Source organism: Acinetobacter sp. YH12254, from assembly GCF_013417415.1.
Taxonomy (GTDB): Bacteria; Pseudomonadota; Gammaproteobacteria; order Pseudomonadales; family Moraxellaceae; genus Acinetobacter; species Acinetobacter pseudolwoffii.
On the sequence record NZ_VPEB01000017.1, the window covers coordinates 1 to 57,671 of the forward strand.

58 protein-coding genes and 1 rRNA gene (1 of these 59 running past the window's edge) are annotated in these 57,671 nt (G+C 43.1%); 28 read left to right on the forward strand and 31 right to left on the reverse strand.

Annotated elements, in window-relative coordinates:
- Positions 1–3 precede the first annotated feature (3 nt).
- Positions 4–118: ribosomal RNA gene (gene rrf, locus FTV29_RS12305) — 5S ribosomal RNA — on the forward strand.
- 293 nt (positions 119–411) lie between these two features.
- Here the strand turns inward: rrf and FTV29_RS12310 are convergent.
- The 5 genes from FTV29_RS12310 to rplM all read right to left on the reverse strand — a co-directional run bounded on the left by FTV29_RS12310 (position 412) and on the right by rplM (position 3,335).
- On the reverse strand, positions 412–1,059 hold the full coding sequence (locus tag FTV29_RS12310; RefSeq protein ID WP_180072703.1) for a hypothetical protein: 648 nt from the start codon (positions 1,057–1,059) through the stop codon (positions 412–414).
- Positions 1,060–1,078: 19 nt separating this feature from the next.
- Positions 1,079–1,507: a ClpXP protease specificity-enhancing factor gene (locus tag FTV29_RS12315; protein WP_005098047.1), complete on the reverse strand. Its 429-nt coding sequence runs from the start codon at positions 1,505–1,507 to the stop codon at positions 1,079–1,081.
- A 9-nt stretch (positions 1,508–1,516) separates the two neighbouring features.
- A complete protein-coding gene (locus FTV29_RS12320) occupies positions 1,517–2,170 on the reverse strand; it encodes a glutathione S-transferase N-terminal domain-containing protein (protein WP_005169445.1) in 654 nt (217 codons plus the stop codon).
- Positions 2,171–2,506: 336 nt separating this feature from the next.
- Positions 2,507–2,893, reverse strand: a complete 387-nt coding sequence (gene rpsI, locus FTV29_RS12325) for a 30S ribosomal protein S9 (RefSeq protein ID WP_005007735.1) — start codon at positions 2,891–2,893, stop codon at positions 2,507–2,509.
- Positions 2,894–2,906: 13 nt separating this feature from the next.
- On the reverse strand, positions 2,907–3,335 hold the full coding sequence (rplM, locus tag FTV29_RS12330) for a 50S ribosomal protein L13 (RefSeq protein ID WP_004281682.1): 429 nt from the start codon (positions 3,333–3,335) through the stop codon (positions 2,907–2,909).
- 305 nt (positions 3,336–3,640) lie between these two features.
- On the opposite strand from rplM, the gene pdxA reads away from it, so the two are divergent.
- The 3 genes from pdxA to FTV29_RS12345 are packed head-to-tail and all read left to right on the forward strand — an operon-like array spanning position 3,641 to position 6,307.
- On the forward strand, positions 3,641–4,609 hold the full coding sequence (gene pdxA / locus FTV29_RS12335) for a 4-hydroxythreonine-4-phosphate dehydrogenase PdxA (RefSeq protein WP_074383506.1): 969 nt from the start codon (positions 3,641–3,643) through the stop codon (positions 4,607–4,609).
- Between the two features lie 33 nt (positions 4,610–4,642).
- Positions 4,643–5,455, forward strand: a complete 813-nt coding sequence (gene rsmA, locus FTV29_RS12340; RefSeq protein WP_005169455.1) for a 16S rRNA (adenine(1518)-N(6)/adenine(1519)-N(6))-dimethyltransferase RsmA — start codon at positions 4,643–4,645, stop codon at positions 5,453–5,455.
- A 6-nt stretch (positions 5,456–5,461) separates the two neighbouring features.
- Positions 5,462–6,307 (forward strand): symmetrical bis(5'-nucleosyl)-tetraphosphatase, encoded by an 846-nt coding sequence (locus tag FTV29_RS12345; RefSeq protein ID WP_005169457.1) that lies wholly within the window; start codon positions 5,462–5,464, stop codon positions 6,305–6,307.
- A gap of 53 nt (positions 6,308–6,360) precedes the next feature.
- Here the strand turns inward: FTV29_RS12345 and FTV29_RS12350 are convergent, their stop codons facing one another.
- The 8 genes from FTV29_RS12350 to FTV29_RS15175 all read right to left on the reverse strand — a co-directional run bounded on the left by FTV29_RS12350 (position 6,361) and on the right by FTV29_RS15175 (position 11,273).
- Complete coding sequence (locus FTV29_RS12350; protein ID WP_005098035.1) at positions 6,361–6,807, reverse strand: DUF2147 domain-containing protein; 447 nt, start codon at positions 6,805–6,807, stop codon at positions 6,361–6,363.
- 148 nt (positions 6,808–6,955) lie between these two features.
- The gene (locus FTV29_RS12355) at positions 6,956–7,405 is read right to left on the reverse strand and encodes a DUF2147 domain-containing protein (protein ID WP_005098033.1); all 450 of its coding nucleotides are present in this window, start codon (positions 7,403–7,405) and stop codon (positions 6,956–6,958) included.
- Positions 7,406–7,466: 61 nt separating this feature from the next.
- Positions 7,467–7,916: a DUF2147 domain-containing protein gene (locus FTV29_RS12360; protein ID WP_005098031.1), complete on the reverse strand. Its 450-nt coding sequence runs from the start codon at positions 7,914–7,916 to the stop codon at positions 7,467–7,469.
- 183 nt (positions 7,917–8,099) lie between these two features.
- Positions 8,100–8,546, reverse strand: coding sequence for a DUF2147 domain-containing protein (locus FTV29_RS12365; RefSeq protein ID WP_005098029.1), 447 nt, complete (start codon positions 8,544–8,546; stop codon positions 8,100–8,102).
- A gap of 86 nt (positions 8,547–8,632) precedes the next feature.
- Positions 8,633–9,307: an LrgB family protein gene (locus tag FTV29_RS12370; protein ID WP_005098028.1), complete on the reverse strand. Its 675-nt coding sequence runs from the start codon at positions 9,305–9,307 to the stop codon at positions 8,633–8,635.
- A 9-nt stretch (positions 9,308–9,316) separates the two neighbouring features.
- Positions 9,317–9,688 carry a hypothetical protein gene (locus FTV29_RS12375; RefSeq protein ID WP_005098027.1) on the reverse strand — a complete coding sequence of 124 codons (372 nt, stop codon included), beginning with the start codon at positions 9,686–9,688 and terminating at the stop codon, positions 9,317–9,319.
- Positions 9,689–9,723: 35 nt separating this feature from the next.
- Positions 9,724–11,064, reverse strand: a complete 1,341-nt coding sequence (gene hflX, locus FTV29_RS12380; protein WP_005169463.1) for a ribosome rescue GTPase HflX — start codon at positions 11,062–11,064, stop codon at positions 9,724–9,726.
- Positions 11,065–11,141: 77 nt separating this feature from the next.
- Positions 11,142–11,273, reverse strand: a complete 132-nt coding sequence (locus FTV29_RS15175; RefSeq protein WP_005098021.1) for a hypothetical protein — start codon at positions 11,271–11,273, stop codon at positions 11,142–11,144.
- Positions 11,274–11,462: 189 nt separating this feature from the next.
- On the opposite strand from FTV29_RS15175, the gene FTV29_RS12385 reads away from it, so the two are divergent.
- Entirely contained in the window at positions 11,463–12,269 is an 807-nt protein-coding gene (locus FTV29_RS12385) for a 1-acyl-sn-glycerol-3-phosphate acyltransferase (RefSeq protein ID WP_005169470.1), read from the forward strand.
- A gap of 295 nt (positions 12,270–12,564) precedes the next feature.
- Here FTV29_RS12385 and FTV29_RS12390 read toward each other — a convergent pair whose 3' ends face one another.
- On the reverse strand, positions 12,565–14,199 hold the full coding sequence (locus FTV29_RS12390; RefSeq protein WP_180075563.1) for a phospholipase D family protein: 1,635 nt from the start codon (positions 14,197–14,199) through the stop codon (positions 12,565–12,567).
- A gap of 101 nt (positions 14,200–14,300) precedes the next feature.
- On the opposite strand from FTV29_RS12390, the gene FTV29_RS12395 reads away from it, so the two are divergent.
- Positions 14,301–15,311, forward strand: coding sequence for a metallophosphoesterase (locus FTV29_RS12395; RefSeq protein ID WP_074383501.1), 1,011 nt, complete (start codon positions 14,301–14,303; stop codon positions 15,309–15,311).
- A 24-nt stretch (positions 15,312–15,335) separates the two neighbouring features.
- Here the strand turns inward: FTV29_RS12395 and FTV29_RS12400 are convergent, their stop codons facing one another.
- The 3 genes from FTV29_RS12400 to FTV29_RS12410 all read right to left on the reverse strand — a co-directional run bounded on the left by FTV29_RS12400 (position 15,336) and on the right by FTV29_RS12410 (position 17,962).
- Positions 15,336–15,737, reverse strand: a complete 402-nt coding sequence (locus FTV29_RS12400; protein ID WP_180040192.1) for a hypothetical protein — start codon at positions 15,735–15,737, stop codon at positions 15,336–15,338.
- 130 nt (positions 15,738–15,867) lie between these two features.
- The gene (locus tag FTV29_RS12405) at positions 15,868–17,175 is read right to left on the reverse strand and encodes an MFS transporter (RefSeq protein WP_100329180.1); all 1,308 of its coding nucleotides are present in this window, start codon (positions 17,173–17,175) and stop codon (positions 15,868–15,870) included.
- A 142-nt stretch (positions 17,176–17,317) separates the two neighbouring features.
- Positions 17,318–17,962: a hemolysin III family protein gene (locus tag FTV29_RS12410; protein ID WP_074383498.1), complete on the reverse strand. Its 645-nt coding sequence runs from the start codon at positions 17,960–17,962 to the stop codon at positions 17,318–17,320.
- 103 nt (positions 17,963–18,065) lie between these two features.
- On the opposite strand from FTV29_RS12410, the gene FTV29_RS12415 reads away from it, so the two are divergent.
- Positions 18,066–19,289, forward strand: coding sequence for an SAM-dependent methyltransferase (locus FTV29_RS12415; protein ID WP_005169484.1), 1,224 nt, complete (start codon positions 18,066–18,068; stop codon positions 19,287–19,289).
- Positions 19,283–19,714: a GNAT family N-acetyltransferase gene (locus FTV29_RS12420; protein ID WP_005169487.1), complete on the forward strand. Its 432-nt coding sequence runs from the start codon at positions 19,283–19,285 to the stop codon at positions 19,712–19,714. Before FTV29_RS12415 ends, FTV29_RS12420 begins: the two co-directional genes overlap by 7 nt.
- A gap of 70 nt (positions 19,715–19,784) precedes the next feature.
- Here FTV29_RS12420 and FTV29_RS12425 read toward each other — a convergent pair whose 3' ends face one another.
- From FTV29_RS12425 to FTV29_RS12440, 4 genes are all read right to left on the reverse strand, one after another.
- On the reverse strand, positions 19,785–20,126 hold the full coding sequence (locus FTV29_RS12425) for a hypothetical protein (protein WP_034608399.1): 342 nt from the start codon (positions 20,124–20,126) through the stop codon (positions 19,785–19,787).
- 160 nt (positions 20,127–20,286) lie between these two features.
- Positions 20,287–22,422: a 3-hydroxyacyl-CoA dehydrogenase NAD-binding domain-containing protein gene (locus FTV29_RS12430; RefSeq protein WP_074383496.1), complete on the reverse strand. Its 2,136-nt coding sequence runs from the start codon at positions 22,420–22,422 to the stop codon at positions 20,287–20,289.
- 296 nt (positions 22,423–22,718) lie between these two features.
- Positions 22,719–23,924, reverse strand: a complete 1,206-nt coding sequence (locus FTV29_RS12435; RefSeq protein ID WP_159138647.1) for an acetyl-CoA C-acetyltransferase — start codon at positions 23,922–23,924, stop codon at positions 22,719–22,721.
- Between the two features lie 170 nt (positions 23,925–24,094).
- Positions 24,095–25,105, reverse strand: a complete 1,011-nt coding sequence (locus tag FTV29_RS12440; protein ID WP_005169495.1) for an AraC family transcriptional regulator — start codon at positions 25,103–25,105, stop codon at positions 24,095–24,097.
- A gap of 213 nt (positions 25,106–25,318) precedes the next feature.
- Between FTV29_RS12440 and FTV29_RS12445 the strand changes: the two genes are divergently transcribed.
- The 4 genes from FTV29_RS12445 (at position 25,319) to FTV29_RS12460 (ending at position 30,092) form a co-directional block, all read left to right on the forward strand.
- Positions 25,319–26,440 (forward strand): CaiB/BaiF CoA-transferase family protein, encoded by a 1,122-nt coding sequence (locus FTV29_RS12445; protein WP_159138648.1) that lies wholly within the window; start codon positions 25,319–25,321, stop codon positions 26,438–26,440.
- A gap of 256 nt (positions 26,441–26,696) precedes the next feature.
- Entirely contained in the window at positions 26,697–28,340 is a 1,644-nt protein-coding gene (locus tag FTV29_RS12450; RefSeq protein WP_005098006.1) for a nitrite/sulfite reductase, read from the forward strand.
- Positions 28,333–28,818 carry a DUF934 domain-containing protein gene (locus FTV29_RS12455; RefSeq protein WP_005098005.1) on the forward strand — a complete coding sequence of 162 codons (486 nt, stop codon included), beginning with the start codon at positions 28,333–28,335 and terminating at the stop codon, positions 28,816–28,818. The genes FTV29_RS12450 and FTV29_RS12455 overlap by 8 nt, the downstream gene beginning before the upstream one ends.
- A 287-nt stretch (positions 28,819–29,105) precedes the next feature.
- Positions 29,106–30,092, forward strand: a complete 987-nt coding sequence (locus FTV29_RS12460; protein WP_074383493.1) for a diaminopimelate dehydrogenase — start codon at positions 29,106–29,108, stop codon at positions 30,090–30,092.
- Positions 30,093–30,266: 174 nt separating this feature from the next.
- Here the strand turns inward: FTV29_RS12460 and FTV29_RS12465 are convergent, their stop codons facing one another.
- Positions 30,267–31,442: a thiolase family protein gene (locus tag FTV29_RS12465; protein WP_159516686.1), complete on the reverse strand. Its 1,176-nt coding sequence runs from the start codon at positions 31,440–31,442 to the stop codon at positions 30,267–30,269.
- A gap of 110 nt (positions 31,443–31,552) precedes the next feature.
- Positions 31,553–32,074, reverse strand: a complete 522-nt coding sequence (locus tag FTV29_RS12470) for a GspH/FimT family pseudopilin (RefSeq protein ID WP_159138650.1) — start codon at positions 32,072–32,074, stop codon at positions 31,553–31,555.
- Positions 32,075–32,449: 375 nt separating this feature from the next.
- On the opposite strand from FTV29_RS12470, the gene omp38 reads away from it, so the two are divergent.
- The gene (gene omp38 / locus FTV29_RS12475; protein ID WP_159138651.1) at positions 32,450–33,514 is read left to right on the forward strand and encodes an outer membrane protein Omp38; all 1,065 of its coding nucleotides are present in this window, start codon (positions 32,450–32,452) and stop codon (positions 33,512–33,514) included.
- A 103-nt stretch (positions 33,515–33,617) separates the two neighbouring features.
- Complete coding sequence (locus FTV29_RS12480; protein WP_159138652.1) at positions 33,618–34,151, forward strand: peptidase C39; 534 nt, start codon at positions 33,618–33,620, stop codon at positions 34,149–34,151.
- 51 nt (positions 34,152–34,202) lie between these two features.
- Here the strand turns inward: FTV29_RS12480 and FTV29_RS12485 are convergent, their stop codons facing one another.
- From FTV29_RS12485 to FTV29_RS12495, 3 genes are all read right to left on the reverse strand, one after another.
- Positions 34,203–35,666, reverse strand: a complete 1,464-nt coding sequence (locus FTV29_RS12485; RefSeq protein WP_005097999.1) for an amino acid permease — start codon at positions 35,664–35,666, stop codon at positions 34,203–34,205.
- Positions 35,666–36,700, reverse strand: a complete 1,035-nt coding sequence (locus tag FTV29_RS12490; RefSeq protein ID WP_074383488.1) for a methyltransferase — start codon at positions 36,698–36,700, stop codon at positions 35,666–35,668. Before FTV29_RS12490 ends, FTV29_RS12485 begins: the two co-directional genes overlap by 1 nt.
- 66 nt (positions 36,701–36,766) lie before the next feature.
- The gene (locus tag FTV29_RS12495) at positions 36,767–38,137 is read right to left on the reverse strand and encodes a uracil-xanthine permease family protein (protein WP_005097996.1); all 1,371 of its coding nucleotides are present in this window, start codon (positions 38,135–38,137) and stop codon (positions 36,767–36,769) included.
- 174 nt (positions 38,138–38,311) lie between these two features.
- Between FTV29_RS12495 and typA the strand changes: the two genes are divergently transcribed.
- The gene (gene typA / locus FTV29_RS12500) at positions 38,312–40,150 is read left to right on the forward strand and encodes a translational GTPase TypA (protein ID WP_005097994.1); all 1,839 of its coding nucleotides are present in this window, start codon (positions 38,312–38,314) and stop codon (positions 40,148–40,150) included.
- A gap of 182 nt (positions 40,151–40,332) precedes the next feature.
- Positions 40,333–40,773: a large conductance mechanosensitive channel protein MscL gene (mscL, locus tag FTV29_RS12505; RefSeq protein ID WP_005097993.1), complete on the forward strand. Its 441-nt coding sequence runs from the start codon at positions 40,333–40,335 to the stop codon at positions 40,771–40,773.
- 101 nt (positions 40,774–40,874) lie between these two features.
- Here mscL and FTV29_RS12510 read toward each other — a convergent pair whose 3' ends face one another.
- Positions 40,875–41,159, reverse strand: coding sequence for a peptidylprolyl isomerase (locus tag FTV29_RS12510; protein ID WP_005097992.1), 285 nt, complete (start codon positions 41,157–41,159; stop codon positions 40,875–40,877).
- Positions 41,156–42,016, reverse strand: a complete 861-nt coding sequence (mutM, locus tag FTV29_RS12515; RefSeq protein ID WP_159138654.1) for a bifunctional DNA-formamidopyrimidine glycosylase/DNA-(apurinic or apyrimidinic site) lyase — start codon at positions 42,014–42,016, stop codon at positions 41,156–41,158. The genes FTV29_RS12510 and mutM overlap by 4 nt, the downstream gene beginning before the upstream one ends.
- Positions 42,017–42,413: 397 nt before the next feature.
- Between mutM and FTV29_RS12520 the strand changes: the two genes are divergently transcribed.
- From FTV29_RS12520 to FTV29_RS12530, 3 genes are all read left to right on the forward strand, one after another.
- Positions 42,414–43,679, forward strand: a complete 1,266-nt coding sequence (locus tag FTV29_RS12520) for a carbohydrate porin (RefSeq protein ID WP_180075564.1) — start codon at positions 42,414–42,416, stop codon at positions 43,677–43,679.
- Between the two features lie 93 nt (positions 43,680–43,772).
- A complete protein-coding gene (locus FTV29_RS12525; RefSeq protein ID WP_180075565.1) occupies positions 43,773–44,882 on the forward strand; it encodes an NADH:flavin oxidoreductase/NADH oxidase in 1,110 nt (369 codons plus the stop codon).
- Between the two features lie 62 nt (positions 44,883–44,944).
- A complete protein-coding gene (locus FTV29_RS12530) occupies positions 44,945–45,871 on the forward strand; it encodes an AEC family transporter (protein WP_005097988.1) in 927 nt (308 codons plus the stop codon).
- 261 nt (positions 45,872–46,132) lie between these two features.
- Here the strand turns inward: FTV29_RS12530 and FTV29_RS12535 are convergent, their stop codons facing one another.
- On the reverse strand, positions 46,133–46,930 hold the full coding sequence (locus FTV29_RS12535; RefSeq protein WP_005097985.1) for a tetratricopeptide repeat protein: 798 nt from the start codon (positions 46,928–46,930) through the stop codon (positions 46,133–46,135).
- Positions 46,931–47,357: 427 nt separating this feature from the next.
- Between FTV29_RS12535 and FTV29_RS12540 the strand changes: the two genes are divergently transcribed.
- Positions 47,358–47,603, forward strand: a complete 246-nt coding sequence (locus FTV29_RS12540; RefSeq protein ID WP_074383483.1) for a hypothetical protein — start codon at positions 47,358–47,360, stop codon at positions 47,601–47,603.
- Between the two features lie 52 nt (positions 47,604–47,655).
- On the opposite strand, the gene FTV29_RS12545 is transcribed toward FTV29_RS12540, so the two are convergent.
- Both FTV29_RS12545 and FTV29_RS12550 read right to left on the reverse strand, forming a co-directional pair.
- A complete protein-coding gene (locus FTV29_RS12545) occupies positions 47,656–48,381 on the reverse strand; it encodes a folate-binding protein YgfZ (RefSeq protein ID WP_100329167.1) in 726 nt (241 codons plus the stop codon).
- 116 nt (positions 48,382–48,497) lie between these two features.
- Complete coding sequence (locus tag FTV29_RS12550; RefSeq protein WP_180075566.1) at positions 48,498–50,615, reverse strand: multicopper oxidase family protein; 2,118 nt, start codon at positions 50,613–50,615, stop codon at positions 48,498–48,500.
- A gap of 785 nt (positions 50,616–51,400) precedes the next feature.
- Between FTV29_RS12550 and acnD the strand changes: the two genes are divergently transcribed.
- From acnD to FTV29_RS12590, 8 genes are all read left to right on the forward strand, one after another.
- The gene (acnD, locus tag FTV29_RS12555; RefSeq protein WP_005097979.1) at positions 51,401–54,019 is read left to right on the forward strand and encodes a Fe/S-dependent 2-methylisocitrate dehydratase AcnD; all 2,619 of its coding nucleotides are present in this window, start codon (positions 51,401–51,403) and stop codon (positions 54,017–54,019) included.
- A gap of 76 nt (positions 54,020–54,095) precedes the next feature.
- Positions 54,096–54,752 carry a hypothetical protein gene (locus FTV29_RS12560; RefSeq protein ID WP_180075567.1) on the forward strand — a complete coding sequence of 219 codons (657 nt, stop codon included), beginning with the start codon at positions 54,096–54,098 and terminating at the stop codon, positions 54,750–54,752.
- Positions 54,727–55,224 carry a hypothetical protein gene (locus tag FTV29_RS12565; protein WP_180075568.1) on the forward strand — a complete coding sequence of 166 codons (498 nt, stop codon included), beginning with the start codon at positions 54,727–54,729 and terminating at the stop codon, positions 55,222–55,224. Before FTV29_RS12560 ends, FTV29_RS12565 begins: the two co-directional genes overlap by 26 nt.
- 135 nt (positions 55,225–55,359) lie before the next feature.
- Positions 55,360–55,503: a zinc ribbon-containing protein gene (locus FTV29_RS12570; RefSeq protein ID WP_004645925.1), complete on the forward strand. Its 144-nt coding sequence runs from the start codon at positions 55,360–55,362 to the stop codon at positions 55,501–55,503.
- A 163-nt stretch (positions 55,504–55,666) separates the two neighbouring features.
- Complete coding sequence (locus FTV29_RS12575) at positions 55,667–55,888, forward strand: hypothetical protein (protein WP_180075569.1); 222 nt, start codon at positions 55,667–55,669, stop codon at positions 55,886–55,888.
- Between the two features lie 113 nt (positions 55,889–56,001).
- Positions 56,002–56,265, forward strand: a complete 264-nt coding sequence (locus FTV29_RS12580; protein ID WP_180075570.1) for a hypothetical protein — start codon at positions 56,002–56,004, stop codon at positions 56,263–56,265.
- A 531-nt stretch (positions 56,266–56,796) separates the two neighbouring features.
- Positions 56,797–57,045 carry a DUF6868 family protein gene (locus tag FTV29_RS12585; protein WP_044111121.1) on the forward strand — a complete coding sequence of 83 codons (249 nt, stop codon included), beginning with the start codon at positions 56,797–56,799 and terminating at the stop codon, positions 57,043–57,045.
- A gap of 122 nt (positions 57,046–57,167) precedes the next feature.
- Positions 57,168–57,671: the 5' portion of an SIMPL domain-containing protein gene (locus FTV29_RS12590; protein ID WP_180075571.1), read on the forward strand. 210 nt of this gene lie beyond the right edge of the window; only the first 504 of its 714 coding nucleotides appear in the window; it begins with the start codon at positions 57,168–57,170; its stop codon lies beyond the right edge, outside the window.

A 57,671-nucleotide genomic window follows, 5' to 3' on the forward strand; every position in this document is an offset into this window, starting at 1 on the left:
TGTGCTGGCGACAATAGCAAGAGTGAACCACCTGATCCCTTCCCGAACTCAGAAGTGAAACCTCTTTGCGCTGATGGTAGTGTGGGGTTACCCATGTGAGAGTAAGTCATCGCCAGCTCATTATTCCTAAACCACCCCCTTCTAACGAAGGGGGTGGTTTTTTATGTGCGGGGTTTTTAAGAACTTTTAATAAGCAATATTGAAACTACTAGAGCTTCTCAAACTTATTGAAGTGCTTAAATATATTTATATTTCAAAGCTGATCAAAACTTTCTTAGGAGGGTTGTTCTTATAGCAGTGATAGGAGATCTTGAATCTTGGGCTTGCTTTAAAATAATTGATAGGCCGATCTTATAAATCTTGGCAAATAAAAAAACCAGCAAAATGCTGGTTTTTTTATTGCAGTTCATTTTAACCAAATACGCGCATTACGGCTGCGATTAATACCCAAAGAATTGCAATGGCGATGATGGGTTCAACAATCTTTGCCCATTTTGGGGTTTCTACAAGAACGACGTCTTCAACATCTTGATGCTGATGATTCTGGCTTACCATTTGATTAAACTCCTTCATTGATGCCTCCAATGATAGCTCTTCTTGTACAATTGGTTTAGAGCCTTTGAGTTCTGTTAGGTTGTTTGTTGTCCAAACCCAATCATCTGCTTGACCGGATAAATGTTCAATCTGGCCGGTGAGTAGTTCTTGAATGCTGTTGATATTGTGATTGCCGGTATCATGTAACTGTTTTAATTCGGTGAGCTGTAAATGGAAAATTTCCGAGGTGCTTTGTTCTAGTTGGTTTCGATCCAGAGTGGACTGGTTTTCCGAATGGGTGGCCAGGTGGCGCACGACTTCCAGTATATATAATTCATCAGGATGATTAATTTCGTTATAAATTTTTTGTGGATTGTTGCGCCACTCGGTAATCAGTTTGCCTAAAGTTAAGGCATTAATTTCAGTTATATATTTTCGTCTTTCTTCTTTCGTATGGTCTTTTAGAAGCTCAGGCTTTTGAGTTTCTATCTGTTCAACAAAATATTGTACTAAATCAAAAGCCATTCACTTGCTCCATTATTTTTTAATCTAATAACCTTAAAGTTGGTTTTTTCTTTGGCTGTTCAGGTTTTTCTTCAGTGCTTGATTTTAAAGCATCTTCATCGGTTTGTGTATGTTCATATTCACTTGGATCAAAGAATAAACCTTGGCCGTTTTCACGTGCGTAAATACCGAGTACGGCTGCCATAGGGACATAGATATCACGAGAGACACCACCAAAGCGAGCAGAGAAGCTAATTGCATCATTGCTCATATGTAGCGCATGTACCGCATGAGGCACAATATTCAGCACAATCTGCCCATCTTTAATAAACTGCTCAGGAACCATGGTATTTGGACGTGTCGCATCGACCAGCAAGTAGGGCGTCATATTGTTATCGCAAACCCACTCATAGATTGCGCGTGCCATATAGGGACGAGTAGGGCTAAGGTTGAATTCTTGTTCGGACATGATGTTTCTCTACAGGTTCTTGATTTGTGCTGAATAACGGTTTTTTTCCTGCAATGTCATAGATTTTGCAAAGGCAGGACGACTGAAAATTCGCTGGCAATATAAATAAAATGGACGGCATTGCTGCTGCGGTAATTCTATGCCCATCTGTTTCAGGCGGATAAAAATTGGCGCCAACATGCAATCCAGAATACTGAATTGTTCAGACATAAAATAGGGAAAATGCTGGAATAGTGGCATCAATGAGGTCAGGATATCTTGTAACTGCTTCTGTGCCTGGTTTTTGGCTTTTTTATCTAGGGTGTCTGGATGACGTAACATGATATCGGCCAGTTGTAGCCAGTCATTTTCAAAGCGCCAGATGTATTGACGTTGCTCCGCGCGCGGCATCGGCGCATCGGCATACAGTTTATTCTGACGATAGCGATCATCTACATATTCAGAAATAATTGAAGTATTGAATAATTTGAGTTCATTTTCGATCAGCATCGGCAACTGATTATAAGGATTGAGACTGGCCAGATCCTCGTCATCTGTATCTACCAGAATCAGGTTGTATTTAATTTGCTTCTCGGCAAGCACATAGCGAATCCAATGGGAACGGAAGTCATCGGCATGACTATATAAGGTAATTCCTTGAAGAGGCGCGCTTTCGACTGACATAAATCCTGATGAAGTTCTAATGAATAGACTAGGATACTAAAATTCAACCTAAAAAGCACCAAGCATCAAAGATCAATCGGCTTGAGCCAAGGTAGATTATAAGAAAAATATCTGGAGAAAAACAGCATGCTTATTAAACTGCTCATCATCCTGCTATTTATTGTTATTGGTGTGGCAAATTATTATCTGAGTAAATCATTCTGGTGTCATGACGGGGGCTGGGGAAAAGATATACATGAACAATAACCGCAAAAATATCCTTCAATATTGAAAATGAATACTTATAAAAAAAGCCTTGGAATAATCCAAGGCTTTTTGTCCGGTTCGGTAAACGAATTAACGTTTAGAGAACTGAGGACGTTTACGAGCTTTACGTAAACCAAGTTTCTTACGTTCAACTTCACGAGCATCACGAGTAACGAAACCAGCTTGACGAAGAGCAGGTTTTAAAGTCTCGTCAGAAGCGATCAATGCACGAGTAATACCGTGACGGATTGCGCCTGCTTGACCACCGATACCACCACCAGCAACAGTGATGTAAAGGTCATATTTCTCAGTTGCTTCAAGCAGCTCAAGAGGTTGGTTAACCACCATACGAGCAGTTTCACGACCGAAATACTGTTCAAGAGTACGGTTGTTAATTACGAGTTTACCAGTACCAGCTGATAGGAAAACACGTGCAGTTGCGGTCTTACGGCGACCTGTACCATAATTAGTAGCCATGTGCTGTTATCCCTTAGATGTCCAAAACTTGTGGCTGTTGAGCAGCGTGTGGATGCTCAGTACCTGCATACACTTTCATTTTCTTGATCATTGCATAACCAAGAGGACCTTTAGGTAACATACCTTTAACAGCTTTTTCTAGAACTGCTTCTGGTTTGTGAGCGATTAACTTTTCAAAGTTAGTCTCACGGATACCACCAGGGAAACCAGTGTGGCGATAGTATTTCTTATCTTGTGACTTTTTACCAGTCACAGTGATTTCTTCAGCATTGATTACAACGATATAATCGCCAGTGTCAACGTGAGGAGTATAAGAAGTCTTGTGCTTACCGCGTAAACGACGAGCGATTTCAGTCGCAAGGCGACCTAAAGTTTTGCCAGAAGCATCAACAACGTACCAGTCGTGTTGAACCTCAGCTGGCTTAGCGCTGAGAGTTTTCATTAAACCACTACCTATTATAGTTGGTTTGGACTATGGAATCTGTCCAAACTAAAGGAGACGCGATTCTAAACGAATACGTGAAGAATCACAAATGAAAATTGAAATTTCAAGCGCTGTATTTTATCTAATCTCCTGAAATAAGGAAAGGCATAAACCTGAATATCTCGCAAAAACGATGACTATATTTGTAACCATCCTTTCAATCGTATCAAAATATTGATTTATAAGGACGCTTTGCAATGATCGCTGCAGCCTGGATATGATCGGGTTATAATATTTCTCAGCTTTGCCAAATTGAGAAGATGATGCTGCCTTTATATGTCACCAGCGGAGAACCTGCCGGAATTGGTCCTGATATTTGCCTGAGTCTGGCAGAACGTGTGGATGAACGTCCGATTATAGTATTGGCCGATCTGAATATGCTGAAAGCCCGTGCAGATCAATTGAAATTGTCTGTGGCGTTGATTGAATATACCGGACAGGACGCATCTTCAAAAAAAGGTCAGCTGTATGTTGAACATGTGCCACTCAATCGGCCTGTGGTATTAGGTGAATTGAACCCGAACAATGCCGCTTATGTATTAGAACAACTGCGACGATCTGCGGACTATGCCATGTCAGCTAAAAGTGTCGGCGTGGCAACTGCACCGGTGCAAAAGTCTGTGATGAATGAAGCTGGCATCCATTTCAGCGGTCATACCGAATATTATCAAGAATTTGCAGGCGTTGAGCGGGTGGTGATGATGCTGGCGACCAAGACTTTACGTGTGGCTTTGGCAACGACGCATCTTCCTTTACGTGCCGTTGCCGATGCGATTAGCAAAGAGCGTTTGCATCAAGTCATCGATATTCTGATTCACGATCTGAAATCCAAATTTAAGATTGAACATCCACATATTTTGGTCTGCGGTCTCAATCCGCATGCAGGCGAGGGTGGCTATTTGGGTATGGAAGAAATTGAAGTGATTAATCCGGTACTTGAAAGCTACCGTGCTCAAGGCATCAATATGAGTTTAAGCTTGCCCGCAGATACTTTATTTACCCCGGAAAACTTAAAAGATGCCGATGCGGTTCTGGCGATGTATCACGATCAGGGCTTACCTGTGTTAAAATCACAGGGCTTTGGTGAAGCCATTAATATTACCCTCGGCTTACCCTTTATTCGTACATCTGTAGATCATGGCACAGCACTCTCCCTTGCGGGTACGGGACTTGCGAAAAGTTCCAGCCTGCACGTTGCTGTCGATTTAGCCCTCGATCTGGCGCGCCACTGATTATTGTTCATCACTCACGTTGGAAATGTTTTTATGTATCAAATTAATGCCTTAAACCCAAAAGAAGAAGGGCATCAGGCTCGAAAACGATTTGGTCAAAACTTCTTACATGACCAACGTGTCATTGCCAAAATTGTACGCTCAGTCAACCCACGTCCAGGTCAGAACATTCTGGAAATTGGGCCGGGTCTGGCCGCATTGACCTCACCTTTGATTGGTGAATGTGATGCATTGACTGTGGTCGAACTTGACCGTGATTTGGCTGCGGGCCTGCCGGGTCGTGTACCACATCCAGAACGTTTAACCATTATTGAAGCCGATGCACTGCGCTTTGATTATTCAACATTATTTGAAGAAGGCCGTCCGCTGCGCGTGGTTGGTAACTTGCCCTATAATATTTCTACTCCCCTGCTTTTTCATCTTTTGGAATTTGGTGGCAAAGTGCAGGACATGCACTTCATGCTGCAAAAAGAAGTGGTTGATCGGATTACCGCATTACCAAATACTAAGGAATATGGCCGTTTGTCAGTCATGATCCAGTATTTCTGCAAACCGACTTTCCTGTTTGAAGTACCACCGGGATCTTTCAATCCGCCACCAAAAGTAACCTCGGCGGTATTTCGTTTAGAGCCTTATGCAGACAAGCCGATTGTGGCCAAAAATGAAAAAGCGCTGGCACGTCTGGTATCTCATGTCTTTACCCAGCGTCGTAAAACCTTGCGCAATAGCTTAAAAGGCATGCTGGTTGAAGATGGTTTTGAAAAAGCGGGTGTTGACCCGATGGCACGTCCAGAAACTCTGACCCTTGAACAGTTTGTTGCACTTTCAGATCAAATGGTGGCTTAAATAACGATGAACCGCACTGTTCGATATAATTATGTAATTGGCGATGTGCAAGGCTGTTTTGAGGCCTTGAAAGCTCTGCTCAAAGAAATCCGCTTCGATGCAGATCAGGACTTTATCTGGTTTGCTGGAGACTTGGTGGCACGAGGTGAAAACTCAATTGCTGCACTGCGGTTTATCAAGAAGCTGGCCGAACAGGGATCGGCTGCAACAGTCTTGGGTAATCATGATTTGACTTTATTGGCCTATGCCCGCGGCATCAAGCCGATTAAAGAAAAAGACAATGTTCGTGATGTGATTGATGCCATCGACAGCGATGACCTGATTGACTGGCTGCGTAAACAGCCGCTGTGTCTATTTCCAAATGAGCAGACTATTCTGACCCATGCAGGGATTCCGAATATCTGGAATGCAGAAAAAACTGCTCAATTGGCACAAGAAGTTGAAGCCATCATTTCTAATGATGACTTCGATGTGCTGGATGATTTTTTGAAAGAGATGTTTGGGAAAGAACCCGCACTGTGGTCAGACCAGCTAAAGGGCCATGAGCGTATTCGCTGTATCGTGAATTATTTGACCCGGATGCGTCTCACTGATGCAGAGGGGCGTCTGGAATACAGCTTTAAAGATGCGCTAGATGATCCAATGCCGGAAGGCTTTAAACCCTGGTTTGAATTTGAGTCATTAGCAGCGCAAAGCCATCAGATTCTGTTTGGTCACTGGGCTGCCTTAAATGGTAAAACTATTTCGGACCGAATTCAAAATGTCGATGGTGGCTGTGTCTGGGGCAATCAACTCATGGCATTCCGTCTGGAAGATCAGCAGATGTTCGCGGTTGATAATCCGGTGATCTAAGTAAATCCAATAAAAAAAGCCACGTGATCACGTGGCTTTTTTTAAACTATCTATTAGTCTGCACGTATCCAGGTCTGGTTACGTCCAAGCACTGAAACACCTACACTGGCGCGCAGGGTTAAACGTTTGCCAGTGTTGTTTAAACGCATTTTTGCGTCATAAATTTTACCTGCCAAAGGATCAATCACTTTACCTTTTTCATAGTTATTGGTGCCTTTAACATGTTTTAAGCCCTTGATAATTGTCATACCTAAAATGGGCTGATTGGTATAGGGAGCAGGGCAGGCATTACATTTTTCACGTGGTGTATAGCCCGGACGCGGGGTAACTTTCACAATTTTAGCAGAGTAAGTGTCGTTAGGCTCTTGGCTAATTACGATAATCGCTTTGGCAGCTCCCGTTTTATCATCAATTTGTTGCCAAGTTCCAGTAATATCTTCCGCCCAAAGGGTCATGCTAAACCCTGTGGTCAATGCGGCAAGTAATATTTTTTTTAACATAGAGAGTCATTCCAGAGAGTTTTTTGTCATCGCGCCCTCATGTTAGGAATTATGATTAAATAGTCAATAATTATCTGAATACTATAGAGTTAATGTACTAAAAAAAGCTGACAAGTTGGCAGCTTTTATTAATATTGAGAATTGGATACTAATCCTGACGAATCCAGGTCTGGCTGCGGCCTAAAGCAGAAACGCCGACATAACCACGCAAGGTTAAACGTTTACCATTGGCATTCAGACGTACTCTGGCATCGTAAATTTTACCCGCCAACGGGTCGATCACACGGCCTTTTTCATAGTTATTGGTGCCTTCCACATGTTTTAAGCCAGTCAGTACATCCATGCCCAGAATAGGTTGATTGGTATAGGGAGCAGGACATTTATTACAGGTTTTCTGTGGGGTATAGCCCGGACGTGGCGTAACTTTGATAATTTTTCCGGCAAACGTACCGTTATCATTTTGGCGAATTTCAATCACTGCTTTTGGTGAACCGGTTTTGTCATCAATTTGTTGCCAGGTGCCTGTTAAGTCCTGTGCATACGCAGTGCCAGTCATCATGGCAGCGATGAATATTAATCCTAATTTAGATTGTTTCATTATATTTATCCTTTTTTTTATAGATGAAATAAAATATCTCCAACACAAATGTGCTGCTTTATTAATCCTGGCGAATCCAGGTTTGTGTACGGCCGATGGCAGATATCCCAATGTATCCACGTAGAGTCAGTCGTTTCCCATTGGCAGAAATCCGCCCTTTTAAATCATAAATTTTGCCAGTTAAAGGGTCGAGTATTTGACCATGTCCATAGTTATTCTTGCTGGTTGGTTTCAGCCCTTTAATGATCTCTAGTCCTAAAATCGGTTTGTCTGTATATGGGGGTGGGCACTTTATACATTTTTCCCGTGGCGTATAGCCTGGTCGCGGTGTAACTTTGTGAATGTTCCCAGTATAAGAACCATCTGCCTGAGTTTTCATTTCAATCAGTGCTTTAGGTGAGCCGGTTTTATCGTCAATCTGTTGCCAGAAACCCGATAACTCCTGCGCAAATGCCATGGAGCAGGTGACTATAGAGGCTGTAAATACACCTAAAATTGCAATTTTCTGCATACGATATCCTTATGACAACGCATCAAATTCCATTTGATACATATTATGTAAATTCTACTTATTATACTTTCATAATCCATGAGAAAAGCATATGTTCAATATTCATACAACTTAATGTATGAAAATGCAAGCTTCTCTCTGCTAAATTTTAAACTCATCACATTTTATTCAATAGAGTATGAATTAATCCTGTTTAATCCAGGTCTGGCTGCGACCCAGGGCCGAAACGCCTACATAGCCGCGTAAAGTCAGACGTTTACCATTACTGCTTAATTTTGCCTTGGTGCTATACACATTCCCGGATAATGGATCGAGTAGTTTGCCTTGAGCAAAGTTATTATTGCCGGTGTGCTTCAGGCCTGTCAGTACATCCAGTCCAAGAATCGGTTTATTGGTATAAGGTGCAGGACAAGAGACACAATTTTCTTTTGGGGTATAGCCCGGGCGCGGCGTGATTTTGGTAATTTTGGCCGTATAAGTGCCTGTAGCTGTTTCGCGAATTTCCAGGAATGCTTTAGGTGAACCGGTTTTATCATCGATATTGCGCCATGTCCCTGACAGATCCGAAGCTAAGGCCAGATGGCTGAAAGAGGTTAAAAGTAAAGCCGAGAATAATTGAACCTTTTTCATATTTCTGTTCCTTGAATAAAATTGTTTTATGTTTGTATATTAGGAACGATTAAAGCACAAAACAAACAATTAAAATGATTCACTAGTCACATTTTTTGCAAATAAAGTATAAAAGTAGGCAGCCAGATGGCAGTAAACACCGCATTGACTGCCATACCGAAAGCGGCATAACGTCCTGCAACACTGCCACGCTGCCAGGCCTGAGCTGTACCAATCGCATGTGCTGCCAATCCTAAGGCCAGTCCGGAAGCACGTTCATCATTGATATGCCGCAGGATAAACGGTGAAAATGCTGCGCCAATCACTCCGGAAAGAATCACAATCAGAATCACCATACTGATTGGAGCATCCAGCAAGGTGGCGATATTAATCGCAATGGGTGTCGTCACCGCCCGAGTCGCGAAAGCCATAATATCTGCGGAAGACATATGCAGCAGATATGCAAGTCCCATTGGTAGGGCGACAGCACTGATACTGGCAAAAACCAAGATACCGATAATCGCTTTTAGTGGTAAGTCATCATAGCGCATTGCAGCCAGTGGAATGGCCAGGGCGACGGTCACATAGCCAAGTAAATGATTGAAGAGCGGATTCACTTGATCCATGTAATTTTGATAAGGAATCCCGAGCACAAATAAAATTGCAAGCACAAAGAACATGCTAAATACGATGACAGGAATTTGCGGGATGATCCGGTTACAGGGTTTGGCAATCAGATAGGCCATCAGCGTGACCGCAAAGCCATATAAAATAGATAACATGCGGTACTCCTATAACCAGCGCTTGGCCATTTTGGCGTAAATCCATAAAGGAATCAGGGTGCTGAAAAACATGATGAACAAAAATGCCGGAATTTTCTGGCCCATATGGACCAGCATCATCAGTGCACCTGCACTGACAGGCAGGAAAGCAAAGGCGCTTTCCTTCATCAGCTTGTTATTGGTGTCTACGAGACGAGCGGGAAGTTTACCGAAATAGCGCCAGGTAAAAAGGGCAATCAATAAGCTGAGTAACCCTACCAGATTGCCCAATTCAGGATGATCCAGCTGGGTCATGAGCCAGACGGATGCTTCCCGAAAGACAATAATAAGTAACAGGGTGCCGATCCATGCTGGCCAGTCTATTCGTTTTATCCAGTTCATTCGTATGATCAATTATTAAGTTTACTTATCAAGTTTTACTCGATCTTTGACCGGATTTCAAACGCTTCCAGTGGACGTTGAAACTGCTGTGCCTGTTTTCCCAAAATTTCATCTAAAGGTAAATGCGCCTGTTTAATCAGCTGCTCCAGTTTTTGTGCTGCAATCCGAATATGTAAATGCAGCTGACCTTCATCATCATAATGTTCTGACTGGATTACATTTAAACCATAAAGCTGGTTGCGCAGCTTGCCGTAGGCGGGTTTCAGAATCAGGTCAAAGGATTGCAATTGTCCCATCAGGGCTTCATGTACCGCTTTACGCAGCAGGTCGATCCCTTCGCCACTATGTGCTGAAACATAGACACGTTCTGGCTCACCCGGGCGTCGATAAATAATTTTGGCCTCATCGCCGCTACAGTCAATTTTATTGTAAACCTGCAGGATCGGAACATCGGCACCAATTTCTTTCAAGACTTTTTCAACCGCTTCAATCTGCTCCAGCATTTCTGGACTACTTGAATCGATGACATGCAGCAACAGGGTAGCTTCTACGGTTTCTTCCAGGGTCGCCTTAAAGGATTCAACCAGCGAGTGGGAAAGATTGCGAACAAAACCCACCGTATCTGCCAGTACCAGATTACCGATGCCATCCCATTCCAGACGTCTTAAAGTCGGGTCCAAGGTGGCAAAAAGCTGATCGGCTGCATAGACATCACTCTTGGCCAGCAGGTTAAACAGGGTCGATTTGCCGGCATTGGTATAACCGACCAAAGACACAGTTGGGACAGCTGCTTTTTGACGGGCAATACGACCTTGCATTCGGGTCTGGCGGACTTTATCAATTTTGGCTTTCAGTTGTCCCATGCGAATACGCAGTAAACGACGGTCAGTTTCAAGCAGGGTTTCACCCGGGCCACGCAAGCCAATGCCGCCTTTTTGGCTGTCGAGATTGCCACGGCTGCGAATTAAGCGGGATGATAAATGTTGCAGTTGTGCCAGTTCGACTTGCAGCTTGCCTTCATAGGTACGGGCACGCTGGGCGAAAATATCTAAAATCAGTTCGGTACGATCGACCACACGGCACTTGATGACCTGTTCCAGATTGCGGGCCTGGGCCGGTGTCAGGGCATGATCAACAATGACCAGATTGGCGTCCAGTTCTTCTACGCATTCGGCGATTTCTTCTGCTTTGCCTGACCCGATAAAAAATTTGGCATCCGGTTTGACGCGTTGAGCATGAATATGTTCCAGAATTTCGGCATCTGCAGATTGCGCCAGCAGATTAAACTCTTCAGCATCAAGGTCATCCAGCATTTGTACGCTGACACTCACCAGAATGACGCGTTCTTTCCCCCGATGTTGTTCTAAATATTCCACTCAGGCCAATCTCCACTTGAAAGCTTTAGTGTAGTTGAAAAAGAGCGAGGCAGATACTGAATTAGCGCGGCTTTGGTTTAAAGTGCGGTGACAAACAGTTGTGCAAGTGTTACCAGTACAGCGGCATAGATACAGGTACCACCCAAAATATATTTGAGCACTTGTAAAGGCTGAAGCTTTTCATTCGCAGGCTGGGTTTGATCTGGCATGGCAGCGATCCTTTTTAATCTAATATTCCGATGTTTTTATTTTAAATGATTTATTAATCCAATTAAAATTGAAGATATAGATCTTATTGGTCGGTTTTTATTATCAATGCATGTTGCGAATGAACAGTATAGAATGAGTTTAATTCGTGGATATTCCCTGTATCTAGCTTAGGATTTAGTGACGTTTTTATGAACCCAACTGTACAAGATCAAACATCTCACCGACATGGCTTGGCAAAATTCTGGCTTTATATGCGAAAAGTAACAGCTTCACTGGCTGTTATCAGTGAAGGGTTCTATTTGGTTTTCCGTCACGGTTTATACAAAAATCCGAACAATCCAACCAATACCCGTTATGTGCAACATTTTTGTCGACAGTTGTGCAAAGTATTCAACATAGAAGTCCAGGTGCACGGTGAAATTCCGCGCGAACCCGCTTTATGGGTGAGTAACCATGTGTCCTGGCTCGATATTGCAGTTTTAGGTTCAGGGGCACGCGTATTTTTTCTGGCCAAAGCAGAAATTGAAAACTGGCCAATTCTGGGTAAATTGGCCAAAGGTGGCGGCACTTTATTTATCAAACGTGGTTCTGGTGATTCGGTGCGTATCCGCGAACAGATTACCGGATTTTTAAAACAGAATATTCCCGTATTATTTTTTCCTGAAGCCACCACTTCAGATGGGCGAGCCATTAAAAAAGTACACGGCCGGATTTTGGGTGCTGCGATTGAGGCACAGCGTCCTGTGCAAATTTGCCTGATTTGTTATGTGAATCAGCAGGGCGACCTCGATGTGGTTGCGCCGTTTATCAATGACATCAGTTTTGCAGCCCATGTCAAAAAAGTACTGGAAATGCCACAAGTGATTGCACATTTAGTGGCTTTACCTGCAATCGCGACTGAGGGGCACACTGTTGAAAGCCTGACCCGTGTGGTACAGCAAACCATGCAGGCTGGCTTGGTGGAGTTGCAATCGCGTGTACTAGAAAAGACTTAATAAAAAACAACTGGATGAGAAATTTAGGCATTTGATATCTATTCTTGGGAATAGACGTGTATAGCCTCATCTTTGCTTTAAACATTTAAATGGCTTTGTGTTGGCAAAACTCTACTTTTGACAGACCCAAAGTAGGCAAAAGTCTTTATTAGCCATACACGACGTCCTGTCGTAATGGATAATGTGTGGCATCCTTGCCACACTCATATCTCTGAAACTTGGGGCAAATCCATGAGAAGCAGGCAGTGTTAAATAAGAGGCTATTTTAAATAGTTCAACTCAAGCTGTTTGTCACTTACATAAACCCTTCGATCGGCAACCAGGACACCAGTTTGAGCCCAGCTTTTTGGTACCATCTTATTCCGGGTTCTTTGGTGAAGGTTTTAACCTCTCCATTGGCTTTCTTGATTTTCCAGTTAATATTCTGGTTGGCATCCAGCACCAGTTTATAGGCATATTTACTTAAGTTCTGATCCATGGTTTGGTGCACTGCCTGTGCTAAAGAGGGACTATTCAGTAAGACACCAATTTCAGTGTTGAGATAGGCAGAACGTGGATCAAAGTTAAAAGAACCAATAAACACCTGTTTTTGATCGATTGCCATCAGCTTGGCATGCAGGCTGGAGCGGCTCAGACCTTTCAGGCTGACTTTGGCTTTTTTGGAAATTTCCGCTGTATTGGCATTGAGATGATCGGCATCTGGCGCTGCAAGGAACTCATATAGCTGCACATCATTTTCCAATAAATCCTGACGATATTTGGCATAAAAGGCATGTACAACGGCAACATCATTGGCTTTAAACGAATTGGTCAAGACACGGACCTCGATATTTTCATCCGCCAGTTTCTTTAAACGATCTGCGCCAATTTTTTCCGGAACAAAATAGGCAGAGACAATATCAACACTTTGTTCAGGTTTTTCCAGATGTTGTAATAACTGGAAGTTGAGATGTTCTTCGGCTTTGGCCTTGGCCTTGATTTTGCTTGGAGGATCTTTGACCACTTCGGCTTCGACCCAATCCAGTTGAATGTTTTGTTCCAGCCATTGGTCAAATGCTCTGGAACGATTGGCCAGATCCAGATAATTCTGTGTGGCCTGATCCTGACTGTGCTTTTCCAGTTGTTGTTTCAGGCTTGGAAAGCGTAAGCCATGATGGCGCGGATTGACAATCTGTTGCACCGGATAGGCATAATCATCATTCCAGTATTCATCGAAGGAATGAATGATTTCATCCGATGCTGCACCGACCAGCATCACATCGACATCGGAAAACTGATAAATTTCACTGACATTATAATATTGGTTACTCATATTGCGTCCACCAATCAGGGCAATCTGGTTGTCGGCAATAAAGCTTTTATTATGCATGCGGCGATTAATACGTTTTAAATCCAGCACCATGTCCATGGCACGATATTTTCGAAAACGGTAGGGATTATACAGTTTGACATCGATATTCTGATGCTGGTTTAAGGCCAGATAAATGCCTTCCATTTTCTTGGCATTATTGTCATCCATTAACAGACGCACTTTTACGCCACGATCTGCCGCCTGAATAATCGCATGCAGGGCAAGGGTGCCAATCCGGTCGTTGTCCCAAATATAATACTGTAGATCCAGACTACGCTCGGCCTTGTTAATCAGCTGGATACGCGCACCCAGTGCTTCGAGTGGGTCATAGAGCACACGATAACCGGTCAGGCCGATGTTCTGTTCACGTAAAGGTTCAACAATTTGCGCCAAACTGGTTTGTGAGGTATCTGTTTCAAATGCCATCTGGCTAGGCTGCTCAGTTTGCTTGGGCAAAGTACTGCATGCAGGAAGACCCAAGATCATGCTACAGCTCAGTAAAATTCCAGCTTTATAGCGGTAAATTGATGAAAAGCAGAAAAATTTTGAATGAGCTTGAACGTGGGGAGCAGTGGCCATATAAGTCGAAGAATGAAAAATTAGAATTGAGTATAATTGCCAGCTATGAAAAGATAAATATAAAGCCAGTAATCAGCTTCTCGACTCGACAAGGCAAATCTATGTGGGATACCAGTTCCGTACTTTTTTATTTTTATTTAGGCATGGCCATTCTGGCCATCTGGGCTGTGTACCAGGCATGGTCGAGTCAATCTCGTACCGAGACCATTCATCCATTTAAAGCATTTTGTCATTTGTTGGCTTTTTACCTGTCCTATTTACTGGTTCCACTGGTGTTCTTCAGTATTTATGCCGGATGGAGCGGTTATTATTCCTTGCATGAAGCTGTTTTTGTATTTTTGATCAGCGCCGTCTTGAGTTATGCACGCTTTATCGAGCCGCATTTAATTCAAGTGAAAACGACACAATATCAGATCAATGCGGATAAACGCTTAAAGCAACCCGTCCGGATTGCCCTGATTGCAGATTTACATATCGGTCTGTTTTCTGGTCATGAACGGCAGTTGCGACAAATTGTGCATAAGTTAAATCATGTTCAACCCGATTTGGTGGTGGTGGCCGGGGACTGGACTTATGAGCCGGAAAATAAACTGGCACAAGAACTGGCAGTTTTAAAAGAAATTCATGCCCCAGTCTATTCCGTCAATGGCAATCATGACGAGCAATATCCGGGACCACCGATTCAGGAACTGTTGCGTTATGCACTGCAAGTCAATCAGGTCATGGATATTGAAGGGCAAATTGTCGAATTTGATGAATTTCGGCTCTTGGGTGTGGGCGATCTCTGGGCGGGTAAAGCCGATATGCGCAGTCTGCCAGATTTACCTCAGGACAAGCCTTGGGTCATTTTGTCGCATAATCCCGATACGGTGGATATGATTCCCAAATTGCCGACACGTCCTCTCATGCTGGCTGGACATACCCACGGCGGACAGGTGGAATTGCCTTGGCTGACCGATTATGTCATGAAAAAAGTGTCAATTTTGGGGCATAAGAAGGGCATGTACCGTCATGAACATGCAGATGTGTTTGTCACGGTCGGCACCGGTTTGGTCGGCGTACCTTTTCGTTTTCGAGTGCCGCCCACTATCGATATTATTGAACTGATCTAAATGGAGATATTGTCCTGTTCAGCTTTAACTAATGATCCAGATCAGGATCAATAACAGCACTGCAATGGCTGCCAGAATCCAGATTTTATTTTCAATTTTTCGGGTTGGGACTTCTTCGCGTAATTGTCGTGCGGTAATTTCAGCTTCTGTGGGGGTATTCAGGCTCGGATGGGTCGGAATTTCAAGGGGAGGCGTTACCAGGTCAATCTCACCCGCATCATCACTAAAGCGCGGTCCTGTGCTTTCAGTTTTCATGACCACATCGTGCTCACGGACAATCTCTTCAATCACTTGCAGCGCCTGGATTTCATTCAAAGTCGTATGCTCGGTGATATAGCGAACGGCCTCTATTTTTTTATCATCTTCCAGCAAAATGATAATATTGACCAACTGTTTCTGGGTTAGGGATTCAATAAGCTCCTGCATTGCCTTGTCTCATTGTCTGGTTGAGTCCATTTGATTGTTGAGCAAATTTAACGAGATAAGTAGCAGAGTTTTGTTGTGAAATCATAAAAAAGCCAGCATCGAATGCTGGCTTTTAAATCAAACTAAGACTTTAAATTTGATTATTTACATCATCATTCTTGGTTTCACGAATCAACAGAAATGCAATCAGTGACAGGATTGATGCTGCGGTCAGGTAATAACCGACTGCAGACAGACCATAAGTCGTTGCCAGTTTGGTGGCAATCAGCGGAGCAAAGGATGCACCAAAGATGCCTGCCAGGTTAAAGGTCAATGCAGAACCGGTATAACGTACTGAAGTCGGGAAGATTTCAGACAATACAGTGCCGATTGGCCCATAGGTTAAGCCCATGATCGCCAGACCAATACACAAGAACAGGAATACCACCAGCGTGCTGCCAGATTCCAGCATATCTGCAAAGAAAACCCCGAAGATGGCAGAGATAACACAGACTGCAATCGAGGTGGTTTTACGGCCAAACTTCTCGGCCAATACTGCGGAAAGTGGAATAAAGGCAGCAAAACATAGGGTTGCAACCAACTGCAATTGCAGGAATTCTTCACGAGAATAACCTAACTGTTTAGTACCCCATTGCAATGCAAATACTGTGGTGAGGTAGAACACCACGAAGGTACAAATTGCAGCGATGGTGCCGAGTACCAGCATGCGAGAATGTTTTTTGAAGACTTGAACAAATGGAATGTTCACTTCTTTTTGTTTATCTAGCACCTTTTGGAATGCCGGGGTTTCATGCAATTTTAAACGAATCCATAAACCGACAATCACTAGCAAGGCACTTGAGATAAATGGAATACGCCAGCCCCAAGCCATAAAGTCAGCCTCAGACATGAAAGCGCCCAACGTCAGGAAAGAACCTGTTGCCAGAATAAAGCCGATTGGAGCACCCAGTTGCGGGAACATGCCATACCAGGCACGTTTACCTTCAGGTGCATTCTCGGTGGCAAGAAGTACTGCACCTGACCATTCACCACCCAGCCCCAAGCCCTGACCTAAACGACAGAGTGCAAGCAAGAGTGGTGCAGCAATCCCGATTTGCGCATAAGTGGGCAAAAGGCCAATCGCAACGGTGGAAATACCCATGGTCAGCAAGGCAGCGACCAATGTGGCTTTTCGCCCGATCCGGTCACCCAAATGACCAAAGAGTGCCGCACCAATCGGGCGGGCAATAAAGGCAATGGCGAAAGTGGCCAGCGACTGAATGGTGGCAGTCATCGGATCTGTACTTGCAGGGAAGAACAGATATGGAAAAATAATGACAGCAGCAGTGGCATAGATATAAAAATCGAAGAACTCGATTGTAGTACCGACCAAGCTCGCGGTTAAAACGCGAAATTTTGAATTTTGTGCTGACTGAGCAGCAGAATTAGACGACGCCATGAAGAACCTTACACTTACTAAAAATAAAAAAGCTTAGTTTTAAAAGCGTAATCTTTTTAAAAAAGGCGTAATTTTTTAAAAAAACAACTGCAATCTTCTCGCTTTAACTCGCTCAGGGTCACTGAAATGAAAAAGAAGATGATTAAATCACGTAAAGATAGATAGACAGAAAATGTGATCCTGCGCCTATCAATACAAATATGTGCCAGATAGCGTGGGTATATCTTACTCTTTTTAAAGCGTAAAACAATGCACCTACGGTATAAGCCAATCCGCCAATGATCAGAAAGGTCAAAGATTGAGCACTAAGATATTGTTGCATATCATCCATCACCAGCAGCGCCAGCCAGCCCATGACCAGATAAGCCGCCAAAGAAATTTTCTGGAAACGATGAATGAAAACGAACTTGAACAGTGTACCAATGAGGGCGATCACCCAGAGTGCAATCAATAAATACTGGGCTTTGGCTGTTGGAATGGCAATTGACAGGAAAGGCGTATAGGTTCCGGCGATTAAATAATAAATTGCAGTATGATCAACTTTTTTATAAAAATAACGACGGTCTGCTGCGGTGGCCATGTGATAGAGCATGGACGCAGAGAAGAGCAAGATCATGCTCAGCGCATAGACCCAAAGTCCAATCCATTGTCCAGTACTGAGATAAGACCCTTTAATAATCAAAAGAATACCAGCAATTACCGATAGTCCAGCACCCACAGCATGACTGATATAATTAATTCGTTCCTCAGTGTGATCATAATCTGGAACCAGCGGCGCATTCTGCATGATTGTCATTCTTCTTTAAAATATACATTTGTATAGTAATTCAATTTTGCTTTTAGGTTAAGAAGATTTAAACTTGAGGGGCAATTCATTTCAGGTTTTATCTATGTCAACGTTGGCAACTCTCTCAGACCAAGAACAGCAGTTTTTAGATGTATTTCAGCAAGCTGTTGAAAGTGATCAATTTGATCGTCTGATCTTAAGCCAGTATAAAGGTGAACTGCAGGATTTAGAGAAAATGACCTTGCGAGTCATTTCATTAAATGGGCAAAAAGTACTGAGCTGTTTGTATCGCCATAAAACTCAGGATGTCACCAAAAACTATCCTTTAGCGGATGCACTGGCACAGGTGACAGTATTATTAGCATGTTGCAAGCAAGCCAATTTAATGACGCTAGATGAAGAATTACAGCTGAAAAAAAACAAGAAAAAAGCCATGTTGACCCGTACTAAAAACAAAAACTCGACGCTTCAGGTCAAGTCCGCTGAACAGGGTCATGACCGGATTAAACAACGTTATGTTGATCAGGACAGCATCTTTTTACAGCATCTCGGCATTAGCGATCATAACGCGCAGATCATTCCGAGCATGGCGCGTAAATGGAAACAGATTAATAAATTTGTCGAGATTTTTTCGGGTGCATTGGCGCAACTCAAGCCACAAGTCGAAGGTCTGCGTGTGGTGGATTTTGGCTCCGGTAAAGGCTATCTGACCTGTGCTTTATATGACTATATGCAAAAACATGGTGAGACGCCGTGGGTTACAGGGGTGGAACTGAATCCGAAAATGGTCGAGTTCTGCCAAAAGGTCGCGCAACAATCTGGCTTTGATCAGCTCGACTTTTTTCAGGGCGATGTGCGTACTTATGCACCGAAACGCCTGGATGTAATGATCGCTTTGCATGCCTGTGATGTGGCAACGGATTTTGCGATTCACAGCGGTATTCGCCTGAATGCACAGATGATCATGTGTGCGCCATGTTGCCATAAGGAATTGCGCCCACAGTTACAGGCGCCAAAAGTGCTGAGTCCGATGCTGCAATTTGGTATTCATGCCGGTCAACAGGCAGAAATGCTGACCGATACCATTCGTGCGTTATTGCTGAAAGCCTATGGTTATGAAACCAAAGTTTTTGAGTTTGTGGCACTGGAACATACCAGTAAAAATAAAATGATTCTGGCGACGAAACGCAAAGATTACCAACAACCCGATCAGGAGGTCTTGAAACAGATTCAGGACTTGAAAGAAATGTACGCTATCCAAAAACATTCACTGGAATTGTTATTGAATAATCAGTGGGATCAGCAGGGGATTGGTTCTAAATGCTAAAGGATTCAGAGCTTAAAATTGTTTCGGGTGGTTGGGAGGATTTAGCGAAGCATGCCAAAACCATTCGCGAAGCCGTGTTTATTCAAGAACAGAATATCGCTGCTGAAGAAGAATGGGATGAGCAAGATGCCATTTCCATCCATTTTGTGGTCTATGAAAAGGGGCATGCGATAGCCACTGCAAGATTGCTGGCGAATAACAGTGTAGGTCGTGTTGCAGTGTTAAAGCCACATCGTGGCTTGAAGATCGGGCAGCAATTGATGCAGGCGATTATCGATTATGCCAAAGCAGATCATCGAAAAGATTTAAAACTGTCTTCGCAAGTACATGCCATCGGTTTTTATCAGGCATTGGGTTTTAAGGTTCAGGGCGAAGACTATCTGGATTGCGGCATCCCGCATATTAATATGTATTTAAACCTTTAATTTTTTAGTTATTGAGATACAAAAAAGCGAGGCATTGACCTCGCTTTTTTACGCCCTTACTGAATCAAGATCAGTGGCCATGCGCTGAGCTATGCTCGGCACTCTCCATATTGGCATGTTCTTCAGTTGACATATTATGTTCATTCGCTGTTGTATCGGAATGAGCCGTATTGGCAGTCGCACGTGCCTCACGATCTGCTTGAGCCTTCGCAATTGCTTCAGGAGACATGGTCGGTGCATTTTTAAAAGCATGCTGCTGGGTCGTCTGTTTATTTTGCTGGCTTGGCATGTAATCCGGTTCATTCGTCACCGCAAGCCAAAAAATAAACATGAATAATCCACCTAAAATACAGAAGATAATAAGTGCTTTCCAACCCCAAGGGGATTTTTCAGGTGAACTGTGATCAGTCATAGGTCTTACCCACGTGGATATCAAACTTATGTAACTTTATAACATAAATTGATCAAAAAGCAGATCGAAATCTGTCATTAGACGAGTGTATCCAGTGATTCAGCCAAATCCGGAAAATAAAAAGAGCAACTCAGTTCCTCTTTTTATTTAGAGCTCAAAATTATTGAATCGGCTGGCCTTCTGCTGCCCGGTCTTTCAGGAGTTGCGGTGCTTTGAAGCGTTCACCATACTTGTTTTCGAGTACCTTGGCACGGGTCAGCGCCTTGGCCAGACCATACTGATTTAAGAATTGCACCGCGCCACCCGTCCAGGCTGCAAAGCCAATGCCAAAAATGGAACCGACATTGGCATCGACCACAGACTCCAGCACGCCTTCTTCCAGACAGCGCACGGTATCCAGTGCCTGCACAAACAGGAAACGATCCATCATTTCCTGTTCAGAAAGATCAACCTCTTTTTTCCAGTGGTTGAGACCCGTCCAGAGCTGCTTTTTACCATTTTCTGGATAATCATAAAAACCTGCACCGGCAGCCTTACCTTTACGGTTAAACTCATGAATCATACTGTGAATGACTTCATCTGCGGGTGATTTGGTGATGGTCTGACCTTGTGCTTCTAAGACTTTGTATCTTTCATTGGCCACATGTTCGGAGAGGGTCAAGGACACTTCATCCTGAATGGCCAATGGCCCGACTGGCATACCGGCTTTGAGTGCAGCCATTTCAATCCGCGCCGGATGCACGCCTTCTGCCAGCAGGCGCAAACCTTCTTGAACGAACGTACCAAAGACACGACTGGTAAAGAAGCCACGGCTGTCATTTACCACAATCGGTAATTTGCCAATCTGCTGGACAAAGTCAAAGGCTTTGGCCAGTGTTTCTGCTGAAGTATTTTGCCCCTTGATGATTTCGACCAGCTGCATTTTATCGACCGGACTAAAGAAATGCAGACCGATAAAGTTTTGATCATTTTTTGAAGCCTGGGCTAACTCTATAATAGGCAGGGTCGAAGTATTCGATGCCATCACGCCATGACTGGCAAGATACTGTTCTGCTTCTTGTGTGACTTGAGCTTTCAGTGCGGGATTTTCAAACACCGCTTCAATGATCAGGTCACAACCGGCCAGATCTTGATTGGATGCAGTCGCTTGAATCAGGCTTAAAACCTGATCTCGTTGATCAGCAGATAAACGTCCTTGAGCTACTTTTTTATCCAGCAGTTTCTGGCTATAAGCTTTACCTTTTTCAGCCGCTTCAATCGAAATGTCTTTTAAAATAACCTGAATGCCTTTGCTGGCAGTCACATAAGCAATGCCTGCACCCATCATGCCTGCGCCCAGAATGCCAACTTTAGTGGCTTTCCATTTCGCAACCTTCTGGGGACGGCTGGCACCGGATTTGATCGCATTCAATCCATGCCAAAAAGTAGCGATCATATTTTTAGAAATCTGACCGGTGGCCAGATAAGTAAAGTAACGCGATTCAATGGTCAGCGCCGTATCGACATCGACCTGAGCACCTTCTACCGCTGCCGACATGATTGCTTCAGGTGCAGGATAGCAACCTTTGGTTTTATCACGCAGCATCGCTGGGGCAATCGCCAGCATCTGTGCAACTGCTGGCGTTGAAGGGCTACCACCCGGAATTTTGTAGCCTTTTACATCAAAAGGCTGTTGTGACTTCGGATTGGCTTTGATCCAGACAATGGCTTTGTCTAAGAGTTCATCGGTATTGTCTGCCACATCGTGAATCAGCCCTAAAGATCGGGCTTTCTCTACACCCAACTGTTTGCCTTCCATCAACAAGGGAAAGGCATTTTGCAGGCCGAGCAGGCGCACGCTACGGACAATACCACCGCCACCGGGTAGTAAACCCAGTGTGACTTCAGGCAGGCCAAACTTGCTTTTAGGGTCATTCAAGGCAATACGATGATGGGCACACAGAGCAATCTCCCAGCCACCGCCCAGTGCTGTGCCATTTAGTGCAGCCACAACCGGAATGCCGCGGGTTTCGATATAACGCATCTGCGCTTTCATCTCTTCAATCATGTTGAAGAATTCAGTCGCATGTTCAGGTGTAGCTTGAATCAGTTCATCCAGATCGCCACCGGCAAAGAAGGTTTTTTTCGCAGACCGGAAAATGATGCCAGTAATATTTTCATCAGCTTTGAGTTTTTCTACGGTTTCAGCCAAAGCGCTACGAAAATCTGCATTCATGGTATTGGCAGACTGGTTTGGAGAATCAAAGGTCAGAATGACGATATTATCTTCAGTTTTTTGATATTGAATTGCGCTCATAAATTTTTATCCAGATCATAATGGGATGAATTTGGAATTAATATCCTGATTAGATTTTAGAAATTTTCCTTATTCCGGAGCCTTTCCAAATTCATCTAAATTCTTGGTTTAAGCTTCAGTTCGACCTGCCTTACGAAATGTATTTCTCATTTAGCAAAAGTAGGCAAAACCATTGTCATACGCAAAATCTATTAATTTTGTAAAACAATGATCTTGCGCTAAAACCAAAGCAGTGCTTTGGTTTTGCTCAGGTTGCATATGACTAAAACGTGAATCAAACACTTTAAATATTTGAGTTAAACCAATTCAATAATGGTGGCGATGCCCATACCGCCACCGACACACAGTGTGGCTAGTCCACGTTTTTTGCCTTGGCGTTCTAACTCATCCAGTAAAGTTCCCAGAATCATCGCGCCTGTTGCGCCCAATGGATGACCCATAGCGATTGCACCACCATTCACATTCACTTTCGCTGGATCAACATTGAGTTCGCTAATAAATCGCATCACCACCGCAGCAAAAGCTTCATTGACTTCAAACAGGTCAATATCATCAATCGTCAAGCCAGCTTTAGCCAAAGCTTTACGTGCTGCCGGGGCAGGGCCGGTCAGCATAATGGTAGGATCAGCCCCGACCAGCGCCGTGGCCAGTACTTTGGCACGCGGTTTTAAACCTTGTTCTTTGATCGCTTGTTCTGATGCGATGAGAACTACGGCTGCACCATCGACGATTCCGGAAGAATTCCCGGCATGATGCACATGATTCACCGTGCCAACTTCAGGATATTTTTGTAGGGCGATGGCATCAAAGCCCATCTGTCCCATGGTCGCGAAACTAGGATTGAGTTTGCCTAAGCCTTCAGCAGTTGTGGTCGGTTTGATAAATTCGTCTTTGTCCAGAATCACCACACCGGCCTTGTCTTTGACCGGGATAACAGAAGCGTTGAAATAACCATTGGCTTGTGCGGCAGCGGCTTTCTTCTGGGATTGCTCGGCAAACTGGTCTACGTCGGTGCGGCTATAACCGTCAATCGTGGCAATCAAGTCCGCGCCAATACCTTGCGGAATAAAATCACAGGCCATATTGGTTTCAGGATCCAGTGCCCAAGGGCCACCATCGGAACCCATCGGCACGCGGGACATGGATTCGACGCCGCCTGCAACGACCAGATCTTCCCAGCCAGAACGGACTTTTTGTGCAGCCAGATTGACAGCTTCCAGACCGGAAGCACAGAAACGGTTGATTTGTACACCGGCGACATCATTGTCCCAACCCGCTGCGATCGCCGCGGTTTTGGCAATATCGGCGCCTTGATCACCAATCGGAGTGACACAACCTAGCACAATATCATCGACTTTTGATGTATCAAATTGATGACGTGCCTGAAGTTCGTTAAGCAAGCCAGTCAGTAATGAAATGGGTTTGACTTGATGTAAAGATCCATCTTTTTTACCTTTTCCGCGTGGCGTGCGAATGGCGTCGATAATATATGCCTCGCTCATAGCATGTCCCTTTTATTAATTTGCTGAAAATTATTCTAATGACTCGAGTGTAATACTTAAATTTTGAAGTGCAATGACGAGAACGGACCAGATCATTTGATGATTTTTGCCAATAAAAAAAGCCCAGGTCTGGAAACCTGGGCTGGAGAAGAGGATATCGAGAATTTTAATTAATGATAACCATGCAACTGGCGATATAGACCTGGGGTTACACCGGTCCATTTCTTGAAGGCACGATGGAAGGTACTGGTTTCACTGAAACCGACCTGCTGCGCGACATCTTCGAGGGTTAGATCTGGATTCAATAACAGATGAATCGCAGCATCACGGCGCAGGGCATCTTTCACGCCTTGATAGCTTTTACCTTCGGCAGCCAGACGGCGGCGCAAGGTTTGAGGAGATAAATACAGCATTGACGCGACATCATTCAATGTCGGCATTTCTTCGCCAATCTGGCTCTTCAATACATCACGGATTCTTGAGGTCAGCGAGTTGGTATTTTTAAACTTCACCAAGAGCTGAGCAGGTGCAGCTTTCAAGAATTCCTCTAAGGTTTCTTCATTCTGACGGATTGGCAGGTCCAGATAGTCCGCAGCAAAAGTGATTTCGGTGCGTGGCATGTCGAACTGCATTACCGGCGCAAAGAACAGGGCATCATATTCGTCAGCATGGGCTGGACGTGGATAGCTAAAATGCACACGTTCCAGCGGTAAACGACGTTCAATCAGCCAAGATGCCAGACCATGCCAGATCATCAGCATACTTTCGGTAATAAAATGATCCGGATCCATCGCATTTGGAATGAGGGGCACCAGACGTGCTTCGTGTTTGTCACGTTCCAGGGTCACCGACCAGTCATCACCGAAGAGTTTATAGAACTGCGAAGAAAGTTCCAGTGCATCACCTAAGGTTTTGGCATGAATGATGAGCTGACACATGATGGCAAAAGTGCCCAATCGGCGTTGCTGTTTGTCAAAGCCAACATGCTCGTCCTGAGTCACCATCCATAACATTTTAATAAAGCGGGTATATTGTTCAGGTGAAATACGGGCTTTAGGTTGATGCAGCAGTTCTGCTTCAATTCCGACGTGAGACAATAAAGTATCGACATCCATGCCTAGACGCTTGACGCCAGATAAGGCTGCATTGACGAAATGGATACTGATCGTATCACGACTCATGTTTAATCCTTCAGTCTCTTTAATGTTCACTAATATTTGACCTAAATGACGAAAAATAATAAAGCAATGGCAATTTACAAGAACACCTTTGCCATTTTCTTACATATTAGATTGCCGAAACTATCAAGGTAAATGGCTGAACATGACATTGTTTTTATGCATTTATGTTTCTATGATGCTGAAAAAAGCAATATAAGTAGAGCAAATACTCCAATGTCATATACCTTAAAAGGATTGAAAATTCTAGACTTTTCTACATTATTGCCGGGCCCATTCGCGACATTATATCTGGCTGATCTCGGCGCCGAGGTTGTGCATATTGAATCACCGACCCGCCCGGACCTGTTGCGATTAATGCCCCCCTTTGCCAATGGACAGGCCACTTCACAGAGTTATCTGAACCGAAACAAGCAATCGGTAGCACTGGATTTGAAAGATCCGACCAATATCGAACTGGTCAAATCCAAGATTGCAGATTATGACATTGTGATTGAGCAATTCCGTCCCGGCGTGATGCAACGGCTTGGACTGGACTACTTAATCTTAAGCGAAATTAACCCCAAATTAATTTACTGTTCCATCACTGGCTATGGCCAAACCGGTACTTACAAAGCGAAAGCAGGACATGATATTAACTATCTGGCCTTGTCCGGTATTGCTGGACACAGTGGCCGGATTGAAAGTGGGCCACCTGCTTTAGGTATTCAGGTTGCCGATGTAGCCGGTGGTTCCATGCATGCCGTGATTGCGATTCTGGCTGCCGTAATTGAACGCCAGCAAAGTGGCAAAGGGCAATATATTGATATTTCCATGACCGATTGCGTGGTGACGATGAATAATCTGGCGGCTTCAGCCAGCCTGGCTGGCAATCAGCATCAACGGCCAGAATCAGGCTATCTGAATGGCGGGACTTTCTATGACTATTATGCAACACAGGATGGACGTTATCTGTCGATTGGCAGTCTGGAACCTCAATTTATGCAGGGATTGGCACAGGCTTTAGAGCTGCCGATTATTCTAGAAAAAGGCAATTCTTTTGCTCCAGAAGATCGTGCTGCGGTGAAACAGGCAATTCAAAATAGAATAAAGTCAAAATCATTAGCGGAATGGCAAACACTATTCGCAGCGCTGGATGTCTGTGTTGAGCCGGTGCTAAAACTTGAAGAAGCTTTGCATTCTGATTTAGCGCAACAGCGAGAATGGCTAGTTCAGGTTCCATTAAAACCCGATAGTCAGCAGACCGAAGCACAACTGGCCTGTCCGATTAAATTTTCACGTTCAAAGATACGTTATGATTTTGCCGGTCAGTTTTTGGGTGAGAGTGAAAAATGGTAATATTTTTAATTATTTAAAAGACAAAAAGGGTAAAAGATTGAAATATCACTATATGAAGATAACTGCTAACGATTGATGAATTAAAGCATTATTGCTTTAAAACTACACTAAATGCGCTAAACCGTGATATCAGTGAAACTTTGGCAGGCTTATCAATAAAACAGCTATGAAATATGTATAAAAAGCATTTTATTGATAGGTTTAATCTCGCTATCCTTGCGATCGATATAATAGAAACTACTAGCAGCTGTACGCCATGTATTTATATACTGATTTCGATCAGCAACTGATTAATGAACGTGTTGCACAGTTCCGTGACCAAACGGAACGTTATTTAGCCGGTAAACTCACCGAAGATGAGTATCGTCCGCTTCGTCTGCAAAATGGTCTGTATGTACAGCGTTATGCGCCGATGTTACGTATTGCAGTGCCTTATGGTTTGATGAACTCAAAGCAACTGCGTAAAGTGGCTGATTTGGCTAAAGAATATGACCGTGGTTACGCGCATATTTCGACCCGTCAAAACATCCAGTTTAACTGGCCGGCACTGGAAAACGTGCCAGATATGCTGGCTGAACTGGCGACCGTGCAAATGCATGCGATTCAGACTTCAGGCAACTGTATCCGTAATACCACGACGGATCAGTATGCCGGTGTAGTGGCTGGTGAAATTGCCGATCCACGTCCGACCTGTGAGTTGATCCGTCAATGGTCAACTTTCCATCCGGAATTTGCTTTCTTGCCACGTAAGTTCAAGATTGCAGTCTCTGCGCTTGAAGAAACCGACCGTGCAGCCACTGCATTTCACGATATCGGTGTATATATTGTGCGTAATGAAGCCGGCGAAATGGGCTATAAAATCAAAGTGGGTGGTGGTCTTGGCCGTACTCCAGTGATTGGCAGCTTTATCCGTGAGTTCCTGCCACGTGAAGACTTGATTGCTTATCTTGAAGCAGTGCTTCGTGTGTATAACTTGCATGGTCGTCGCGACAACAAATATAAAGCCCGTATCAAAATTTTGGTCAAAGCTTTAACGCCAGCGGTATTTGCTGAGAAAGTTGAAGCTGAATTTGCGCATACTGTTAAGACTTTGAAAATCGATGCAGACACCTTGGCAAAAATGGATGAAAACTTCACCCCATTTGATTATCAAGATTATGCAGATGAAGATTTTACTGAATTGTTTGCGCAATATCCAAAATTCAAACAGTGGTTCAATATCAATACCAATGCACATAAAGTGAAAGGTTATCGTATTGTGACGATTTCACTGAAACGTGCCGGCATTGCACCGGGTGATGTCAGCACCGAAGAAATGAACCTGATTGCAGACCTTGCCGATCAGTACACTTTCGGTGAATTACGTACCACGCATGAACAAAATATCTCGCTGGTCGATGTGCCGCAAAAAGATTTGTTCGCTGTATGGCAAACTCTTGAACAAAACAACCTGGCACGTGCCCATATCGGTTTCTTGACCGACATCATCTGCTGCCCGGGCGGTGATTTCTGTTCATTGGCCAATGCAAAATCGATTCCGATTTCTGAAGCGATTTCACGCCGTTTTGATGATCTGGATACCATTTACAACTTGGGTAAACTGGACTTGAACATCTCTGGTTGTATGAATGCCTGTGGTCATCACCATGTCGGTAATATCGGGATTTTGGGTGTTGATAAAAAAGGCGCTGAATTCTACCAGATCACGCTTGGCGGTAATGCAGACCATGATGCCTCAATTGGCGACATTCTTGGGCCGTCATTTGCAGCAGATGTAGTGCCGGATATTGTAGAAGAAATTCTTAATACCTATCTTGATCTACGTCAGGATGCTGAAGAGTTTATCGATACTTATCGCCGTGTTGGCATCCAACCATTCAAGGAGCGTGCATATGCTTAATACCGCACTCGCAGTGCTCTCTAAAGATGGCACAGTGACAGAAAATACTTATCAGCTCATCGGTGAAGAGGGTGTTTTACCACAAGGTGATGTGGTCCTGACGGTAGATCAGTTAGATCAACTTCGCCATGTTTCAGGTAAAAAAGCATTGTACTTAACCGTTGATGCTTCACCTGAAAGCAATGAATTTCCGCTAGCTCAATTAGATGCAATCTTTATTGAATTCGCCGGTTTTAATGATGGCCGTGGCTATTCATTTGCAGCACTTTTACGCCGTCAAGGTTTTCAAGGCGAACTTCGTGCCACTGGTGATGTATTCAAAGATGTGTTGAACTACATGAAGCGTTCTGGTTTCGATACTTTCGTGATTAAAGAAGGTAAAGACATTCAGGAGGCGGCTGCCGGTTTAAATGATTTTAAAAATCCGTACCAGGCATCGACCGCGGTGAATCAGGCAAATTATCAAACAGGTGCCTAACCTGAGGGTTAAAAAGCTTGTCTGTAAATAAGTCTGTTTTTCTTATAAACAAAAAGCCTGCAATGCAGGCTTTTTGTTTGCTTTGGACGATAGATATGATTGTTTCTATACTATCCTGAATGCTTTAAATTGCTGCGAATTGCTGTAGCATAAGTATCTTTATGCTGAGAGTAACGCGAGCAGAGCGCTAATTTTCGAGTATGCAAAATCAATCAAGAGGGCGATTTTAATGGGATCGTCATCTGATTTATTTTTTTAATTTTTTCATGATGAAGTGACTTGTCTTTATGCAAAATTCTATCCGTATTGGTATTGCTGGTTATGGCAACTTGGGTCGTGGCGTTGAAACCGCCATTCAAAAGAATCCAGATTTACAACTTGTGGGTATTTTTACCCGTCGTGCGCCTGAAACGGTATCTCCTTGCTTCGCAGCAACCCAAGTGTTCCATATGGACTCACTGACAGATTTCCAAGATAAAATTGATGTGCTGATTTTATGTGGCGGTTCAAAAGACGACTTACCGCAACAAGGTCCGATCTTGGCCAGCCAGTTTAATATTGTCGATAGTTTTGACACCCACGCACGTATTCCTGAATATTATGCAGCGGTCGATGCACCTGCAACAGCCAGCAAGAAAACTGCGATGATCTCTATTGGTTGGGATCCAGGCATGTTCTCGATCAATCGCTTATTTGGTGAAGCTTTACTGCCAGACGGTGAAACCTATACTTTCTGGGGCAAAGGCTTAAGCCAGGGTCATTCAGATGCCATTCGTCGTGTAGAAGGTGTGAAAGCAGGGGTGCAATATACCATTCCTTCAACAGAAGCAATTGAGAAAGTACGTAGTGGTATTCGTCCAGTATTAACGACCAAAGAAAAACATACCCGTGAGTGTTATGTGGTGCTTGCAGAGGGTGCAGATGCCGAAGCAGTGAAGCAAGCGATTGTGACCATGCCGGATTATTTTGCCGACTATGACACGACTGTGAATTTCATTGATGAAGCAACTTTAGCACAAGATCACCAGCGTATGCCGCATGGTGGTTTTGTGATTCGTAGTGGAAACACCAGTGATGCACATAAACAAGTGCTTGAGTTTTCATTAAAACTAGAAAGTAATCCAGAATTTACAGCCAGCGTTTTAGTTGCTTATGCACGTGCAACTTATCGTTTAAATCAAATGCAGCAGTATGGTGCAAAAACAGCATTTGATGTGGCACCGGGCTTGTTGTCAATGAAATCACCTGAGCAACTTCGTAAAGAAATTCTTTAAGTCTTATCATTTAAAGTACAGCTTTGAATATTTGACGATAAAAAGCCTCCAATTGGAGGCTTTTTGATTTCTAAAATTCCCCCTCCTTTATTAAAGGATGAGGAACGATGTTCCGCAAGAGGGGAGGATTTCTAAAATCCCTCTAAATCTCTCTTTTAAAAGGGAGACTTTTAATTAAAGCAACTCAATCGCCACAGCAGTCGCTTCACCGCCACCGATACAAAGTGCAGCAATACCACGTTTACCACCGGTACGTTTCAGCGCATGAATCAAAGTCAGGATAATACGTGAACCGGTTGAACCGACAGGATGACCGAGGGCACAGGCACCGCCGTTAATGTTGACTTTTTCAGGATCAAGCTTGAACTCATCCATTGGACACATGGTCACCATGGCAAAGGCTTCATTGATTTCCCAGAGGTCGACATCTTGAGCATTCCAACCTGCTTTATCGAGAACCTTTTGAATTGCACCCACTGGCGCTATGGTAAATTCAGAAGGATGCTGTGAATTTGAAGCATAGGCAACAATTTTGGCCAAAGGATTTAAACCTTTTGCTGCGGCATGATCCGCTGAGCTAATCACCAGAGCTGATGCACCATCAGAAATTGAGCTGGCATTGGCAGCGGTAATGGTGCCGTCTTTGGCAAAGGCTGGACGCAGGGTTGGAATTTTATCAATATTGGCATTGAAGGGTTGTTCATCTTTATCAACAACCACATCACCTTTACGTGTTTTTACCGTAACTGCTACGATTTCATCAGAAAAATAGCCTTCATTCACAGCAGTTTGTGCACGTTTCAATGAGCGAATGGCGAAATCATCCATCTGTTCGCGAGTATAGCCTTTGGTATTTGCCATATCTTGGGCAAATGAACCCATCAAACGACCAGTCTCGGCATCTTCAAGACCATCAAGGAACATATGGTCTTTGATTTCACCATGCCCCATACGGAACCCGCCACGTGCCTTAGGCAGCACATAAGGTGCATTGGTCATTGATTCCATACCCCCTGCCACAACAATATGTGCAGAGCCGGCTTTAATCATATCGGCTGCTTGCATCACTGCTTTCATGCCAGAACCACATAGCTTATTAATGGTTACTGCCCCAGTCGAATCCGGAAGACCTGCCTGACGCATCGCTTGACGTGCAGGTCCCTGTTTTAAACCTGCAGGAAGAACACAACCCATAATGACTTCTTCAATATCTGCGGGTTGTAAACCTGCACGAGCAATTGCTTCTTTAATTGAAGCGGCACCAAGTTCAGGAGCAGTTACACTGGCAAGGCTGCCTTGAAAGCCACCCATGGCTGTACGTGCACCATTGACAATCACGATGTCGGTCATTGTTATATCTCCGTATAAGTTTTAATCAATTTTTCAAACATAAGCAGTATATTGAAAAAAAACTAGGATTGAAGGGTTAATCGCAGTCAATCTTAAACTGGATAGTTCTGTTAGCATGAGGAGAGGCTTTCTACCCGGATATGCCCCATTTTACTCAGTACAATACGCTGCTGGCTGGAAAGTTGAGCAGAACAATAATAGAAACTACCATTCGAACCAATCGGAAGGGCGGTATGTGCCTGATAAGTGACACTTGGTGAACTTAATGCGCCTCGCCAACTCAGGTTGCCATATTTAAGATTTAGAGCATCAATGTGTAAAATTTGTTCGCCTGCATCGACTTGCCGGTTTTTATTTTTATCAATAAAGACCAGTATATTTTTATTCCATTGATTGGGGTGACAGCTGAGTGAATCCTGACTGGGACAGATCACAATATTCTGGTGAAACACGGCAGCCTGACTACGTGCATAACGGTTAACCGCAGATAATTTGATAGGAATCTGTTTGGCTTCCTGTCTGGACTGATATTCATGAAAGTAAGGCAGGGCAATACTGGCCAAAATTGCAAGCACTGCAACACAGATAATCAATTCAACAATAGTGAACGCTCTTGTTATTTTTCTATACATAGATTTACCTGATTTATATATTATTTTTATAGGAAACATGTTATTAATTATGCGTTTTTTATGCTTTGTTGAGCGTGTAATTTAGCTGTTACTCAAAATTCAAGAAAGCTATTAAAAAATAATTGGCAATCACAATAGGTCATTCAGAATAAAAAATTGAGTAAAAAATTACTGAATTACAACGGAAATTGTAAGTAATTTTGTCAATAATTTACTTGATTAAATTAATCAAGCACTTGGAAAAATAATAAAGTGTTTGTATGATGCCATGTGAATAGCTTAAGAATAAAACTGGGGTAATAAAAAGCCTATCTCAGGATGGCCTATTACGGGCTTGAGCTTGAACAACAATTGTTATCTCTGGAGGATAAATCCATGAAAATGAGTCGTATTGCTTTAGCTATGCTTGTAGCTGCACCTTTTGCTGCTGCAAATGCAGGCGTAACTGTTACTCCGTTGATGTTAGGTTATACATTCCAAGACACTCAGCACAACAATGGCGGTAACGATGGTGAGTTAACAACTTCTGGTCAAATGGAAGATGATTTATTTGTAGGTGCTGCTATTGGTGTAGAACTTACTCCTTGGTTAGGTTTTGAAGCTGAATATAGCCAAGTAAAAGGCGATATGACAGGTCTACCTGGTGCTGAATACAAAGGTCAGAATATTGCAGGTAACTTCTATGCAACTTCTGATGTATTCACTGGCAACTATGACAGCAAAGTAAAGCCATACATGCTTTTAGGTGCGGGTCACTACAAATATGAATTTGATGGTGCTGATGAAGTTCAATTAGGTCGTGTTGGTCGTGGTTTTGAAGAAGAAGGTACGCTAGGTAACGCGGGTATCGGTGCATTCTGGCACATCAACGATGCATTGGCACTACGTACTGAAGCTCGTGGTACTTACCACTTTGACGAAAAATTCTGGAACTATACAGCACTTGCTGGCCTTAACGTAGTTCTAGGTGGCCGTCTGAAGCCAGCTGCTCCAGTAGTAGAAGTTGCTCCAGTTGAGCCTGTAACTCCGGTTGCTCCAGCTCCACAAGAGTTGACTGAAGACCTGAACATGGAACTTCGTGTGTTCTTTGATACCAACAAATCAAACATCAAAGATCAATACAAACCAGAAATCGCGAAAGTTGCTGAGAAGCTAGTTGAATATCCAAACGCTACTGCTCGCATCGAAGGTCACACTGACAACACTGGTCCACGTGCACTAAACGAACGTTTATCTCTGGCTCGTGCTAACTCTGTTAAATCTTCACTTGTGAATGAATACAACGTAGATGCATCTCGTTTGTCTACTCAAGGTTTTGCTTGGGATCAACCGATTGCTGACAACAACACTAAAGAAGGTCGTGCTATGAACCGTCGTGTATTCGCGACGATCACTGGTAGCCGTACTGTACTAGTTGAAGGTCAACAACAAGCTCAATAATTAATTATTGAATTGTTAAAAAAGTGGCTCCTATGAGCCGCTTTTTTTATATCTGAATTTTGACTACACTACCTAGGCACTGAAAATGTAGTTGAGTAAAAGCGTGAGTATAGAAATTCCGGAAGATTTACAAAATCTGGAAGCCAATAGCGGAATTTTCTCGATCTGGATGATTTTCCATCATTATGGAATTGACCTGCATATTCCGGACTTGGTTCAGCTCTGTCGTCACAATCCGGAAATGGGAACTTCAACTATTGCCCTTGCAGTGGCTTTGCAGACGCTGGGACTGGATGTTGCTTTTTTTAGCGAATATGATGCAGATAAACAGCCAGTCGAGCTTGATTTTTATCAACAAGCACAGACACTTAAAATACCTGTTGAAGAGCGTGTGATCTCTTATACAGAAGTCCAGCAGCAGGTGGAAGCAGGCCGTTTCGTGATTGTTTTCTACGATACCTTAGAAGGGGTCGGTAATCATTCACTGATCTATGCAATAGATGAACATGAGATCAGTTTCTTTGACAGTTTTGATGCGATGCCGGCAGATGTATTCGAGCAGCAGCGTCAGGCAGAGGGGATCTGTCAGCAAGTGATTGTGATCGATGACCGTAATTTTGTCATGCGGCATAACTAATCTAAGAAATTAAAAATCAGCCCGTAGGCTGATTTTTTAATTTATGATGGTTTATTCCTGATCAAGTTTCATGGGTTGTACATCCATCTCTTGATAAGACACCAGTTTGGATTTTTTCTTCCATTTGTATCCGAACCAGATTGCCAAGAACAATGGAATACTGATATAGGTCGAGAGAACCCCCATCCATTGACCTGCCAGAACATCCTGATAGTTTTGACCAAGGACGACAATCGCACAGAGAATAAAAGCAAACCAAGGAGCAAAGGGGAAGAACTTGGCGCGATAAGCCAGATCTTCCAGTTTGTAGCCTTGAGCCAAGTAACCTTTGCGGAAGCGATAGTGTGAAATCGCAATCCCGAGCCAGACAATAAAGCCGCACATGCCCGACATATTGAGTAGCCAGTTAAAGACTTCCTGTTCACCGAAGAAGGTGGTCAGGAAACACAGTGCTGCGATCGCAGTGGTGGCATACAGGGCATTCATCGGTACACCACGTGGATCCAGACGGCCAAACAGTTTTGGCGCACTACCTTTACGTGCCATATCAAATAGCATGCGTGTAGATGAATACATGCCTGAGTTACCCGCAGACAGAATGGCTGTCAAAATCACCGCATTCATAATGCTCGCAGCAAAGGCAAAGCCGGCCTTTTCATAGAGCAGGGTAAAAGGAGAAAGCGCAATATTGTCGGTCGCAGCCGCCTGTAATAAGCGTGGGTCATTGTAGGCAATTAATGTGCCGATAATGAAAATACACACGATATAAAATAACAGGATACGCCAGAAAATCTGCTTGATTGCCACCGGAATGGTTTTCTTTGGATCTTTCGATTCGCCCGCAGCCACCCCGACCATTTCGGTTCCCTGAAAGGAGAATCCGGCAATCATCGCCACGCCAATTAAGGCTTGGAAACCACCGACAAAAGGTGCGTCACCAATACTCCAGTTGGCAAATGCTTCTGCGCCTGGGGTCAGCATAATCTTCACGATCATCCAGATACCGATAATGATAAAGGCAATAATCGCGACAACTTTCACCAGAGAGAAGAAGAATTCAGATTCACCAAAGCCTTTAACTGTCAGGGCATTAATCCCAAAAATAATGGCCAGGAAAATTGCACTCCAATAAACACCAGGAATATCGGGAAACCAGAATTTCATGATGAACTGAACGGCAACCAGCTCAAAAGCTACGGTAATGGCCCAGTTGTACCAGTAGTTCCAGCCCAAGGCGAAACCAAAACCGCCCTCGACATATTTAGTGCCATAAGTGAAAAATGCACCCGAGGTGGGATTATGCGTGGCGAGTTCGCCCAAACTGGTCATCAAGAAATAAATCATGACACCAATCAGTGCATAAGCAAGTAGTGCTCCGCCTGGCCCGGCATTGGCAATGGTCGCACCCGAGGCCAGGAATAGACCTGTACCGATGGATCCGCCAATGGCGATCATATTCAGATGACGAGCACCCAGCTTACGCTGCAGCTGCATCGTATTTTGCGTTTCGCTCATCATGATTCCTTAACATTTTTTTGTGTGCTAGCGAACAGCACTTTAAAGCCTTGTTGATCCGCTTTCACTGTGCAGCGACCAAAGTTTTGTTCAATCAGGGTCGGGTAGTTTAAGAAACGGTTGGCCACGATCCAAAGCTCGCCACCTGATTTTAAATGACGACGCGAAGTTTTACACAAGGTTTCGCTGGCCGTGTAATCGGTCTCGATTCCCATATGAAAAGGCGGATTACTGACAATGGCATGCAAGAACAAGGGTGCATCAGCAATGCCAGTGACCGCTTTAATTTCGATCTGTTCAGGGCTAAGCTGGTTTTCATCAAAGGTCATTTGGGTGGAGGCCAGCGCAAAGGCATCCACATCCATGGCAAAAATCCGGTTTTTCGGATTCAACTTTGCCAGATACGCACTAATTACACCTGCGCCACAACCAAAGTCAGCGATTTTACCCGAGGTGACTTGTGATAAATAAGGTAATAAGGTGGCAGTCCCAATATCTAAACGGTTTTGACTAAACACGCCTGGCAGGGCACAAATATTCAGGTCACCATTCGGGGTCGAGACGCTATAACGCTGTGCCCAGTCAGCAAGTGATTTTTTCTCGACCGTGTGGTCTAGAACCAGTTGCCAAAGCTGGCAATGACGTGCGCTATCCAGTTTGAGGGTTTTACCATAAGGCTGCAACTGTTTGGCTGCACGCTCTATCCCGCCTTTCTTTTCACCGACCAGGAAAATACTGCTGCCCGGTTTAAGTTGTGCTGCCACATTATGCAGTAAATAATTGAGCAGTTCTTTAGACTTGGGTACAAAAATAACCGCCTGATCAAACTCAGCTTCAGGCATCTCTGCGCCAAAGTGGACATCTGCTTGTTGCGACTGGAAATATTGAAAATCATTAAAATTCCATGTCCAGACAGCGGGATTGATAGAGGCATCGAATTCAGCGAGTAGATCATCTGTCGGTGCATTAATGAGTAAGATGCGACCCGACAAAAAATCATATTGTCTTAATAAAACTTCGCTTTTAGGATCCATAGGTATCTCTCCAATATAAAGAACACTGCCTAAGTCTGACCTAGACAGTGTTCTTTGGACATGAAATTACTTCTTTGTTTCAGGAAGTACAACATTCAGAATAAGGGCAGCAATACCGCCAGTGGCAACGCCTGAGCTAAAGATATTACGGAATAACTCAGGAAGATGCTCAAGAATTTGTGGAACTTGTGCAACACCTAAACCCAGTGCCAGTGAAATCGCAATAATCAGCAGGGCACGGCGGTCCAGATGTACGCCAGACAGAATATTAATGCCGGAAGCTGCTACTGCACCAAACATCACCATCACTGCACCACCCAGTACCGCTTGCGGAACCGCCTGGATAATCCCGGCAACCGCAGGCAGCAAACCCAGAATGATCAGTAAAGCAGCAATCCAGATGCCGACATAACGGCTCGCTACACCCGTCAACTGAATCACACCGTTATTTTGTGCAAATACCGAACTTGGGAAGGTGTTAAAAATACCGGCAAGGAATGAATTGGCGCCATTGACCAGTACACCGCCTTTAATGCGCTGCATCCATTTTGGCCCATCGACTGGCTGGTTAGAAAGCTTTGAGGTCGCCGTGATATCGCCAATCGCTTCTAAAGAGGTCACCAGATAAATGAATGCCATCGGAATAAACAGGCTCCAGGAGAAGCTTAAACCGAAATGCATTGGAGTTGGAATCTGTACCAGTGGGGCATCTTTTAAGCCGGAAAAATCCAGATGGCCCATAAAGCCGGCCAGAATATAACCACAAACCAGGGCAATCAAAATGGCAGAACTTTTTACCCAGGTAATCCGGATACGGTTCAGGATAATGATCAGCGCCAAGACTGTGCAGGACATGATTAGGTTGTCTGCATTGGCAAAAGTTTTATCGCTCATGGCCTGATAACCACCGCCCATACTGATTAGACCTTCTTTAATTAAGGTTAAACCAATCAGAAGGACGACAATCCCGGTCACCAAAGGGGTAATCAGTTTTTTTATCCAAGGCAGAATCTGGGACACGCCCATTTCAATAAATGCACCTGCAATCACCACACCAAAAATTGCTGCCATGACTGACTCAACTGGCGTACCGGCAGCAACCATGGCTGAACCAATACCAATAATTGGGCCGATAAAGTTAAAGCTGGTTCCCTGAACAATCAACAGACCGGCACCAAAAGGTCCGACTTTTTTAGACTGTAAAAAAGTCGCGATACCCGAGATCACCAGGGACATGGACAAAATCATGTTGGTATCTTCTTTGGATACCCCAAGTGCCAGACAAATTAGCAAGCCAGGGGTCACGATCGGGACAATAATTGCCAATAAATGTTGGAATGCAGCTAAAAAAGCAATAAATGGTTTTGGACGATCATCCAGACCATATACCAGGTCGAGTTGATCTTTAGGAGGAGGAGATTGATTAAAATCAGACATGTGTCAATGCAAATTAAGGCAGGGTGGCGCTATTCTAATCGAGTTACACGCCTTTACAAAATCAAAAAAAGCCCATCTCCTTAAAAAAAGTTGAGGAGTGTGGTAACAGTGACTATAAAAGTTTTGTATTTTTCTGTATAATTTGCCCTCAAATTACATACGCATTGAATTTACATGTCAGATATTAAAACTCTCCGTAACATCGCCATTATTGCGCACGTCGATCATGGTAAAACCACTCTTGTAGACAAACTTTTGCAACAATCAGGTGCTCTCGGTGATCGCGCGGGTGAGATTGAGCGTGTCATGGATTCTGGCGCTATCGAAAGTGAACGTGGTATTACCATTCTTGCAAAAAACACTGCAATTAAATGGACGGATGCACGTACCAATACTGAATACCGTATTAACATCGTGGACACCCCGGGACACGCCGACTTCGGTGGTGAAGTTGAACGTGTAATGTCGATGGTTGACTGCGTGCTTCTTCTTGTCGATTCACAAGAAGGCCCGATGCCACAAACACGTTTTGTAACGCAAAAAGCGTTCGCACGTGGTTTGAAGCCAATCGTAATTATTAACAAAGTTGATAAGCCAAGCGCACGTCCAGACTGGGTGATTGACCAGGTATTCGATTTGTTCGATAACTTAGGTGGTTCTGACGAACAGTTAGACTTCCCGGTCGTTTATGCATCTGGTCTTCGTGGTGTGGCGGGTCCTTCTCCAGAAGAACTTGCTGACGACATGACGCCATTGTTCCAAACAATTGTAGACATCGTTGAACCGCCAGCAGTTGACGTTGATGGTCCATTCCAAATGCAAGTGTCTTCACTTGACTATAACAGCTTCGTAGGCGTTATCGGTGTTGGTCGTATTCAACGTGGTTCAGTTAAATTGAACACGCAAGTGACTGTAATCGATAAAGAAGGCAAAACACGTAACGGTCGTATCTTAAAAATCATGGGTTATCATGGTTTAGACCGTGTGGACATCGAAGAAGCCAATGCAGGTGATATCGTTTGCGTAACGGGTATCGATGCATTGAACATTTCTGACACGATTTGTGATCCGAAAGCTGTTGAAGCGCTTCCACCGCTTTCTGTAGATGAACCTACAGTCACAATGACATTCCAGGTAAACAACTCACCGTTTGCTGGTAAAGAAGGTAAATTCGTAACTTCACGTAACATTCGTGAGCGTCTAGATCGCGAATTGATCCACAACGTCGCATTACGTGTTGAAGACACTGACAGTCCTGACCGTTTCAAAGTATCTGGCCGTGGTGAACTTCACCTTTCAGTTTTAATTGAGAACATGCGCCGTGAAGGCTTCGAGATGGGTGTATCTCGTCCGCAAGTCATCTTGAAAGAAATTGACGGTCAAATGCAAGAACCGTACGAAAACGTGACGTTTGACGTTGAAGAACAGCACCAAGGTTCTGTAATGGAGCAAATGGGCAGCCGTAAAGGCGAGATGACCAATATGGAAGTTGACGGTAAAGGCCGTATCCGTATTGAAGCAACTGTTCCTTCACGTGGCTTGATCGGTTTCCGTTCTGAATTCATGACGATGACTTCAGGTACGGGTATCATGACATCAAGCTTCTCGCATTATGGTCCAATGAAACAAGGCCAAGTTGCGAAACGTCAAAACGGTGTGTTGATCTCTATGGTTCAAGGTACTTGCCTGGGCTATGCATTGTTCACATTACAAGACCGTGGTCGTCTATTCGCTAAGCCTCAGTTAGAAGTTTACGAAGGTATGATTATTGGTATTAACTCACGTTCTGACGACATGACTGTGAACCCGACTAAGGCAAAACAGTTAACCAACGTACGTGCATCTGGTACTGATGAAGCATTAACACTTGTTCCTGCAGTTGAATATACGCTTGAACAAGCGCTTGAATTCATTGAAGATGACGAACTAGTTGAAGTAACACCGAAGTCAATCCGTATCCGTAAGCGTTATTTGACTGAAAACGAACGTAAACGTAACCGTTCAGGTAAATAATCTGTAAATTATTGATCTAAGATTCCTAAAGCCGCAATCTTTTCAAAGGTTGCGGTTTTTTGTATTAAAATTTTAACTAGAACCATAAAACTTATAAAAAACATCACCTTATATGAAAATGAAATCACTTATAATTAATGTATAATTCATCACAAACTTTAAAATGAATTATTGGAGAAAAAATGAGTATTATTCAAGAATTTAAAGAGTTTGCTGTCAAAGGCAATGTGATGGACCTCGCGGTCGGTGTCATTATTGGTGGAGCATTTGGTAAAATTATTGATTCTTTTGTAAAAGATATCATCATGCCAATCGTTAGCTGGATTTTAGGTGGGGATGTTGACTATTCTAACTGGTTCCTGGTACTGGGTGATAATCCTAATAATGTCACTTCTTTGGCAAATGCACAGGCTGAAGGCCTGAATGTATTTGCTTATGGTAACTTCCTAACGATTCTGATTAATTTCCTGTTGTTGGCATGGGTGGTATTCTTACTTGTGAAAATGATGAATAAACTTCGTCGTAAACAGGCAGAAGAAGCACCTGCACCTGAAGCCACCCCTGAAGATATCGAATTACTGCGTGAAATTCGTGATGAATTGAAAAAACGTCCTGAAGCATAAGCGTTCTGACACAAATAAAAAAACGGCGCCTCTTGCGCCGTTTTTTTAATCCGCCTAAATCCCCCCTTTTGTTAAAGGGAGGTGGGGAGAGATTTATAAGATTAAAAATCCATTCGGAACTTAATTTCTACCAAATGAAAACCAAACTGGCTTTTGACCGGACCATGTAAGACCCGTTCAGCAGCCGTAAACACCAGCTTATCAATGACAGGCACCAGTTGGCCTTTTTTCACTTCGCCCAGTTCTCCGCCACGCTTGGCAGAATTACAGGTTGAATATTGTCTGGCGATTTTATTAAAGTCAGCGCCACTCAAAATCTTCTTTTTAAGCTGCTCGGCAGTTTCTTTATCTTTAACCAGAATATGACGCACAATGGCTGTTTTCATGACTTTTTCCCTTGTACAGTTGCCAGTTTTTTGACAGGGAGTTGCATCTTTTTCAAAGGCTGACATTCTGGACAGAACACAGAAGCACGTTGTCCCAGTTTAATATTTTCAAGCGTGGTCTCACAGTTCACGCACATTTCCCCGGCACGACCATAGGCCAGCAGCGTTTGCTGAAAATAGCCATTTTCCCCCATGGCGTTGGTGTAATCCCGTAATGTCGACCCGCCTAAATCAATGGCCTGTTTTAATATGCGCTTGATTTCCAGCACTAATTTTTCGATCTGTGCCAAGCTTAAAGTCGAGGCGGGTTGTGCTGGATGAATGCCCATATTGAACAGACTTTCGGTTGCATAAATATTGCCGACACCTACCACCACATGGTTATCCATAATCGCAACTTTGGTGCCAACATTTTTATTTTTCAATTTTTCAAATAAATACTGAGAATTAAAATTTTCACTCAGGGGTTCTGGTCCCAGCGTATCAATCAGTTTGCTTTGTGACTGCGCATCCAGCCATAAAATACAGCCAAAACGACGCGGATCATGATAACGCAGTTCAATATCATCAAACTGAATAATCAGATGATCATGTTTGCGTAATTCTTCAGTTGTTTCACACAAACGAAAGCTGCCAGACATGCCTAAATGCCAGAGCATGGTGTCGTGCTCAAACTCAGCCAGAATATATTTGGAACGGCGCGACAGGTTGAGTAATTTCTGCCCGACCAGCTTTTGTATATTTTCGGGAATGGGCCAGCGCAAACTTGACTGACGGATTTCAACCCGTTTTACACGTTGTTCTAATAAGGGTAATAAACTGGTTTTGGTGGTTTCTACTTCTGGTAATTCAGGCATAACACATCAGAGGCGAGGGAGATGCAGCTAATATTGGGCGAATTTACGGAGATTACAAGTCTTAATGGGGATGCAACCATTAGAAAATGACTGGGGATTTCATGTTTATTGGAGGTGTAAGAGCTTAAAGAATAAGCTGTTTTTTTGCATGTTTAGACCAAAAATTAAAGAAATAAAAGGAATGCAAAAATAAATAAATCCTAAGTTTTTGAAAAACATATAAATAATTTAACTATTTTGAAATAAAATTATATTTTTTGTATTAAGGCATAACTAAAAGTTTAATCAATAATAAAAAAAATAATAAGAATTTATAGGAAAAGTTATGTAAATTCATGCACCTAATAGCAATTTTAAAAACCTTGCTTGTTTTTCTCTCCGAATGTTTAGGTTTTACATGAAATATTTAGGTTTCGCTTTATTGTCATTAATGGCTGCCATGACAACCGCGCAGGCAGAATCTGCATTTGATCCGCAAGGTCAATATTTACTGGGGGACTGGAATGGTCAACGTACAGAACTGGCTCAGCAAGGAATTAAATTTGAAGCCAATCTGCTAACTGATACAGCCTATCTTGCGGATGGTGGCCGGAATGCAGGCGCAGATCCATTAACTTCTGCCCAGTTATGGTTGGGAACTCAACTGGACCTGGAAAAACTGGCAGGATGGAACGGTGTCACGGTACGTGCTGCAATGAGTGCGCGCCAAGGCCAAAGTACGTCTATCCGTGATTTGCAAGATCCATCAGCGCCACAGATGGCCAATGCACAAGGTACGTTTGGGCGTGGCAATCAGGATAGCCGTCTGAGTGAACTTTCGATTGAAAAGAATTATAAAGAGCAAGGACTGAGTATTAAGGCTGGCCGTTTGGGTCTGGGCATGGACTTTAATGTGATGGCCTGTGACTTTGCCAGTACAGCATTTTGTGCTGCGCAGATGGGTAAATGGCAAGGCAATATCTGGATGAACACGCCAGTATCACAATGGGGTGCGCGTATAAAGCAGCAGCTAAACCCTGAACTTGCAGTACAAGTCGGTGTTTATGAGTTTAATCCGGACAATGGCAATGGTGCTAAAGAAGGTCAAGGCTGGAGTTTGGATACTAAGCATGCCGATGGCGTGACCATTCCAGCAGAAATTGTATGGACACCCAAATCACTCATCAATAACTTGCCGGGTAGCTACCGTGTGGGTGGGATGTACAATACTGCGGATGATCCAATCAATCAAAAAGATATTGTCACTGGCCAAGCTGAAGATCGTACCTTTGCAGGCTGGTTGGCCATCGAACAGCAATTAACTTCAACAGGTCAGGGGCGTCAGGGCCTGCATTCATTTGCCAATTTCACCTGGCATGACCGTGTAACCAATAAAGTCGATCATTCACAACAGCTTGGGGTGAAATATATTGGCCTGCTCGACAGTCAACCGAATGATATTTTGGGTCTGGCAGTTAACCGTGTGCACGTGAATAATCGCTTTGCAGATTCGCGTCCAGCATTCAATGCCGATGCAGAATACAATATCGAACTCAACTATAGCTATAATGCAACAAAGTGGCTGATGCTACGTCCAAACCTGCAATATGTAGTCAATCCAGGGGCAACCAACAACGTAGATAATGCACTGCTACTTGGTTTAACCAGCCGCATCATCTTCTAAAAAGTGATCGTTCAAGTTATAACTAAACAGGCTTTTTAAAGCCTGTTTTTTATTGCCCGATCATACTTCACATGAATAAAGAGGGATTGCCACGTGACATTATTATTTCAACCGCTAAAGTTTGGTTCATTATCACTCAGCAATAAAATTATTATTGCACCCATGTGTCAATATTCAGCCACAGATGAGGGTGAAATCACGTATTGGCATGAGCAGCAATGGGCGAATTATGCGCTCTCTGGTGCCGGACTCTGTATTGTCGAGGCGACTGCCGTACAACCAGAAGGTCGTATCAGTTATGCAGACCTGGGATTGTGGAATGATCAGCAAGCTGCCCAGATCAAAGCATTATTGGCCAAAGTTAAATCTATATCGCCAATGCCATTTGCTATTCAGCTTGCACATGCCGGACGTAAAGCCTCTACAGATAAACCATGGGCAGGTAGAGGCCAGTTTAAACCGGATGAGGCACATGGCTGGCAAACTGTTTCTGCCAGTGATCTTCCTTTTCAGACAGACGAACATCCTCCTAAAGCGCTGAATCAGGCAGAGATTGATCAGGTCATTGCAAACTTTGCAGAAAGTGCCAAACGCGCAGTTGATGCAGGCTTTGACCTGATTGAACTACATGCAGCACATGGTTATCTGTTACATCAGTTTATGTCGCCACTTTCCAATAAGCGTGAGGATAAATATGGCGGTTCACTGGAAAACCGGATTCGCCTGACGCTGGAAGTATTGCAAGCGATGAAGGCAGCAGTTCCGGAAGATTATCCAATCGGAGTGCGTATTTCAGCGAGTGACTGGATGGAGCATGAGGATAGCTGGAATATTGATTCTTCGGTTGAACTCTCTAAAGCCCTCGAAGCGATGGGCGCAGCTTATATTCATATTTCCAGTGCCGGTTTACATGTCAAACAGAACATTGATGTGAAACCGAACTATCAAGTACCTTTTGCAGATATCATCAAAAAAGCCGTCAATATTCCGGTAATTGCTGTAGGTTTAATTACCGAAGCAGAACAGGCAGAACATATTCTGCAAAAAGGGCAGGCCGATGCTATCGCTATTGCACGGGCGATTCTCTACGATCCACATTGGCCTTGGCATGCAGCTGCGGCACTTGAAGAAAAACTAAAGATTTCACCCCAATATCTTCGCAGTGCCCCGCATGGTCTAAACCATCTGTTTGAGCCTTTTTAACAATCTTTTCTAAGCAGGAAGGTCGTATAATAGTCACTCATTGCAAATGAGGACGCTGCATTATGATTTTTGCGGTCATTGTGCCCATTTTTTTATTGTTGGCACTGGGTTATCTGACTGTAAAAAGTCAAGTGTTAGACAAAGAGCAAGTGGGTACAGTCGGTGCTTTTGTCATTAAAGTGGCGTTGCCTCTGCTGTTTTTCCAGTCTCTCGCCTCTAAAGACCTGCATGAAATCTGGTATTTTGAATACTTTGCGGTGTATAGCAGCGTAACTTTACTGCTCTATGGTAGCGGTTTCTGGATGATGCGCCGTTATTTTCAGAATACGCATTCGCAGAGTGCAGTATTGTCACTGGGCGCCGCGATGTCGAATACCGGACTTATTGGTACGGCCGTGCTTAGTCTGTTAATCGGGCAGCAGGCCATGACTTATACTTCTTTGGTGGTCATCATTGAAAGTATGTTGCTGATTCCTTTGGTACTGGTCATGGCTGCGCTGGGAACACAGCATCAGGCAAATCTTGGCTCCATTTTTAAAAGTGTGGTGCTGACTTTAGTAACAAACCCCTTATTTATGGGGGTCGTACTGGGTATGGCCTGTGCGATTTTCCAGATTAAAATTCCGCTCTATATCGATCAGGTTTTTGCCTTGATCGGACAGACAGCATCGCCATTGGCCTTGTTTGCAATTGGTGGCGGTATTGTGGGAATGAGCCTGAAATACGTTAATCTGCAAAGTTTCTATCTGGTGTTTTCTAACAACATTATGATGCCGCTGCTGATGTATCTTGGCCTCAGTCAATTGACCAGTTTAAGTCAGGAAATGGTTCATGCGGGTACTTTGATTGCTGCCTTACCGATGCCAACGATCTTCGGTATGTTGGGACAGGCCTATGGTTTAAATGATCGAGCCTTAACACCATTGCTAATGAGCACCATTGCTGGTTTTATCGTGACCAGCGGCTTGATTGCCTTGTGGTGGGGATAGCTCATTCCAGGATTGATTCTCTCCTTATAAAAAGCCCCATATTGGCATTTTCTTTTTTAAATTCATGATTATATCTGATAGATGAAAAACTCATCCGCAACTGTTTGAGGCATGCGGTGTATTGCACCGCAAGATTAAAAATGATTGTTTTTGCGACAAATTTACCAGTGGATGCTGGCTGACGAGTTTTTGCGGTGAAAAGTGGAGCTTCGCAAGATGCTTTTCTTGCGAAGCTCCGCTTTTCATTGGGGCGAAACCAAATTAACTCTTTTTGGCAGGTATTTTTTTCTGCTCCGCCATCATTTTGTCTACTGCTGCCAAAGACTCTTTAGCCTGCGGAATATTTTGCTGTGCCAATGCAGCAAAGATTTTTTTCGCTTCAGGCAAGTTTTGCTGCACGATACTGCCATTGGCAAACATATTGCCGACAGCCATCAGGGCAGGGATATAGCCTTTTTTCGCCAGATCCTGAATACTGCTTAAACCTTGCTGAATCGGTTTTTCATCTTTGTTTTTAAAACCAGAGCTGATGTCATATAAGGCTTTGGCGTGAATCGCTTGCATATTACCTTTTGTGATTAATGGTTGCAGCTTTTGTAGTCCGATTTTATTTGAGGCAGGGGTATTTTCAGCAAATAACAGCACAGCCAGATCTACACTGGCATCATCAAAGTTGGCTGCTGAGGCACGTTCCAGATACTGTTTGGCTTTGCTTAAATCCTGCTTTAGTCCTAATGTACCCGCCGCATAATTTTTGCCCAGTACATAATTGGCCACAGGGTAACCTTTGCTGGCTGCCTGTTCATAAAGCTGGATGGCTTTTTTCTCGTCTTTGGCAGTGCCCTGGCCGGTCTGGGTTAAATAGCCTAAGTTATATATGGCTTGGGCATTTCCCTGACTAGCCAATTGATTTAAAGCGTCATAGGCGCCTTTGAAATTATTGGCTTTCACCATGGCTTCAATTTTTACAAACTGGGGGTCAGCCTGATCTTTTACAGTATTTGCCAGAGTGAATTGCGCAGAAACTGCAAGAACAGTAGCGAGTATTAACTTTTTCATGGTTCCTATAACCTTATTATTGCTGGCACCTAAGTCCTTGGTGCGGTTTTAATCATTTTCACTTACATCATAAAAGGATTTTGTGCTTTGTAAATATACAATTTGTCATTAGAGTTCTTTCATAAATCATTTTTTAATTATTATAAATGAAATTCTATCTTCTTGTCGGAGACTTGCGCAGCATGCTCCTCCTCCCGAAGGGAGAAGGAGCGTTCAACCTCTATTTAAATATGAATAAAATTATCATTTCTTGAGTTATGAAAGGGATTTAATCAAAATAAATCATCAAAGCAGGATATACCGATTTAACCAGATCACTGATCTGGATAACTTTCCTATCAATCATTCAGATATTGAAAGGATTACTTTGCTTAAAGGAACTTCTCTGGTTAAATCTCGGTTTAAATCAGCCTCCCAGGATTGAGCCATGTTTGTCAAAACGATTAAACGCCACTATGACAGAATTAACGTAGATGACACGATTGCGGATGAAGACAAGATTGACGCACTGCTGATGAAGCTCGGTGCAGAATTTTTGATTAGTCAGGAAGACCGGGTCTACACCTTTCAAAAAGGTGAATTAACCACAAAATTTGATGCCAAACATGCTCGTGCTTATCACTTCAAAGATTATGTGGTGAAAGATATGAATAAGCTGTTTCATGGTTTCTAAAACAAAAAAAGCCAAGAGTTAAGTCTTGGCTTTTTTAGGGCCTAAACCGGAATTATTGCGGACGTGCTACATCACCGCTCAAAGCTTCAGGAAGTTCCAGAACCTCTAGACCCAACTCGGCCAATGCTTCAGGTTTGGCTACGACCAAGGCTTTATAGCCATCCTTCAGACTGATGCTATTCACGACTTCAACATTGTTGTTGAGCTGAGTGCCGACTACAGGTGCTTCACCCGTCGCTTGAATCAGATGCAGCCAATGTTTTGGCTTGGCTTTAAACCATAAGCGTGCAATGACTTCCTGACCTAAATAACAACCTTTGTCATAGTGAATGCTTTCACGTTGATGTAAGCGCAATTCCTGTGGTTGAAACAGGGTCGCAGTGGCCGCCTGAATCCAGGCCTGACCTGATTCAATGGCTTGCTGCTCCCAGGTCGCCACATCGGTTTCAGTTGCAACAAAGTCAGTATGAATATCATTGATCACAGGATAAACCGCACCGACCAGTTCCAGTTTCATTTTTGAAAAGGCACCAAATTTTTTAATATGATTCGCCAGTTCAGTGGCCTGATCGTCAGTACTTACAATTTCAAAGCTTTCCGGACTGAGCTTTTTAAGCCATAAGCCAAATTGAATACGGCCTTTCAAGCTACAGATCGCGGTATAACGTGTCTGGTTTTTAGCCAATGTTTCAGTATTCAAAGTCACCTGACCTTGAAGGAATTTTTGTGCATCAACACCATTCAGACTAAACAATGTAAAAGCAGGAGACGTTGCCATGATAAGCCCCAGTTTGAATACTATAAATCAATGCAGTTATTGTGCAGCAAGCATCAAATAGAGGCAAACAAAAAAGCCGACAATCTAAATCATCGGCTTTTATGGAATGATAATATTTAGTGGTGATGGCTAGCCGGCAATGGCGAATCACAAGGGAATTTACCGCCACAAATCCGAACATATTCCATCATGCCCTGATCTTCATGATCGAGAATATGACAATGCTGTACAAAATCACCTTCAAATTTCTTGTAATGGCTGCGGACAATTACCTGATACCCCTGTTTAACAAAGATTGTATCTTTAAACTGTCCTTTTAAGCCGCGGTATTGAATATCTTCCAGATTAGGATTTGGATCTACTGCCAGCGGAATATCGCTGACATCCTTACCCGTTGGATCCAGCACTTTTACAATCTGGAAGGGGTTCACATGGATATGATAAGGATGATTCAGGTTATTACTGCTAAGAATCCATTCATCAATTTGCCCAAATTCCAGTTTCCGTACATATGCACCTTCTACTGCATCCGCGCCGGTAAAGAGGTCACCAAAACTATAGATTCCCTCAATATCACTGTAACGGTAGCCAAATTTACCATTTGGACCAAAGCTGGCATCGAAGGTTGAGCGTTGTGGTGGACGGTTCTTTAAGCGATTTTCAATTTCAGTGGTCATCAGCGATGGGTGGTCGATAAAGGCAGAAAGTTTTAACTGTGAGAGCTGGGTCTGAATTTCTTTGTTTAAGCCAATTTTCTGTGCCTGAGCTTGTAAAAACTGGGCTGGCGTTTGCGCTTTTAATTTACTCGTTTTGACATTCACCCATCCCAGTAGTTGGGCATTTAACGTATTACCCGGAGCGAGTTGAGGGGTAATTTGTCCGGATGTAGGGATGGCATTGATTTCATCATCAATGTTCAAGTTGGTGTCAAAAATACAGTATCTATTCGTGCTTGGGAAGGCGACCATTGCATCGTGACGGTAACCGGGTTGAAATATCGAGATTCTACGTGTCTGCACATGATCCATGGTTAAACCATCCTGAGCAATGGTATAGACCGGCAAGCTGGTGAGCTGATCAAAATCTGCTTTTTTGTCTTCTTCCTGAAATTCAGAACAAGCTTTAATGGTTTGTTCAGCGGTAAATTTTTGTGATTTTGGCAGTTCCTTAATAATAAGACCAAGGGTGTCGCGAACACCACCATGAATCATACGCCAGCGCTTAAACTGGTTTTGCTCAACTTGAATCTCGCCATGTACTTTGCCATTAATCGAGGTGTAATAATGATTTGCTCCCCATGAATTAAAGGCATTCAGGCCTTGATAATCTTCCAGCATACCGACTTCACCAGCATCACAATTATTGAGATTGGTCGTGCCTGCCGGGTGAGTGCATCGATACTGAATTTGCTGAAACAGGAGGATATTTTCATTAGAATAGCTGTTCTTGCCTTTATCTTTCCACAGAATATCCATGTCTCCCGTCGATGTGATTTTGCCATTCCTGACTTGAGGAATACGGCTGCCTTCTACGATTAATGGGCCAGCCATGCCGCTAGAGACCTGAATAGCCGTTGAACCATGTAGATGAGCGTGATACCAGTAAGTACCCGCAGGATGATTTGGTTCCATTTTGAATTGATAGTCAAATTTTTCCTGTGGTTTGAACTTCAGGAAAACATTGTCGCTATTGCCTTGCGGGCTGACCCAGAGGCCATGAGTGTGCAGATTGGTGGTATTAAAACAATGCGGGTCATTCGCATCGAGAATATGTTCTGGGCAGGTTGCTGTGGACTCCGTGGGCAGTTGGTTATTCAAATGCACAGAAAAGGTTTCTCCCTGTTTGACCCGAATCTGTGGCCCAACCAGCCGGTCTTCGACATATTCACCTGCTTTTTTCTTATTAAATAAACTGGGCTTGGTCACATAGCCACGGAGCACCAGTTGATCCCATGTTCCTTTTCTGGGGTTATACAACTTATCCGTTTTATACGCGATGATCAGTTCGTATTTGCCTTTGGCATTTTTCTGTAGCAATGGCGGATTACTGATCAGAGAATCCGGTGCAGTTGGAGCAGGTGGTGGCTGAGTCGGGTTGTTTGGGTTACTTGGATTTGACGGATTATTTGGATTTGAAGGGTTATAGGGGTTAGGAGGATTTTTAGCTCCATTCCAGTTTGATGCCAGTACGGCTATGACCGCTGCTATGACACCGATAATCGCAAGCTGTAACATCGTAATCACCTTTATCTACTTTTGTGATGAGTATTGTTGTTGTGAAGTAATTACTGTTTAGATTTACTTAATTGAGAGAAAAACTGTTATCACCAAATTAGGGGGAGGCAGATAAACGGTATGTCTAAAGTATTTTTTCTTTGGTGTTGAATGTGCTAATTTTTATGTAAATCTTTAATTATTCGATAATATTTATACATATTAAAATAGTTGTAAAATTTGTAAGAAAGTCTTACGAAAATTATGGAATTGAATCAGGACACAGCTTTTAAATGGTTCTATCGCTGAAATACGATGATTTTCGGAATTATTGTATAAGGATGTTTTGAAGATATGCTTAATATCCAGTTTTTATCAACAAGCCGCTTGCATATAAAGACCTAAATGTAAGAGAAGAGACTTATTTGGCTTTTAATAGTTGGCTTTTAATCGGTTATAGGGTCTATTCGCTGCTTAAAATACAGCTCATAAAAGTTGCATGAATATGAAATAAAGCCTGTTTATTGCGCCTATATGTTGATTATTTTTTATGCTGTTGTGAGTGTCTCATACTAAAGAATGAGATGAATTTTCTACGATTTTTCAAAAAAATAGAAGTTTAGAGCCAAAATTCTAAAGGCCAGATAACAAATTTATTGAAATAGACCGATTTCTATAATTAAACTATTGAAAATTATAAGATTTGGGAAATGGACTTTCGGCAGCGTACAATGCCTTAATTAAAAAACAAGTCATCAATAAATTTTGATGTGCAAAAAAGAGTAATAAACGAGGGCAGGCAAGCTATGAACAACAACTACCGTAAACCGCTGCAATCCACCCAGCTGGAATATTATGACGTGCGTCAGGCCGTAGAAGATATTCAGCCAGGCGCATATGCCAAACTTCCTTATACCTCCAAAGTGCTTGCTGAGCAGCTGGTTCGTCGTTGTGATCCTGCCATTTTAGAACAGTCTTTGCGCCAGCTGATTGAGCGTAAACAGGAACATGATTTTCCATGGTATCCGGCACGTGTGGTCTGTCACGACATCTTGGGACAAACAGCTTTGGTCGATCTTGCCGGCTTACGTGATGCAATTGCAGAACAGGGCGGTGACCCGGCTAAAGTCAATCCAGTGGTACCGACCCAGCTGATTGTCGATCACTCGCTCGCAGTGGAATTTGGCGGTTTTGATCCGGATGCTTTTGAGAAAAACCGTGCCATTGAAGACCGTCGTAATGAAGACCGTTTCCATTTTATTGAATGGACCAAAACTGCCTTTGAAAATGTCGATGTGATTCCGGCCGGTAATGGCATCATGCACCAGATCAACCTGGAGAAAATGTCTCCGGTGATTCAAAACCGTGATGGCCTGGCATTCCCGGACACCTGTGTCGGTACAGATTCACATACCCCACATACTGATGCGCTTGGCGTGATCTCGATTGGTGTTGGCGGCTTGGAAGCGGAAAATGTGATGCTGGGCCGTGCGTCTTGGATGCGTCTGCCGGATATTATTGGGGTGGAATTCGTTGGTCAGCGTCAGCCGGGCATTACCGCAACCGATATTGTGTTGGCACTGACAGAATTCCTGCGTAAAGAACGTGTGGTCGGGGCATACTTAGAATTTTTCGGTGAAGGTGCAGACAGCATGTCAGTGGGTGATCGTGCCACGATTTCCAACATGACTCCGGAATACGGTGCAACCGCTGCGATGTTCTATATCGATCAGAACACCATTGATTATCTGACTTTGACTGGTCGTGAAGCAGAGCAAGTCAAACTGGTGGAAACCTATGCCAAAGAGATTGGTCTGTGGGCATCGGATATGACTCAGGCAGAATATCCACGTGTATTGCGTTTTGATCTTTCAACAGTAACCCGTAACATTGCTGGCCCATCCAATCCACATGCTCGTGTCTCGACATCTGACTTAAAAGAAAAAGGCATTGCAGGTAATCTAGAAGCTGCACGTGCGCAAGAGGCTGAAGGTTTAATGCCAGATGGCGCGGTGATTATCGCGGCGATTACCTCATGTACCAATACCTCAAACCCGCGAAATACCGTGGCGGCAGGTTTGCTGGCACGTAAAGCCAATGAACTCGGTTTAGTCCGTAAGCCTTGGGTGAAATCTTCTTTTGCACCGGGTTCTAAAGCGGCTGCTTTGTATTTGGAAGAAGCTGGCGTTTTAAAAGATTTAGAAAAACTGGGCTTTGGTATCGTGGCTTATGCATGTACTACCTGTAACGGCATGTCGGGCGCACTAGATCCAAAAATTCAGCAAGAAATTATTGACCGTGACCTGTATGCCACAGCGGTATTGTCGGGCAACCGTAATTTCGATGGCCGTATCCATCCTTATGCGAAGCAGGCTTTTCTGGCATCTCCACCACTGGTGGTGGCGTATGCGATTGCCGGTACGATTCGTTTTGATATCGAAACGGATTCACTTGGTAATGACAAAGATGGCAACCCGATTTATCTAAAAGACATCTGGCCATCGGATGAAGAAATTGATGCACTGGTGAAAGAAGCAGTGAAGCCGGAACAGTTCCGTCAAATCTATATTCCGATGTTTGACTTGGGTGTGAATGAAAAGGCAGCAAGCCCGCTATATGACTGGCGTCCGCAAAGTACCTATATCCGCCGTCCGCCGTATTGGGAAGGTGCTCTCGCTGCACCACGTACCTTAGCCAATATGCGTCCACTGGCGATCTTGGGTGATAACATCACCACCGATCATTTGTCACCATCCAATGCGATTGTGCTCGACAGTGCTTCAGGCGAATACCTGAAAAAAATGGGCGTGCCTGAGGAAGACTTTAACTCTTATGCAACGCATCGTGGTGATCACCTGACCACGCAACGTGCAACTTTTGCCAACCCGAAACTGTTTAATGAAATGGTGGTGCGTTCTGATGGCAGCATCAAGCAGGGTTCGAAAGCACGTGTTGAGCCTGAAGGTGAAGTGATGCGGATGTGGGAAGCGATTGAAACTTACATGAACCGTAAACAGCCGTTGATCATTATTGCCGGTAAGGATTATGGTCAGGGTTCGAGTCGTGACTGGGCAGCGAAAGGTGTACGTCTGGCTGGTGTGGAAGCGATTGTAGCGGAAGGTTTTGAGCGTATTCACCGTACCAATTTGGTCGGGATGGGCGTGTTGCCGCTTGAGTTTAAGCCGGGTACAGATCGTAAGACTTTAGGTCTTGATGGTACAGAGTTGTATAGCGTGATTGGTAATATCGCGCCACGTTCGACTTTGACTTTGGTGATTGAGCGTTCAACCGATGATGGTAAGAACCAGATTATTGAAGTGCCTGTGACTTGCCGTCTGGATACTGAAGAAGAAGTGCATGTGTATGAAGCGGGTGGGGTGTTGCAACGCTTTGCACAGGACTTTTTAGAAGGGAATGTGGCTTGATGATTTCAATTGGTCTTATTTGATTTTAATATATAAAAAACCTACATTTATGTAGGTTTTTTATTTGTGAAATTTTATGTACGTTCAACCAGAAATACAGAATAGATTAGATATCTTGTTTAAAGATTTTACCTATGCAGATCCAATATCTGAAAATTTGATTGATGATAAATCTTATATTTCTATTTCTCGTGAGGACTTTCCTGTTGAAGCTATTTTACTGTTTACCTTACATAAAATATGTAAATTCAGTTCTATTTATAGATGGGATAAGATGCATTGGGGAATAGTTTTTAAATATAAAGGTATTGTGAATATGATAAGTTCACATAAATTTGGTTTGAGAATTTATAGTCAAAAAGTAGATGGAAGTACAAATCATAAAGAGGTCATAAATAAACTAAAGAAGAATATTAAGTTTATCGAGACAAAAATATTAGCTCAATATGCTGAAGAACAAATTAATTCAAGCAATTTTACGATTCAAAATAACTTTCATAAGTTAGATAATCAGTACATGTACTTTCGTTATGAAGCTCAAAAATTGTTCGCTAAAGAAATTACCAGGAAAGATAAAGATTTTAAGAAAGTACTTTCAAATTATCTTAGGAAAAAAGATTTGGAAAGAGAAGCTGTATATAACGCACTTTCAATGATTGATTCATATTTTAGTAGATTAGAGCATGTATTGGTTTTAATACTTCCATTTGCAAAAAAAAGATTCAAAATATGAAATTAAAAAAATCATTGGTCAATTTTGGTCTGAAAAATATATTGAAGTGTTAGGATGCAAAGGTTTATCCAAAAAGATTTATGACAATCTAATTCAAATAAAAGAAAAATATCGTAACACTTTTGCTCATGGTGGATTTGAAAAAAAGAGTCAATCATTTCATTTCCATTTAGAGGGATATGGAGCAGTTCCTGCAACAATGTCTGATTATAAAAATAGCGTCCACTTTACCTCAACTCCTTTAAATGAAGATAAGTTTATTGAAATTGTAAAGATTTTTGACGAGCTTGATAGGTATATCGAAGAAAACTTGGTAGCAGGGTGGAAGTTTTGTCAAAGCGGATTGGATTTGATAATGGATAGATCTTCGTTGAAGAATATGCTTGAAGTTTCTCAAGATCCAGATAATTTCGAGCATTGGCTACAAAATGAGAATGAGAGGTTATGTAATTATATCAATGCTGATTATTAGAACTAACTTAGTGACTAATAGCTAGTCTTCTAGTCTTCGCCCAAACGACACTATCATTTACAAAAATGGACAATAGACATTCATCACCAGAGGGTTATACTAGACGGACCATTTCTAAAACCATGGAGAACAAAGATGGTTACTGCTGGCGAAAAACCCGGAACAGGCTTCTATTTTTGTGTTCAATGCGGACACCGCACCTACTTAGAAATTGGTACTGATCGTTTACCACCGTGTACCAAATGCCAAGGCAATCAATTTAACAATAAGAATGCCTAAGCAAACAACTCAAACAGTTACCCTCTGTTTTGAATGAAAGCCCTATTACTCGATAGGGCTTTTTGCTATCTAAACATCCCTATTTATAGCTTGAAATTGATTGAAAGTTGATCAATGAAACCCCATGTAAAAGCCTAAATTCACAGTGTTTAGGGCAGCTCAATTGCAACATTATCTTGATCTTAATCACGACTCAGGTGTTGCCAATTACGAGATTGGTAACGAATTTATTCGCGTGCAATTTAAGAAAACCTCGAAAGTTTATACTTATAGTTATAGTAGTGCCGGTGATCAGCATGTCGAAAACATGAAACAGCTCGCCCGATATGGCGATGGCCTGAATGCCTATATCAACCAACATACCCGTCAGCTTTTTGTACGCTAAAACTGGTCTGCTTCTTGCTTCAATCAAAGTCCTAATCGGCAAATATTTAATAACAGCTAAATATCTGCCTTGAAATAGTGCATGTGCACATATTGGAAAGAGGTCAAACGCATATGGAAATCAGAGAGTACGCACCAGAATCAGGAAAATTAAGCAAAAAAGCCCACTTTTATTCCGCATGGCCATTAATTCTGATCCTGTTTGGGGGCGCAATTGGCTTGCTCTACGGCGTGATGGCATATTTACTGAATCTGAAAATCTATAGCTCTGAACTGACGAGACTCAATAAAGTTCTGGCCAATCTGCTGTGCGGGATGACCGCAATCAGTATCTGGTGGTTTAGCGCACAATGGATTCAGGCTGCTTTGTTTCAATAAATAGTCATCATGTCTTGAAGATAAATTGCAATAAAGGCCATTTTTATAGAATAAAAAAGCGTAAAAAATGAAGAATAGAATTTATTTCCCTAAATTTGGTTTAATAATGAAATAAATTTTCAAAAAATCTAAAAATTAAAAAAACATAGGAAATTAATCCCGTTCATTTTTGCCTAATATAGCTTTCAAGGGTGTGATGGGATCGGAAAGAGTAGCATGCTGTGAGCGGCGCAAAACGCGAGTGCAGTACGAACCCAAAAGGTCTCGATCCGGCTTAGGACGCTATAGACCACAAGTTTATAGGCTATAAGATCAAGTCTTATAAAGATTGATAGTTGAAGTAAACCATTAGACGTTTTCCCAACACCCTAAAAAATTCTCCAGCAGTGCAAATATGATAAATCATTAAAATAACAATAAATCAAAAGCTTAAACCAAGATTCAATTCAAGCATGATACAAATCAGTTCTCATTTTCCCAGATCAAATCTGTTATTTTTAAAGCATCAGCTGCGCCCAGTGGGGAATTATGATGAATCTCGATATCTGGTGCCGTTTTTTACTGTTTTGCACACTCATTAATTATGTCATTCTCATGATCTGGTTCATGGTCTTTATTTTTGCTCGAAACTGGATGAAGCAGGTGCATGGAAAATGGTTTCGGCTGTCAGATGCCAGTTTTGATGTGATTCATTATTCAGGAATGGCTGTGTATAAAATTGGCATTCTGCTGTTTAACCTGACGCCGTTAATTGCAATCTATCTGATAAATCAAGGTTAAGTACGATGTTGTGATTGAATCTTCGAGTGATAAAAATAAGATTGAATTAGTATCATTTTATCGCTACTTGATAGCGTGGCAGGATCAATAAGAACGAAAAAAGATTTCAAAGGAGTTGAAGGATGAATCAATTCAAACCGGCCCTGATTTTAGGCGCCTTGATCGGCTTGGGAATGATTATTGCAGGATGGATTCTGGGCAATAGCGCGCTGAAAATTAAACAGTATGAACGTATAGTTTCGGTCAAAGGCTTGTCGGAACGCGAAGTCAAAGCCGATGTGGCGGTATGGCCAATCCGCTTTAATGCCGGCAGTCAGGATTTGGCCGAATTGTACGATACCATGCAAAACAATACCCAGGAAATTCAGACCTTTCTAAAAAATGAAGGTTTTAGTGCCGAAGAGATCACCAGTGCTTCACCGAGTATTACCGATAAATACGCCCAGCAATACGGCGGTGATGCCAATGTCGCACTGCGCTATACTGCCAGTCAGACCATTACCGTCTATACCCACAACATCGATGCAGTACGCAAGGCACAAAGCCGTCTGATGGCTTTGGGTCGAAAAGGCATTGCCTTTGCTGGAGATGATTCCGGACAAAGAACCGAATATTTATTTACTAAG

Bases quoted from the DNA above. Each gene is read 5' to 3' on its own strand.
- FTV29_RS12310 (WP_180072703.1), bottom strand. From the start codon at position 1,059: ATGGCTTTTGATTTAGTACAATATTTTGTTGAACAGATAGAAACTCAA.
- FTV29_RS12315 (WP_005098047.1), bottom strand. From the start codon at position 1,507: ATGTCCGAACAAGAATTCAACCTTAGCCCTACTCGTCCCTATATGGCA.
- FTV29_RS12320 (WP_005169445.1), bottom strand. From the start codon at position 2,170: ATGTCAGTCGAAAGCGCGCCTCTTCAAGGAATTACCTTATATAGTCAT.
- rpsI (WP_005007735.1), bottom strand. From the start codon at position 2,893: ATGGCTACTAATTATGGTACAGGTCGCCGTAAGACCGCAACTGCACGT.
- rplM (WP_004281682.1), bottom strand. From the start codon at position 3,335: ATGAAAACTCTCAGCGCTAAGCCAGCTGAGGTTCAACACGACTGGTAC.
- pdxA (WP_074383506.1), top strand. From the start codon at position 3,641: ATGCTGCCTTTATATGTCACCAGCGGAGAACCTGCCGGAATTGGTCCT.
- rsmA (WP_005169455.1), top strand. From the start codon at position 4,643: ATGTATCAAATTAATGCCTTAAACCCAAAAGAAGAAGGGCATCAGGCT.
- FTV29_RS12345 (WP_005169457.1), top strand. From the start codon at position 5,462: ATGAACCGCACTGTTCGATATAATTATGTAATTGGCGATGTGCAAGGC.
- FTV29_RS12350 (WP_005098035.1), bottom strand. From the start codon at position 6,807: ATGTTAAAAAAAATATTACTTGCCGCATTGACCACAGGGTTTAGCATG.
- FTV29_RS12355 (WP_005098033.1), bottom strand. From the start codon at position 7,405: ATGAAACAATCTAAATTAGGATTAATATTCATCGCTGCCATGATGACT.
- FTV29_RS12360 (WP_005098031.1), bottom strand. From the start codon at position 7,916: ATGCAGAAAATTGCAATTTTAGGTGTATTTACAGCCTCTATAGTCACC.
- FTV29_RS12365 (WP_005098029.1), bottom strand. From the start codon at position 8,546: ATGAAAAAGGTTCAATTATTCTCGGCTTTACTTTTAACCTCTTTCAGC.
- FTV29_RS12370 (WP_005098028.1), bottom strand. From the start codon at position 9,307: ATGTTATCTATTTTATATGGCTTTGCGGTCACGCTGATGGCCTATCTG.
- FTV29_RS12375 (WP_005098027.1), bottom strand. From the start codon at position 9,688: ATGAACTGGATAAAACGAATAGACTGGCCAGCATGGATCGGCACCCTG.
- FTV29_RS15175 (WP_005098021.1), bottom strand. From the start codon at position 11,273: ATGCCAGATCAAACCCAGCCTGCGAATGAAAAGCTTCAGCCTTTACAA.
- FTV29_RS12385 (WP_005169470.1), top strand. From the start codon at position 11,463: ATGAACCCAACTGTACAAGATCAAACATCTCACCGACATGGCTTGGCA.
- FTV29_RS12390 (WP_180075563.1), bottom strand. From the start codon at position 14,199: ATGGCCACTGCTCCCCACGTTCAAGCTCATTCAAAATTTTTCTGCTTT.
- FTV29_RS12395 (WP_074383501.1), top strand. From the start codon at position 14,301: ATGTGGGATACCAGTTCCGTACTTTTTTATTTTTATTTAGGCATGGCC.
- FTV29_RS12400 (WP_180040192.1), bottom strand. From the start codon at position 15,737: ATGCAGGAGCTTATTGAATCCCTAACCCAGAAACAGTTGGTCAATATT.
- FTV29_RS12405 (WP_100329180.1), bottom strand. From the start codon at position 17,175: ATGGCGTCGTCTAATTCTGCTGCTCAGTCAGCACAAAATTCAAAATTT.
- FTV29_RS12410 (WP_074383498.1), bottom strand. From the start codon at position 17,962: ATGCAGAATGCGCCGCTGGTTCCAGATTATGATCACACTGAGGAACGA.
- FTV29_RS12415 (WP_005169484.1), top strand. From the start codon at position 18,066: ATGTCAACGTTGGCAACTCTCTCAGACCAAGAACAGCAGTTTTTAGAT.
- FTV29_RS12420 (WP_005169487.1), top strand. From the start codon at position 19,283: ATGCTAAAGGATTCAGAGCTTAAAATTGTTTCGGGTGGTTGGGAGGAT.
- FTV29_RS12425 (WP_034608399.1), bottom strand. From the start codon at position 20,126: ATGACTGATCACAGTTCACCTGAAAAATCCCCTTGGGGTTGGAAAGCA.
- FTV29_RS12430 (WP_074383496.1), bottom strand. From the start codon at position 22,422: ATGAGCGCAATTCAATATCAAAAAACTGAAGATAATATCGTCATTCTG.
- FTV29_RS12435 (WP_159138647.1), bottom strand. From the start codon at position 23,924: ATGAGCGAGGCATATATTATCGACGCCATTCGCACGCCACGCGGAAAA.
- FTV29_RS12440 (WP_005169495.1), bottom strand. From the start codon at position 25,105: ATGAGTCGTGATACGATCAGTATCCATTTCGTCAATGCAGCCTTATCT.
- FTV29_RS12445 (WP_159138648.1), top strand. From the start codon at position 25,319: ATGTCATATACCTTAAAAGGATTGAAAATTCTAGACTTTTCTACATTA.
- FTV29_RS12450 (WP_005098006.1), top strand. From the start codon at position 26,697: ATGTATTTATATACTGATTTCGATCAGCAACTGATTAATGAACGTGTT.
- FTV29_RS12455 (WP_005098005.1), top strand. From the start codon at position 28,333: ATGCTTAATACCGCACTCGCAGTGCTCTCTAAAGATGGCACAGTGACA.
- FTV29_RS12460 (WP_074383493.1), top strand. From the start codon at position 29,106: ATGCAAAATTCTATCCGTATTGGTATTGCTGGTTATGGCAACTTGGGT.
- FTV29_RS12465 (WP_159516686.1), bottom strand. From the start codon at position 31,442: ATGACCGACATCGTGATTGTCAATGGTGCACGTACAGCCATGGGTGGC.
- FTV29_RS12470 (WP_159138650.1), bottom strand. From the start codon at position 32,074: ATGTATAGAAAAATAACAAGAGCGTTCACTATTGTTGAATTGATTATC.
- omp38 (WP_159138651.1), top strand. From the start codon at position 32,450: ATGAAAATGAGTCGTATTGCTTTAGCTATGCTTGTAGCTGCACCTTTT.
- FTV29_RS12485 (WP_005097999.1), bottom strand. From the start codon at position 35,666: ATGAGCGAAACGCAAAATACGATGCAGCTGCAGCGTAAGCTGGGTGCT.
- FTV29_RS12490 (WP_074383488.1), bottom strand. From the start codon at position 36,700: ATGGATCCTAAAAGCGAAGTTTTATTAAGACAATATGATTTTTTGTCG.
- FTV29_RS12495 (WP_005097996.1), bottom strand. From the start codon at position 38,137: ATGTCTGATTTTAATCAATCTCCTCCTCCTAAAGATCAACTCGACCTG.
- typA (WP_005097994.1), top strand. From the start codon at position 38,312: ATGTCAGATATTAAAACTCTCCGTAACATCGCCATTATTGCGCACGTC.
- mscL (WP_005097993.1), top strand. From the start codon at position 40,333: ATGAGTATTATTCAAGAATTTAAAGAGTTTGCTGTCAAAGGCAATGTG.
- FTV29_RS12510 (WP_005097992.1), bottom strand. From the start codon at position 41,159: ATGAAAACAGCCATTGTGCGTCATATTCTGGTTAAAGATAAAGAAACT.
- mutM (WP_159138654.1), bottom strand. From the start codon at position 42,016: ATGCCTGAATTACCAGAAGTAGAAACCACCAAAACCAGTTTATTACCC.
- FTV29_RS12520 (WP_180075564.1), top strand. From the start codon at position 42,414: ATGAAATATTTAGGTTTCGCTTTATTGTCATTAATGGCTGCCATGACA.
- FTV29_RS12530 (WP_005097988.1), top strand. From the start codon at position 44,945: ATGATTTTTGCGGTCATTGTGCCCATTTTTTTATTGTTGGCACTGGGT.
- FTV29_RS12535 (WP_005097985.1), bottom strand. From the start codon at position 46,930: ATGAAAAAGTTAATACTCGCTACTGTTCTTGCAGTTTCTGCGCAATTC.
- FTV29_RS12540 (WP_074383483.1), top strand. From the start codon at position 47,358: ATGTTTGTCAAAACGATTAAACGCCACTATGACAGAATTAACGTAGAT.
- FTV29_RS12545 (WP_100329167.1), bottom strand. From the start codon at position 48,381: ATGGCAACGTCTCCTGCTTTTACATTGTTTAGTCTGAATGGTGTTGAT.
- FTV29_RS12550 (WP_180075566.1), bottom strand. From the start codon at position 50,615: ATGTTACAGCTTGCGATTATCGGTGTCATAGCAGCGGTCATAGCCGTA.
- acnD (WP_005097979.1), top strand. From the start codon at position 51,401: ATGAACAACAACTACCGTAAACCGCTGCAATCCACCCAGCTGGAATAT.
- FTV29_RS12560 (WP_180075567.1), top strand. From the start codon at position 54,096: ATGTACGTTCAACCAGAAATACAGAATAGATTAGATATCTTGTTTAAA.
- FTV29_RS12570 (WP_004645925.1), top strand. From the start codon at position 55,360: ATGGTTACTGCTGGCGAAAAACCCGGAACAGGCTTCTATTTTTGTGTT.
- FTV29_RS12580 (WP_180075570.1), top strand. From the start codon at position 56,002: ATGGAAATCAGAGAGTACGCACCAGAATCAGGAAAATTAAGCAAAAAA.
- FTV29_RS12585 (WP_044111121.1), top strand. From the start codon at position 56,797: ATGAATCTCGATATCTGGTGCCGTTTTTTACTGTTTTGCACACTCATT.